The 56947-nt window shown below is 41.7% G+C and carries 57 protein-coding genes and 1 pseudogene (2 of these 58 running past the window's edge); 34 read left to right on the forward strand and 24 right to left on the reverse strand.

The annotated features are described in order from the left end of the window. Positions 1 to 818, reverse strand: the 5' portion of a protein-coding gene (locus DFP75_RS02010) for a mandelate racemase/muconate lactonizing enzyme family protein (protein ID WP_110571828.1). 316 nt of this gene lie to the left of the window's left edge; only the first 818 of its 1134 coding nucleotides appear in the window; its start codon is at positions 816 to 818; its stop codon lies off the left edge, out of view. Between the two features lie 250 nt (positions 819 to 1068). Between DFP75_RS02010 and DFP75_RS02015 the strand changes: the two genes are divergently transcribed. Then, positions 1069 to 1785 (forward strand): FadR/GntR family transcriptional regulator, encoded by a 717-nt coding sequence (locus DFP75_RS02015; protein WP_245926929.1) that lies wholly within the window; start codon positions 1069 to 1071, stop codon positions 1783 to 1785. 53 nt (positions 1786 to 1838) lie between these two features. On the opposite strand, the gene hpxO is transcribed toward DFP75_RS02015, so the two are convergent. Further along, positions 1839 to 3017: an FAD-dependent urate hydroxylase HpxO gene (gene hpxO / locus DFP75_RS02020; RefSeq protein WP_110571829.1), complete on the reverse strand. Its 1179-nt coding sequence runs from the start codon at positions 3015 to 3017 to the stop codon at positions 1839 to 1841. Between the two features lie 255 nt (positions 3018 to 3272). After that, positions 3273 to 3638: a hydroxyisourate hydrolase gene (gene uraH, locus DFP75_RS02025; RefSeq protein WP_110571830.1), complete on the reverse strand. Its 366-nt coding sequence runs from the start codon at positions 3636 to 3638 to the stop codon at positions 3273 to 3275. A gap of 189 nt (positions 3639 to 3827) precedes the next feature. Here uraH and uraD point away from each other — a divergent pair, with 189 nt between their 5' ends. Then, positions 3828 to 4349 carry a 2-oxo-4-hydroxy-4-carboxy-5-ureidoimidazoline decarboxylase gene (gene uraD, locus DFP75_RS02030; RefSeq protein ID WP_110571831.1) on the forward strand — a complete coding sequence of 174 codons (522 nt, stop codon included), beginning with the start codon at positions 3828 to 3830 and terminating at the stop codon, positions 4347 to 4349. Between the two features lie 90 nt (positions 4350 to 4439). Here uraD and DFP75_RS02035 read toward each other — a convergent pair whose 3' ends face one another. The 8 genes from DFP75_RS02035 to DFP75_RS02070 form a co-directional block, all read right to left on the reverse strand. Continuing rightward, positions 4440 to 5426 (reverse strand): isopenicillin N synthase family dioxygenase, encoded by a 987-nt coding sequence (locus tag DFP75_RS02035; RefSeq protein WP_110571832.1) that lies wholly within the window; start codon positions 5424 to 5426, stop codon positions 4440 to 4442. A gap of 152 nt (positions 5427 to 5578) precedes the next feature. Then, the gene (locus tag DFP75_RS02040) at positions 5579 to 6055 is read right to left on the reverse strand and encodes a nucleoside deaminase (protein WP_110571833.1); all 477 of its coding nucleotides are present in this window, start codon (positions 6053 to 6055) and stop codon (positions 5579 to 5581) included. 3 nt (positions 6056 to 6058) lie between these two features. Beyond that, complete coding sequence (locus DFP75_RS02045; RefSeq protein WP_110571834.1) at positions 6059 to 6850, reverse strand: ABC transporter permease; 792 nt, start codon at positions 6848 to 6850, stop codon at positions 6059 to 6061. After that, positions 6828 to 7631, reverse strand: a complete 804-nt coding sequence (locus DFP75_RS02050; RefSeq protein WP_245926931.1) for an ABC transporter ATP-binding protein — start codon at positions 7629 to 7631, stop codon at positions 6828 to 6830. The genes DFP75_RS02045 and DFP75_RS02050 overlap by 23 nt, the downstream gene beginning before the upstream one ends. 4 nt (positions 7632 to 7635) lie before the next feature. Further along, the gene (locus tag DFP75_RS02055; protein ID WP_110571835.1) at positions 7636 to 8631 is read right to left on the reverse strand and encodes an ABC transporter substrate-binding protein; all 996 of its coding nucleotides are present in this window, start codon (positions 8629 to 8631) and stop codon (positions 7636 to 7638) included. A 204-nt stretch (positions 8632 to 8835) separates the two neighbouring features. Continuing rightward, positions 8836 to 9123, reverse strand: a complete 288-nt coding sequence (locus tag DFP75_RS02060; RefSeq protein ID WP_110571836.1) for a type II toxin-antitoxin system RelE family toxin — start codon at positions 9121 to 9123, stop codon at positions 8836 to 8838. Continuing rightward, complete coding sequence (locus DFP75_RS02065) at positions 9113 to 9364, reverse strand: type II toxin-antitoxin system Phd/YefM family antitoxin (protein ID WP_110571837.1); 252 nt, start codon at positions 9362 to 9364, stop codon at positions 9113 to 9115. The genes DFP75_RS02060 and DFP75_RS02065 overlap by 11 nt, the downstream gene beginning before the upstream one ends. Before the next feature lie 97 nt (positions 9365 to 9461). Further along, on the reverse strand, positions 9462 to 9764 hold the full coding sequence (locus DFP75_RS02070) for a cupin domain-containing protein (protein ID WP_110571838.1): 303 nt from the start codon (positions 9762 to 9764) through the stop codon (positions 9462 to 9464). Between the two features lie 199 nt (positions 9765 to 9963). Here DFP75_RS02070 and xdhA point away from each other — a divergent pair, with 199 nt between their 5' ends. From xdhA to DFP75_RS02120, 10 genes are all read left to right on the forward strand, one after another. Next, the gene (gene xdhA, locus DFP75_RS02075; protein ID WP_110571839.1) at positions 9964 to 11463 is read left to right on the forward strand and encodes a xanthine dehydrogenase small subunit; all 1500 of its coding nucleotides are present in this window, start codon (positions 9964 to 9966) and stop codon (positions 11461 to 11463) included. Beyond that, complete coding sequence (gene xdhB / locus DFP75_RS02080; protein ID WP_110571840.1) at positions 11456 to 13804, forward strand: xanthine dehydrogenase molybdopterin binding subunit; 2349 nt, start codon at positions 11456 to 11458, stop codon at positions 13802 to 13804. Before xdhA ends, xdhB begins: the two co-directional genes overlap by 8 nt. After that, on the forward strand, positions 13801 to 14667 hold the full coding sequence (gene xdhC / locus DFP75_RS02085) for a xanthine dehydrogenase accessory protein XdhC (protein WP_110571841.1): 867 nt from the start codon (positions 13801 to 13803) through the stop codon (positions 14665 to 14667). Before xdhB ends, xdhC begins: the two co-directional genes overlap by 4 nt. 482 nt (positions 14668 to 15149) lie before the next feature. Beyond that, positions 15150 to 15419, forward strand: coding sequence for a type II toxin-antitoxin system Phd/YefM family antitoxin (locus tag DFP75_RS02090; protein ID WP_110571842.1), 270 nt, complete (start codon positions 15150 to 15152; stop codon positions 15417 to 15419). Then, the gene (locus tag DFP75_RS02095) at positions 15420 to 15719 is read left to right on the forward strand and encodes a type II toxin-antitoxin system RelE/ParE family toxin (RefSeq protein ID WP_110571843.1); all 300 of its coding nucleotides are present in this window, start codon (positions 15420 to 15422) and stop codon (positions 15717 to 15719) included. 177 nt (positions 15720 to 15896) lie between these two features. After that, positions 15897 to 16130: a ribbon-helix-helix domain-containing protein gene (locus tag DFP75_RS02100; protein WP_110571844.1), complete on the forward strand. Its 234-nt coding sequence runs from the start codon at positions 15897 to 15899 to the stop codon at positions 16128 to 16130. After that, a complete protein-coding gene (locus DFP75_RS02105) occupies positions 16117 to 16380 on the forward strand; it encodes a type II toxin-antitoxin system RelE family toxin (RefSeq protein ID WP_110571845.1) in 264 nt (87 codons plus the stop codon). The genes DFP75_RS02100 and DFP75_RS02105 overlap by 14 nt, the downstream gene beginning before the upstream one ends. Positions 16381 to 16707: 327 nt before the next feature. Beyond that, on the forward strand, positions 16708 to 17025 hold the full coding sequence (locus tag DFP75_RS02110) for an antibiotic biosynthesis monooxygenase family protein (RefSeq protein WP_110571846.1): 318 nt from the start codon (positions 16708 to 16710) through the stop codon (positions 17023 to 17025). A 211-nt stretch (positions 17026 to 17236) separates the two neighbouring features. Beyond that, positions 17237 to 17683, forward strand: a complete 447-nt coding sequence (locus DFP75_RS02115) for a GNAT family N-acetyltransferase (protein ID WP_110571847.1) — start codon at positions 17237 to 17239, stop codon at positions 17681 to 17683. Positions 17684 to 17944: 261 nt separating this feature from the next. Further along, on the forward strand, positions 17945 to 19042 hold the full coding sequence (locus DFP75_RS02120; RefSeq protein WP_110571848.1) for a hypothetical protein: 1098 nt from the start codon (positions 17945 to 17947) through the stop codon (positions 19040 to 19042). Between the two features lie 123 nt (positions 19043 to 19165). On the opposite strand, the gene DFP75_RS02125 is transcribed toward DFP75_RS02120, so the two are convergent. From DFP75_RS02125 to DFP75_RS02135, 3 genes are all read right to left on the reverse strand, one after another. Continuing rightward, positions 19166 to 21010 (reverse strand): hypothetical protein, encoded by a 1845-nt coding sequence (locus DFP75_RS02125; RefSeq protein WP_110571849.1) that lies wholly within the window; start codon positions 21008 to 21010, stop codon positions 19166 to 19168. Between the two features lie 237 nt (positions 21011 to 21247). Next, complete coding sequence (locus tag DFP75_RS02130; protein WP_220032609.1) at positions 21248 to 21514, reverse strand: YrhK family protein; 267 nt, start codon at positions 21512 to 21514, stop codon at positions 21248 to 21250. Between the two features lie 191 nt (positions 21515 to 21705). Continuing rightward, positions 21706 to 22611, reverse strand: coding sequence for a LysR family transcriptional regulator (locus DFP75_RS02135; protein ID WP_110571851.1), 906 nt, complete (start codon positions 22609 to 22611; stop codon positions 21706 to 21708). 188 nt (positions 22612 to 22799) lie between these two features. Between DFP75_RS02135 and DFP75_RS02140 the strand changes: the two genes are divergently transcribed. Beyond that, entirely contained in the window at positions 22800 to 23420 is a 621-nt protein-coding gene (locus DFP75_RS02140) for a LysE family translocator (protein ID WP_110571852.1), read from the forward strand. A gap of 407 nt (positions 23421 to 23827) precedes the next feature. Beyond that, the gene (gene pssA, locus DFP75_RS02145) at positions 23828 to 25165 is read left to right on the forward strand and encodes a CDP-diacylglycerol--serine O-phosphatidyltransferase (RefSeq protein ID WP_110571853.1); all 1338 of its coding nucleotides are present in this window, start codon (positions 23828 to 23830) and stop codon (positions 25163 to 25165) included. 116 nt (positions 25166 to 25281) lie between these two features. Here the strand turns inward: pssA and DFP75_RS02150 are convergent, their stop codons facing one another. Then, positions 25282 to 26556 carry an aromatic ring-hydroxylating oxygenase subunit alpha gene (locus tag DFP75_RS02150; RefSeq protein ID WP_110571854.1) on the reverse strand — a complete coding sequence of 425 codons (1275 nt, stop codon included), beginning with the start codon at positions 26554 to 26556 and terminating at the stop codon, positions 25282 to 25284. A gap of 278 nt (positions 26557 to 26834) precedes the next feature. Here DFP75_RS02150 and DFP75_RS02155 point away from each other — a divergent pair, with 278 nt between their 5' ends. After that, complete coding sequence (locus DFP75_RS02155) at positions 26835 to 27962, forward strand: FAD-binding oxidoreductase (protein ID WP_281270034.1); 1128 nt, start codon at positions 26835 to 26837, stop codon at positions 27960 to 27962. A 244-nt stretch (positions 27963 to 28206) separates the two neighbouring features. Next, positions 28207 to 29319, forward strand: coding sequence for a choline metabolism transcriptional regulator GbdR (gbdR, locus tag DFP75_RS02160; protein ID WP_425451211.1), 1113 nt, complete (start codon positions 28207 to 28209; stop codon positions 29317 to 29319). A gap of 72 nt (positions 29320 to 29391) precedes the next feature. Here the strand turns inward: gbdR and DFP75_RS02165 are convergent, their stop codons facing one another. Together DFP75_RS02165 and DFP75_RS02170 are read right to left on the reverse strand one after the other, a co-directional pair. Further along, positions 29392 to 30819: an ArnT family glycosyltransferase gene (locus DFP75_RS02165; RefSeq protein ID WP_110571855.1), complete on the reverse strand. Its 1428-nt coding sequence runs from the start codon at positions 30817 to 30819 to the stop codon at positions 29392 to 29394. Continuing rightward, positions 30819 to 31829 (reverse strand): glycosyltransferase family 2 protein, encoded by a 1011-nt coding sequence (locus DFP75_RS02170; protein WP_110571856.1) that lies wholly within the window; start codon positions 31827 to 31829, stop codon positions 30819 to 30821. The genes DFP75_RS02165 and DFP75_RS02170 overlap by 1 nt, the downstream gene beginning before the upstream one ends. Before the next feature lie 150 nt (positions 31830 to 31979). Between DFP75_RS02170 and DFP75_RS02175 the strand changes: the two genes are divergently transcribed. From DFP75_RS02175 to DFP75_RS02185, 3 genes are all read left to right on the forward strand, one after another. Next, positions 31980 to 32660, forward strand: a complete 681-nt coding sequence (locus DFP75_RS02175; protein ID WP_110571857.1) for a response regulator transcription factor — start codon at positions 31980 to 31982, stop codon at positions 32658 to 32660. Further along, the gene (locus DFP75_RS02180) at positions 32657 to 33919 is read left to right on the forward strand and encodes a sensor histidine kinase (protein ID WP_110571858.1); all 1263 of its coding nucleotides are present in this window, start codon (positions 32657 to 32659) and stop codon (positions 33917 to 33919) included. The genes DFP75_RS02175 and DFP75_RS02180 overlap by 4 nt, the downstream gene beginning before the upstream one ends. A 109-nt stretch (positions 33920 to 34028) precedes the next feature. Next, positions 34029 to 35033: a pirin family protein gene (locus DFP75_RS02185; protein WP_110571859.1), complete on the forward strand. Its 1005-nt coding sequence runs from the start codon at positions 34029 to 34031 to the stop codon at positions 35031 to 35033. Between the two features lie 27 nt (positions 35034 to 35060). On the opposite strand, the gene DFP75_RS02190 is transcribed toward DFP75_RS02185, so the two are convergent. Further along, positions 35061 to 35495 (reverse strand): GtrA family protein, encoded by a 435-nt coding sequence (locus DFP75_RS02190; RefSeq protein ID WP_110571860.1) that lies wholly within the window; start codon positions 35493 to 35495, stop codon positions 35061 to 35063. A gap of 87 nt (positions 35496 to 35582) precedes the next feature. Here DFP75_RS02190 and DFP75_RS02195 point away from each other — a divergent pair, with 87 nt between their 5' ends. The 4 genes from DFP75_RS02195 (at position 35583) to DFP75_RS02210 (ending at position 38549) form a co-directional block, all read left to right on the forward strand. After that, entirely contained in the window at positions 35583 to 36098 is a 516-nt protein-coding gene (locus tag DFP75_RS02195; RefSeq protein ID WP_110571861.1) for an NADPH-dependent FMN reductase, read from the forward strand. Between the two features lie 41 nt (positions 36099 to 36139). Further along, positions 36140 to 37186, forward strand: coding sequence for an NAD(P)H-dependent flavin oxidoreductase (locus tag DFP75_RS02200; RefSeq protein WP_110571862.1), 1047 nt, complete (start codon positions 36140 to 36142; stop codon positions 37184 to 37186). Between the two features lie 112 nt (positions 37187 to 37298). Further along, entirely contained in the window at positions 37299 to 38186 is an 888-nt protein-coding gene (locus tag DFP75_RS02205) for a DMT family transporter (protein ID WP_110571863.1), read from the forward strand. A gap of 6 nt (positions 38187 to 38192) precedes the next feature. Next, positions 38193 to 38549 (forward strand): VOC family protein, encoded by a 357-nt coding sequence (locus DFP75_RS02210; protein WP_110571864.1) that lies wholly within the window; start codon positions 38193 to 38195, stop codon positions 38547 to 38549. 46 nt (positions 38550 to 38595) lie between these two features. On the opposite strand, the gene DFP75_RS02215 is transcribed toward DFP75_RS02210, so the two are convergent. The 3 genes and pseudogenes from DFP75_RS02215 to DFP75_RS02225 all read right to left on the reverse strand — a co-directional run bounded on the left by DFP75_RS02215 (position 38596) and on the right by DFP75_RS02225 (position 42518). Continuing rightward, positions 38596 to 39636 (reverse strand): asparaginase, encoded by a 1041-nt coding sequence (locus DFP75_RS02215; protein ID WP_110571865.1) that lies wholly within the window; start codon positions 39634 to 39636, stop codon positions 38596 to 38598. Next, complete coding sequence (locus tag DFP75_RS02220) at positions 39633 to 41036, reverse strand: aspartate ammonia-lyase (protein ID WP_110571866.1); 1404 nt, start codon at positions 41034 to 41036, stop codon at positions 39633 to 39635. The genes DFP75_RS02215 and DFP75_RS02220 overlap by 4 nt, the downstream gene beginning before the upstream one ends. 56 nt (positions 41037 to 41092) lie before the next feature. Then, positions 41093 to 42518: pseudogene (locus DFP75_RS02225) on the reverse strand (alanine/glycine:cation symporter family protein). Positions 42519 to 42744: 226 nt separating this feature from the next. Between DFP75_RS02225 and DFP75_RS02230 the strand changes: the two are divergent. Then, positions 42745 to 43560, forward strand: coding sequence for a helix-turn-helix domain-containing protein (locus tag DFP75_RS02230; protein ID WP_110571867.1), 816 nt, complete (start codon positions 42745 to 42747; stop codon positions 43558 to 43560). Here DFP75_RS02230 and DFP75_RS02235 read toward each other — a convergent pair. Further along, positions 43557 to 43754: a DUF2986 domain-containing protein gene (locus DFP75_RS02235; RefSeq protein ID WP_110571868.1), complete on the reverse strand. Its 198-nt coding sequence runs from the start codon at positions 43752 to 43754 to the stop codon at positions 43557 to 43559. The two genes, DFP75_RS02230 and DFP75_RS02235, sit on opposite strands and share 4 nt — an antisense overlap. 258 nt (positions 43755 to 44012) lie before the next feature. On the opposite strand from DFP75_RS02235, the gene DFP75_RS02240 reads away from it, so the two are divergent. From DFP75_RS02240 to DFP75_RS02255, 4 genes are all read left to right on the forward strand, one after another. Further along, positions 44013 to 45356 carry a site-specific integrase gene (locus DFP75_RS02240; RefSeq protein ID WP_110571869.1) on the forward strand — a complete coding sequence of 448 codons (1344 nt, stop codon included), beginning with the start codon at positions 44013 to 44015 and terminating at the stop codon, positions 45354 to 45356. A gap of 20 nt (positions 45357 to 45376) precedes the next feature. Next, on the forward strand, positions 45377 to 45862 hold the full coding sequence (locus tag DFP75_RS02245) for a GIY-YIG nuclease family protein (protein ID WP_110571870.1): 486 nt from the start codon (positions 45377 to 45379) through the stop codon (positions 45860 to 45862). A gap of 310 nt (positions 45863 to 46172) precedes the next feature. Next, positions 46173 to 46541, forward strand: a complete 369-nt coding sequence (gene mobC / locus DFP75_RS02250; RefSeq protein ID WP_110571871.1) for a plasmid mobilization relaxosome protein MobC — start codon at positions 46173 to 46175, stop codon at positions 46539 to 46541. Beyond that, a complete protein-coding gene (locus tag DFP75_RS02255; protein ID WP_110571872.1) occupies positions 46541 to 48535 on the forward strand; it encodes a hypothetical protein in 1995 nt (664 codons plus the stop codon). The genes mobC and DFP75_RS02255 overlap by 1 nt, the downstream gene beginning before the upstream one ends. On the opposite strand, the gene DFP75_RS02260 is transcribed toward DFP75_RS02255, so the two are convergent. Next, on the reverse strand, positions 48532 to 49164 hold the full coding sequence (locus DFP75_RS02260) for a hypothetical protein (protein ID WP_110571873.1): 633 nt from the start codon (positions 49162 to 49164) through the stop codon (positions 48532 to 48534). The genes DFP75_RS02255 and DFP75_RS02260 overlap by 4 nt on opposite strands. Before the next feature lie 663 nt (positions 49165 to 49827). Continuing rightward, positions 49828 to 50127 carry a hypothetical protein gene (locus tag DFP75_RS02265; RefSeq protein ID WP_110571874.1) on the reverse strand — a complete coding sequence of 100 codons (300 nt, stop codon included), beginning with the start codon at positions 50125 to 50127 and terminating at the stop codon, positions 49828 to 49830. Between the two features lie 994 nt (positions 50128 to 51121). Here DFP75_RS02265 and queA point away from each other — a divergent pair. The 6 genes from queA to DFP75_RS02295 all read left to right on the forward strand — a co-directional run. After that, on the forward strand, positions 51122 to 52183 hold the full coding sequence (gene queA, locus DFP75_RS02270) for a tRNA preQ1(34) S-adenosylmethionine ribosyltransferase-isomerase QueA (RefSeq protein WP_110571875.1): 1062 nt from the start codon (positions 51122 to 51124) through the stop codon (positions 52181 to 52183). 32 nt (positions 52184 to 52215) lie between these two features. Beyond that, the gene (gene tgt, locus DFP75_RS02275; protein ID WP_217495023.1) at positions 52216 to 53334 is read left to right on the forward strand and encodes a tRNA guanosine(34) transglycosylase Tgt; all 1119 of its coding nucleotides are present in this window, start codon (positions 52216 to 52218) and stop codon (positions 53332 to 53334) included. A gap of 71 nt (positions 53335 to 53405) precedes the next feature. Further along, on the forward strand, positions 53406 to 53732 hold the full coding sequence (yajC, locus tag DFP75_RS02280) for a preprotein translocase subunit YajC (protein WP_110571877.1): 327 nt from the start codon (positions 53406 to 53408) through the stop codon (positions 53730 to 53732). Between the two features lie 78 nt (positions 53733 to 53810). Beyond that, positions 53811 to 55661 (forward strand): protein translocase subunit SecD, encoded by a 1851-nt coding sequence (gene secD, locus DFP75_RS02285; RefSeq protein WP_110571878.1) that lies wholly within the window; start codon positions 53811 to 53813, stop codon positions 55659 to 55661. A 9-nt stretch (positions 55662 to 55670) separates the two neighbouring features. Next, positions 55671 to 56585, forward strand: a complete 915-nt coding sequence (gene secF / locus DFP75_RS02290) for a protein translocase subunit SecF (protein ID WP_110571879.1) — start codon at positions 55671 to 55673, stop codon at positions 56583 to 56585. Between the two features lie 142 nt (positions 56586 to 56727). Next, a protein-coding gene (locus tag DFP75_RS02295) for a serine hydrolase domain-containing protein (RefSeq protein ID WP_110571880.1) crosses the window boundary here: on the forward strand, positions 56728 to 56947 show its beginning. Its footprint extends 770 nt past the window's final position; 220 of the gene's 990 nt are visible here — the first part of the coding sequence; the start codon lies at positions 56728 to 56730; its stop codon lies off the right edge, out of view.

Here is a 56947-nt window from a genome sequence, read left to right on the forward strand (position 1 = left end):
TGAGCGATATCAATAGCGCCCGCTTTAAATAACTGTTCAAATCCATCTGGGCCAGAGGCGTTTTCACCGGCAGAGATAGGCACACCAACTTTTCTAATGCTGGCAAGTTGCGCGGTGTCTTCGGGAGGCCAAACGGGTTCTTCTACCCAGCCTAAGTTAAGCGGTTTTAACTCAGTCACTTTGGCGGTAGCTTCAGCGAGAGTCCAAGGGCAATTTACATCCACCATGAGTTCCACGTCATCAGGTAAGGCGTGGCGAGCAGCCGCAACGGCGTCATAAGTGGTTTCGTGTAATTTTATTTGTTTGAAGCCTGCTTTGGCCGTGCGTAGGACGTTTTCACGGACTTTTTCAGGTTCATTGCCATAACTTACTAGGCTGGCATAAAGGCTAATTTTACCGCTCTTGCCACCTAGAAATTGATACAAAGGTTGTTTGGCTTGCTGTGCTTTAAGGTCCCAAATGGCAATGTCGATAGCGGATAGGGCGTAAAGCATAGGGCCAGAGCTGCCGAAACTGTGTAATGCACGTTTGGCTGCGTAGAGGTGTTGTTCGTATTCTGCGATGTGTTTGCCAACAAACATAGGGGCAACAAGGTGTTCTAAAGCCGCGTAGGTAACGACATTTGAAGCATGTCCGAATGCTTCGCCCCAGCCAATTAGCCCAGTATCGGTCTCCACTTCAACAAGAAGTGACTCCATCTTATCTATGTTAGGAGAGGCACCGTTGAACTTGTCTTCCTCTTTTACGGGAGCGATGTGTCGTACGCCAGCTGTAAACGGAATCGCGATGCGCCTAATTGTTATTTTTGTAATTTTCATGGCTAAGAAAATCTCTTTAGATCGAGTGTTATACGTTTGATGTAGTACATCATACAACTAACTTTATATTGGTCAAGAGGTACGATGACTATTTTTTTTGGAGTGTTAATATGTCTTTTTGAGGCATTATCACGCTTTAATCCTGAGTTTTTGTGGAAATTGGGGCGTTAGCGCCTTGTACTTTTTTAACTTTCCGTATTTTTGTTATATGTTGTATGATGACTTTTCTAGTTGTTAGGAATGACCGAACGTGAAAAATGATCCTTTATTGTCCGCTATTTCGTCTAATGAACCTCATCGAGAAAACAAGCCACAACGGAATTTGGCGCAGAAATTGGTTCAAGAAATACTGCATAAAATTGAAAATAAGGTGTTAGTTCCGGGGGATAAATTGCCTAAAGAAGCTGACATCATGCAAGAGCATGGCGTCAGCCGAACCGTTGTACGAGAAGCCTTGCAACGACTTCAGGCATCAGGAAATGTAGAAACCAGACACGGCATAGGCACCTTTGTTTTAAATAACAAAGGCCAAGGGCCGATGGATTTGTCATTTGATTATGTCAATGATGCAGTGGAAATCTTGGAACTGCGCATTGGTTTGGAAGTGGAAATCGCTGGTTTAGCCGCCTTACGACGTACAGAAGAGCAGCTGGTGGAAATCCGCAAAGCCTTGGATGCATTGCGAGCTATCGACAGAAATGGCCATGTATCAGACGCAGGATCAGCAGATTTTAATTTCCATTTATTAATCGCAAAGTCGGCAGGCAATCATTACTTTGTCGATATCATGCAACACATGGAAAACAGTTTAGTACCACGAAAACGTATTGATGTGTCTCATGTGAACCATGAACACGAAGAAGTGTATGCAGCGATAGAGCGAGGAGATTCTTACGCTGCGCGGGCAGCAATGCGCTTGCACCTGACCAACAGCAGAGAGCGCTTTTTGAAACTGGCAAGAAAGTGATTACCCAGTGTAGGTAATCACTTTACTTGTACGCTATCAGTCATTTACTAGCATTACGCCAATGGCCCACCAATAATAGTGTTACGCAACCCAGCGATAATATTCTCGCCTGTTTCGTGTCTTAGTTCATCATACCAAGCTTGGGTTTCTTGCATGTCTTTGCCATGGGTAACATCACAGCGTTTGCGAGCTTTTAGCACAAGATCTTTAACGCGAAAACGGCGTTCTTCTTCGTACTGCTGCAAAGCGGCAAGAACACCCGCAACCGTTTTTCCTTTCATTCCAAATTGATCTGCAAAACACTGTCCTAGAACAACAGCGTCTTCTAGTGCGGAGCAACCGCCTTGGCCAATGTCTGGTGTGGTGCTGTGAGCAGCGTCACCAAGTAGAGCAATATTGCCTTTCACCAAAGTATCGAATGGCTCGATATCATGGATTTCGATACGGTTAGTGGTTTCTGGATTAATCGCTGCAATCAATTTTTGCACGGGTTCCGCCCAACCAGCAAAGTAGCGAGTGAGATCCGCCACCACAGTGCTTCTGTCTTCTGCTAGGCCTTTTGGTAATGGCACATCAAAAAAGAAGTAAAAGCGATCATTCGCGATGGGCATGATGGAAACACGTTTGCCTTCGCCAACAAAAGTGGTCCATTGGTCGGCAGGAGCAATGTTCTCATCTATTTCTACTAAGCCATTCCAGTTTACATAATCGGCGTAACGGCGCTCGGTTTGATAGCCAATCACGTCAGCGCGCACCACGGAATGCGTACCGTCGGCGGCAATCATGAAGTCGCCTGTTGCGCTGGTGCCATCGGTAAAATACGCAGTGACGGCCGTGTCGCTTTGTTCGACTTTTTCAATGCGCTTGCCAAATTGAACTTTATCGCGCCCCCACCAGTCGATCATTTGGCTTTGTAAGTCCGCTCGCGAAACAGGACAAGGGCGTTCGCCAACCGCATCAACCAGGGGCGCAAGGCTGAATTGTGTCATCACGCTTCCAGTTAAACCGTCGTGATACGCCATGTTGTGCATCGGGCCACCGAGTTCGTCCATAATGCTACCCATGCCTAAATGGTTCATGCATTTCACGCCGTTAGACCAAATAGAAAGTGCAGCCCCCACGGGTTTGATTTCTTTCACCGCTTCAAAAATATCGCATTCGATGCCTTGTTGCTTTAGCGCTGCTGCTGCTGACATTCCGCCGATACCTGCGCCTATCACGAGTGCTTTCATAGGATTTTCCTCAAATTCTTAATAGCGAATAAGGAAGAGCATTCGCAATAAATATGCCATGAAACAAATGAACCTATATTTTTATATGTGAAACCTTTGTTTTAGAGGGATTGCTAATCTTTGGGTGTGGGTCAAAGAAGAAATAGGCGAGTTTTCTTCTTTGACCGATAGGGCAGGAAGTGGACTATCTTGGTGCGGATTTAGTGTTTTTTGCTCTATTCTGGCTCGCTTAGTTTGGGCTCTAAATGCGAAAAACTAGCTACCACGATATGTGCTGTAAGAATAAGGCGAGACAAGCAGTGGAATATGATAATGGGCGTTTTCATCGCTGATACCGAACCGAATTACCACGGTATTTAAAAAGCTTGGACCGTCTTGTTTACTGTCTTGGTTGGCGCCATCGGCAAAGTATTCATCAATAGCGTACTCCAGTTCATACACGCCCACAGAGAAGCTGTCAGCTTGCAACAAAGGCTGATCACAGCGTCCATCACTATTGGACACAGTGCTATGAATCAGCTGTCGCTGATCTTCTGACATGCGTTGATAAAGACGAATTTTAACGCCTGCGGCGGCAATGCCTTTTGTTGTGTCTAGTATATGAGTCGTTAGATATCCCATTGTTTGTCCTTAGCTGCTATTTTTAAAAGTGTGGCTTACCTTGCCTGTTTCTTGCAAGTAGAGCCTTTAATAAGTGAAATGGAATTGAAAATATTGTTTCATAGTAGTCAATATTTGTGCCATATGTTCCTATGGTACGCATTTTTGTCATTCATAGAGATGTTCTTAGATAAAAATTGGAGTCCTATTATGCACGACCCGTTAGCTGCGATTAGTCAAATGGAAGAAGCGGATTTTATCGCGTTATTCAGCAATATTTATGAGCATTCGACTTGGGTAGCAGAAGAATTGTGGCGACAGAAAGTTGCGCATCCTGCCGAATATTTTGACAGTATCGACAAAGTGAAAGAGGCCATGGCTGACATCGTGGAGCAAAGCACAGACGAGCAGAAACTGCTGTTGTTGCGTGCTCATCCTGACTTGGCTGGCAAAGCGGCTATAGCGGGAGAATTAACGGATGCTTCTACATCAGAGCAAGCCGGAGCAGGGTTGGATCAATGTTCAGAAGAAGAACTTGCGTACTTTCTACAGCTGAACGATACCTATCGAGCGAAGTTTGGTTTTCCCTTCATCATGGCCGTTAAGGGCGCGACCAAAGATCAAATAATTGCAGGGTTTGAATCTAGAACCCCCAATGACTGGCAAACTGAGTTTGACCGCGCCATGAGCGAAGTGCATAAGATTGCAGGGTTTAGATTGGCGGATTTGTGAAATTGCGCCTACCGATTCATATAAAAACCGTCATCGATGGTTAAGCATCGGTGGCGGTTTTTTTGTTAGCGAGTAGTGAAAATCGAAGGCTTATTTATCGACGAAATTAGCCTGAATGCGCTGCGTCAAAAAGTCTGCCGCGCTGATAGGTTGATAACGTTTAGCCGGACCTTGGATGATCTGCGTTTTATTGGCTTGGCAAAAGAAGGCAATGGAATGACGGCTGCCGCAGTATTCATCGATTCGTGGCTGACGCACCCTGTGCAGGTTGGATTTAAGTTGGTCGTCACTCCAGCGCATGAGCATATCGCCGATGTTGCAAGTGATCACGCCGCCAAGGGGCGGAATGCTTGTCCAGCGTTGGGTTTCTGCTTCCGCACCTGGGCAAACCTGTAAACCGCCGTGTCCTTCGTGTTGGAACAATAAAGTCAAACAATCGAAATCCGTATGGGCACCCGCACGCCAGATATTACCTTGCTCAGTGACGCCTTCAGTGGCGTAATAATGCAACAAGCGCAAGGTGCTTTGATAGTCTGGCTGACGTGGGTCGTGTGCTTTGCTAAAGAAGTCTCGATCAAAGCCGAGCTTGTCCGCAAAGCAAGACAACACCTTCATGCCGACTTCCCAGCATTGTTTTTCAAAACGTAGCGTATTGGCTTGAAAGTTTGGCAACTCTTCTTCAGTGGGCCATAAATTATCCATATGGTATTGGGTAATCTGATAAGACTCTTTTTGATCCTTAGTGCCTGTGGAAGGGCGGATCTGGCTGCGACTTTCCCAGCCAGCGTTGACACTTTTTGGTCGAGGGTATTTGTTTTTAATGCTTTCAGGTAGGTTAAAGAAACGCTCGGACTCTTTGAAGGCGGCTTTTATTTCTTCAGGATCGATACCGTGGTTGCTTAATTGGAAGAAACCGATTTCGGTTGCGGCAAGCCAAAGTTGCTCGGTGATTTCTTCTCGACGATTTTCAAAATCGCTCATGTCGATGATGCGAATTTCTCTATCGTTGGTGTCTTCTCCTGCGCCACCAAACGTGGTTTCGCGTTGTAGTTCTTCAAGTGAATATGCATTCGTCATGGTTTTCTCCCATTCTCCTAGATTTAAAATGACTAGGCGCTTCTGCCTAGTGGAAAATGGAGCAATGACCGAACGTACTCTACTCTTACTCTTTTTATAGAGTGACAGAGTAATAGAGCGCGTCTGACTGCTTCTACTCCGATTATTACGTGTTACCAAACACCCTCATGCAATTTTGCGGCCTCTTCTTCAAGACAAGGCCCAATGACTTCCACTTTTCGTTGTCCCGATTCAAATACGGTACGACAAGGTAAAGCCAAAGTCGGGTTTTCTGGGTGGTTGCCAGTGATTTGCTTTAAGCGGTCTTCGCTCAATCCATACACAAGGCGTCCTAATCCTGCCCAATAAGCGGAACCTGCGCACATGGCACAAGGCTCAGCGGAAACATACATGGTGCACTTTGCTATAAAGTCAGGACGATACGCCTTGCTGGCGCGCGTCATTAACTTGCGCTCAGCGTGGCCTGTCATATCGAAGTCGGGCAAGTAGCCGTTCACTTGGGTCATCAGTACATTGTCTTCGTCGTCGACTAAGATTGCCGCAAACGGGTGAATGCCTTGTTGTTTGGCCTCATCCGCTAGGGCAAAGCTTTGGCGTAAAAAGTCTGTGTCTTTGGTATTTAATGTCATAACTTACTTCTTCTTAGGAAGGCTCCACGGAAACAACCACGCCTGAATCCACTGAATCGATTTAAACAGTAACAAACTGATGACCGACAAGAAGATCAGCCCAGCAAAGGCTTGCGGGATTTTAAAGAAAGAAGTGGAGAACTGAATGAAATAGCCCAAACCTTCTTCAGCTGCGACGAATTCCGCCACTACGGCACCAATAATCGCCAAGGTGATCGACACTCGAAGGCCACTGAAAATGTGTGGAATCGCATAAGGAATTCGAATCTGCCAGGTTTCACGATAACGCGGTGCACGCAAAGATTGGCTGAGTTCGATCATTTCTGGTGGTGTTTCCAGCATGCCCGTCGTCGTTGATACCACAAGCGGGAAGAAGGTAATCAGGCAAGTGATCAACACGCGAGATGGATCGTCAGTGCCAAGCAACACGATGATCAAAGGCGCAACGGCGACCACAGGGGTAGACTGAATCACGATCAAAGCTGGATACAGTACTCGGTTCATCAATTCAGAGCGCATCATGCCAATGGATAAGGGAAGGGCAATGAGGATAGACAGAGCAAAGCCCATCAAAGCCACACGTAATGTTGCCCAAAGGTGTGTCAACCAGCGGGAAAATTCCACATCAAAGAAGGCAATAAAAATCGCTGATGGCGAAGGTAAAATGTAATTTGGCACATTGCCAAATCGACAGATTAGCTCCCATAACAGCACGAGGCCGATAAAGAATAGCCCCGGTGCGAAGCGATTGGCTTGCTGGCCGAGCCAAGTTTTAGGCTGGTACGTTGGGTTCATAAATATAGCCTCTGATTAAATCGGTTAGCTCAGCAAAGCGAGGGGAGTTAATGGTTTGTGAAGAGCGTGGGCGAGGTAAGTCCACCTCGATCAAATCCAACACAGTACCGGGGCGTTTGCTCATCACTAAAATACGATCTGATAACAACACAGCTTCACTAATGGAGTGCGTGATAAACAACACAGTCTTTGGATTTTTTTTCCAAATATCGAGCAGGTCGAAACCGATTTGCTCACGCGTTAACGCATCCAATGCCGAAAAAGGTTCATCCATCAATAGAATGTCTGGGTTCAGAAGTAGTGCTCGCACAATGCCAACACGTTGCTGCATGCCGCCAGATAATTCGTCTGGCATCTTGTCTGCAAACTGAGTCAGACCAGCCATTTCTAATAGTTCGTTGGCACGCTTTTCATCACTAGGGGAATAACTGCCGTATTTGTGTTTCAGTGGAAACAGCACATTTTTGCGTACCGTTAGCCAAGGCAACAAATTGGCTTTTTGAAACACAATGCCCACGTCGTCACGAGGTTCGGTAACGGGACGGTTAAAGACAGAGACTTCGCCATGAGACGGGATCAGCAAGCCTGCCACCATGCGCAAGAGAGTGGATTTACCACAACCAGATGGCCCAACGACCGCCACAAATTCGTGGCGGTGTATATCGAGATCTATGTCTTGCACAACCATGGGTGCTTCTGGGCGTGGGTCAAATTTATGACCCACTTTTTTCATGCTCACGTAGGCGGATTTATTGCTATCCGTCATCTTATTATCTTCCATACCGTTACTCCGGCTTAAAGCTGTTGTTTACGGCACTTTTTGGGTCGATTGCATCCACAGAGACGCCATTGGCTTGTGCTACGTATTCCCATGTTTTTTGAATGCGTTCGTCGGTGAAGTTACCAAAGCCGTCTTGTGTTGTGACGTCGTTGTAGACCAAGTTATAAATGCTCTTAATTTGTGCGGAAACAATCTTGGCGTCGACTTCTGGCACCATTTTGTGCAGATCCACGCCCGCTTGGTCTGGGTTGGCATAAGTAAACTCAATGGATTTTGCGAAGGCTTTGATGAAACGTTTGGCGACATCTGGACGCTCTTCTAAAAAGCGTTCAGAAGCTAGAAGAGAGGAACTATAAAGTGACAAACCAGAATTTGACCAAGGCATTTCGATCAGCTCTTTGCCTGCGCCTTTCGCTTGCGATTCATAAAGCGCGGTATTGGTAACCCAAGCAATAATGGCGTCTGTGCTGCCGGTGATCATCATTGGTGCTAGGGCACCCGGATCGGATTTTACTAATTTAATATCGCCTTCGCTCAGGCCATTTTGTTCTAACACCAATGGCAAGAAAGCATTGGATGAGGTGAAGGGTGACGTTGCGACTTTTTTGCCTTTCAAATCTTTGATCGATTTAATGCCGCTGCTTTTTAAGACGAAAAATGCGTGTGGTGCTTGTGTGAAGTAGGGATAAACCGCTACAACAGGCACATCGTCCTGCGCTTTTGCGGCCATCAAAGCGCCAATATCGGAACTGCCAATGTCAGATTGGCCTGTTGCCATCTTAGTCAACGCATCGGTGGAACCGCGACCACTGGCGATCTTGACCTCTAAATCTTCGTCAGCAAAGAAACCTTGTTGGATACCTACATAAACGGGCGCTTTATCGCCACCTGGTAACCAGTCTAATTGAAATGTAACCTGATCTGCCGCCATGGCAGATGTGGCTGAGATGAGACTGGCTAAAAGAGAGAATCGAATTGCTGTTTTCTTTGCCGCTTTCATAAACATGCTCCATACAATTAATAGGGACTAAAGACCCGCTTGTTTCACATGGATATAAGTTAGCAACATTTGTTCCATATTTGTGTGGAACTAGAAATGTTTCTTTAAGTATTTGAATTTAATAATAAAAAGTAAAGTGAAAGACTTTTGGTGATAAGACAGAAAAGTATTCGAATAGAGGTAATGAAACAAAATGGTGCGATATCAACCAGCCCGAGAGGCGAGTTTTTTATACACCGCATCTTTGTCTCGTTTGCCAATTGCCAGTACATAAATGACGATTTCATCATCAATGACTTCATAAGCTAGGCGATAGCCTGAGGTTCTTAGTTTTATTTTGTAGACGTAATCATAACCACGTAGTTTTGAGGCTGGAACATGCGGGTTGTCTAGTCGCTCTGCTAACTTCTTTTTAAATTGTGTTTGGATTTGTGGTGCTAATTTGCGCCATTCTTTTAGAGCTGCAGGAAGAAATTTTAATTTATAAGTCATCTAAACTCACTTCGATGGCTTTGGATAAATCAGTACGGCGAGCCTCAACTAGTTTTGCTAGTTCAATATCATCGACCATCTCCATCAAAAGCTCATAGGCCTCAGCAGGGACGAGGTAAGCTGCTGGCTTATTGTGGTTTAAAATGGCTATAGCAGAGCCACCAGATTCGTTAAGTAAAGCCGTTGGGTTTTTCTTTAATTCAGAAATACTGGCTGTGTAATTGGCTAAGATTTGTCTCATGGGAACCTCTATTAAGCACTAAATTTAGGTCTTATTTTAGACCTAAATTTTAGGTGGTGCTATATATTTATCTTTGATGCTTAATTCGGAGTGCGTACTAAGACGGTTCTATCATGATGAAGTGCGTGTCAGCTTGTGCGACAGGGCAGTGATCAACCCCTTTTGGCATGACATATATCTCGCCTTGCTCAAGGATAATGTCACTGGATGATTTGAGCCTTAATGTCAATTGGCCTTTGAAGACGATGATAATTTTTTCTTCGTCTTCATGTTTGTGCCAGCCTAATTCTCCTGTCCCTTTTAAAATTCGTACCGATTGCCCATTAGACTCGGCAATGATTTTTGGTGCCCATTCTTCGTTTAGAGATACAAATTCTTCATTGATGTTAATCTTGTCCATATTGGTAACCTTATGTCCTTTATCAAACCGCATTAATGATAATAAAACTCATTTGCGATTGTCGATAGGGTTAATACTTTTAATTGAAAATGGATTGTTTAAGGGACAGTATTAGTTTTAAATCAAAACTTTGTACGATTGGTCAGGTTTTTGCATTTAAGCTATTATTAATGACATTATTCTAAATAAGGAGAGCGCTTTGCAATTTATACTAAACGATGAGCTCATCGACGATAACACGCTCCCTAGCGACTTTACCGCTTTGCGTTACTTAAGAGAAAAACGTGGATTAACTGGTACGAAGGAAGGTTGTGCCTCTGGAGATTGTGGTGCATGCACGCTTCTTGTTGGTGCATTAGAAAACGGCGAATTGACCTATTCAACGCTCAACTCATGCATTACGCCAGTTCAATCCTTATCGGGTAAGCATGTGGTCTCGGTAGAGTATTTATCCAAGGTGGATGAATTGCATCCTGCTCAACAGGCCATGGTGGAATCTCATGGTTCTCAGTGTGGTTTTTGTACGCCGGGATTTGTATTGTCCTTGGCGGGGTTATACGAAAACAAACAGAACGCTGACCAGCCAATTGATCGTGAAGCCGTTTGCGATGCGATTTCTGGCAACTTATGTCGTTGTACTGGCTATCGCCCAATCATCGATGCTGGCTTGTCTATGATCAAGGTTCAAGAATCTAAAGAGACGCCTTTTATTGAGTTAATGAGTAAAAACGAAGGCATTAAGGCGTTACTTGAAAATCTACAAACGCAAACGAATGACGGCAGCAACTACGTACAACCAAACAATTTAGAGCAACTGGCTCAGGCATTAACTTCGTATCCAGACGCAACCTTGATCGCGGGTGGCACGGACTTGATGCTAGAAAACACTCAGCGTTACCGCGATTTTGATACTCTCATCGACGTATCTAACGTGGCGGAACTTAAGCAGTTGGATATTGGTGCCGTGACACTGACAATCGGTGCGTCGGTGACTTACAGTGAATTGGAAGATTTCAGCAAGATACTTTATCCGCAAATTTATGGCTTATTGAGCCGAATTGCCTCTCGACAAATTCGTAACCGTGGCACGATCGGCGGCAACGTGGCGAACGCATCGCCCATTGCTGATTTACCGCCATTGCTATTGGCGTTTGATGCCGATATTCAATTATTGAAAACAGACGGCTGTACTAGAACGGTAAACATCAATGACTTTTACCAAGGCTACAAACAAACTCAACTAGCTGACGATGAAATGATCGCATCCTTTGATGTGCCGCTGGACAAACTGTCGCAATTTCATCGCTTTTATAAAGTATCGAAACGCATGGAAGACGATATTTCCAGCGTTATGTTAGCGGTTCGATTTAGCGTTGATAATGGCAAAGTAAGCGATGTACGCTTTGCATTTGGTGGCATGGCCGCCACCCCAATTCGTGGTAAAAAAGCAGAAGCCGCATTAATCGGCAAAGCCATTAATGACGAGCAAGCCTTAAACCAAGCCATAGAAGCGTTACGCAGCGAATTAACGCCAATGAGCGATATGCGAGCCAGCGCAAAATACCGTTTGGATATTGCCTGTAATCTGATTCACAAAGCCTGGTTGGAATTAAACGGCACCGAGGTGGTGACCTTCTCAGGTCACGCTGTTAGCGATTCCATTTTATCGACTGGTTCGGAGGCAAGCACTCATGCGTAAACTGCCACAAGATTTTACTTTAGACAAAAAAGACATCGGCAAAAATGGTTTTTTGCCTGTCCATGAATCGGCGATTAAACACGTAACAGGCCAAGCCGTTTACATTGACGACATGCCAGAATGGCCAAATGAATTGCATGTGGCAACGGGGTTATCGACCGAAGCTCACGCGGATATTGTGTCGATCAACTTGGACAAAGTTCGTGCTTACCCAGGTGTGGTCGATGTGATCGTACAAGCGGATATTCCTGGTGAAGTGGATGTGTCGCCTGTATTGAGCGGTGATTTGCTATTGGCGGGTGATTTCGTTCACTTCATAGGGCAAGCCATTTTTGCGGTCGCAGCCACCAGTTTGCGTGCGGCAAAACAAGCCGTTGCCTTGGCGGAGATAGAGTACAAAACGCGAGAAGCAACCTTACATCCTCGCCAATCGTTAGAGCGTCAAGAGTTCGTTTTGCCGACTCACACCATTAGCTGTGGCGACGCTAAAGGGGCATTAGAAACTGCGCCAAATAAACTGAAGTCCGATTTGTACATCAAAGGCCAGGAACATTTTTATCTGGAAGGCCAGATCAGTGTGGCAACGCCAAATGAAGACGGCGGCGTACAAGTATTTGCTTCCTCTCAGCATCCAGCGGAAGTACAAAAGCTGGTGGCGCGTGTGCTTGGCTTGCCAGTGGCGCAGGTATTGGTTGAAGTACGTCGTATGGGCGGTGGCTTTGGTGGTAAAGAATCGCAAGCGGCGGTGCTGAGCTGTATGGCAGCGGTGCTTGCGGTACGAAATCGTTGCCCAGTTAAGTATCGCATGCCGCGCCAAGACGACATGGTGCAAACCGGTAAGCGTCACGACTTCTGGAACAGCTACGAAGTGGGCTTTTCTGACGCGGGTGAGATACTTGCAGCAGAGTACGACATGGTGGGCAAATGTGGCTGTACCGCCGATTTATCTGACGGCGTTGTTGACCGCGCCATGTTCCACGCAGACAACGCTTATTTCCTACCGAATGCTCGCATCAGTGGCTATCGTGGGAAAACCCACACAGTGTCCAATACCGCGTTTCGTGGCTTTGGTGGGCCTAAAGGCGTTCTGTTGGCAGAAAACGTGATCGAAGAAATCGCCTGCGCAGTAGGCAAAGATGCCCTAGATATTCGTAAGCTAAATTGTTATCAAACCGGTAAAGACACCACGCCATATGGGCAAAAAGTCGATGACGATGTGTTGCTTACACTGATAGAAGAACTCGAAACCAGCTCAGATTATCGCGCTCGTCGTGAAGCGATTAAGGCATTCAACAAGAAGAACTCTTTCTTGAAAAAAGGCCTCGCGCTCACGCCTGTGAAATTTGGTATTTCCTTTACCTCGAAACACTTAAACCAAGGTGGTGCTTTGCTGCATATCTACACCGACGGCAGTGTGCACGTGAGCCATGGCGGAACGGAAATGGGGCAGGGGCTTTACACCAAGGTGGCGCAAATTGTTGCCAAGGCTTTTGGTATTGACTATCAGCGCGTCAACGTGGGTTCTACTCGTACTGACAAAGTGCCAAACGCGTCACCCACCGCCGCTTCCGCAGGAACGGATTTGAACGGCATGGCTGCGCTAGACGCCGCTCTGACGATCAAAAGCCGCTTGCAAGAATTCGCCATGGAACACTTTGCTATTGCTGCCGATGAATTTGCTATTGAAGACGATCAAGTCATCCTAGGCAGCGAGACAATGAGTTTTCCCGAATTCATTAAACTGGCGTACATGAATCGCGTGTCTTTATCGTCTACCGGTTTTTATAAAACACCGAAGATAGGTTACGACCGCAAAGCCGCCAAAGGTCGTCCATTTTTATACTACGCCAATGGCGCTGCTGTGGCGGAAGTGATCGTCGATACCTTCACAGGTGAATACAAGGTGACTCAAGTGGATATCCTCCACGACGTTGGCGATTCGATAAACGCAGATTTGGATATAGGGCAAATCGAAGGCGCGTTTGTACAAGGCATGGGCTGGCTCACGTCAGAAGAGCTAAGCTGGGATGAAAAAGGTCGCATCACCACCAACAGCCCGGCGAATTACAAAATTCCTACATCGGCGGACATTCCAGAGAAGTTCAACGTTAAACTGTTTGATCGACCCAATAGCGAAGAATCCGTCTATCGTTCTAAAGCCGTAGGCGAACCGCCGCTCATGCTGGGGATTTCCGTTTGGTGTGCACTAAAAGACGCCTGCGCTGCCGTGGCAGACCATAAAATCTCACCGCCATTGGCTGTGCCTGCCACGCCAGAAGCGGTGTTTTACGCCATGCAAGCAGCGCAAAATCATAAAGCGGATGAGGAAGTCAGTCTATGATGTCCTCTATGAGCTGGGTTCAGGCCTTGCAAGAGGTGGAAAAAGCAGGGCAAGCTTGGGTGATTGCTACCGTGATCGGCACCCAGGGTTCTGCGCCGCGGGAATCATCGAGCAAGATGATTATTACCGAAGAGCACAGCTTCGACACGATCGGCGGCGGACAGCTGGAATACGCTGTTTGCCAAAAAGCCCGCGCCATGTTGCAAGATACTGCATCGCCTTCGCATCTTTTGGAAAACTTTCCCCTCGCCGCCAAAACCAACCAATGTTGCGGCGGCACAGTGTCTGTTTTATTGGAATACTTTCCAGAGCCAGCGACGAAAATCACTATCTTTGGCATGGGGCACGTGGCAACGACTTTGGTTAATGTTCTGGGCAACATGCAGGCGAAAATCTCATGGGTCGACAGCCGTGCAAATCTTGCTCAAGACCATAACCTCAAAGGCTTGCCAAGCAACGTCACGCCGTTTTTGTATGAATCCATGCTGGAACACATCGACCACATGAGTCATAACGAAATCGCCTTAGTCATGACCCACGACCACGCCTTGGACTACCAACTTGTGGAAGCCTTGCTGGATCGCAAAGACTGCCGATTCATCGGCCTAATCGGCTCGAAAACCAAAGCGCTTCGCTTCAAAAAACGCCTCGTTAGCGCCTCCTTCAGCCAAGCGGAAATAGACTCAGTACATTGCCCAGTGGGGCTAAACGAAATCGCAGGCAAGAAACCCTTCGAAATCGCCATCTCCATCGCAGGGCAAATCATCCAAATCACCCAAACCAAAAACGAAGCAAAAAAGGGCAGTGGACTGACTTGGAAAGAAATTAACAACGCCCTAAGTGAAGAAAAGGCTCACATCTAGGTCGTTTGGTAGCAGGAGCAAGGCAAACACCACCGCTCGACACTGTCGTTTGACCTCGCTCTTGGCGTTTGCCTTGCTCCGCATCAACGTAATTATTCCCTCCCCTTATGTCTTCCAAGGGGAGGGCGAGGGAGGGGTAATTACTTTGGCTCTTCGGAGCTTTGACCCTGACTTCCACTGGAGACGCGAGCAAACCAAACACCACCGCTCGACACTGTCGTTTGACCTCGCTCTTGGCGTTCGCCTTACTCCGCATCAACCTTGTAAGTTGTTGATTTAACTTTTTTTGTAGGTCGCGGCTTTAGCCCGACAACGTAATTATTCCCTCCCCTTATGTCTTCCAAGGGGAGGGCTAGGGTGGGGTTATTACTTTGGCTCTTCAGGGCTTTGCCCCCGTCTTCCAAATGCGAGCCCTATGTTTCTTGACCACACCTGTTAACGGGTGCTATTAATGGCACTCGATTGCTTGCTAGGAAGTCACTATGCAGATTAAATTTTCTGAGGATGTTATTCCTCTATCAGACCTAAAGATCAATCCCGGAAAGGTAGTGGGTCGAACGCAGGAAACGCATCGCCCAATTCTACTTACTAGCCGTGGCCGCGGCGTAGCGGTTGTTCAGGGGCTCGAAGATTATGAGAAAACCGCAGAGGAATTGCGGTTTGTAAAAGCGGTGGCGCAGGGGCTAATGGATGCTCGCGAAGGCAACACCGTATCCTTGGAGGACGCCAAGATAACCTTGGGAATCAAGTAAATGGAATTACGCATCGTACAGTCTGCTCTTGAGGATTTACAAGCTATTCAGGAGTATTACCGAGAACAAGATGTGCCGCATATCGGTGATGACTTCGTCGCTGCTATCTTGAAACATTGCGAAATGCTTCAAATTTACCCAGATATAGGCCGAATTGTTCCTGAATTCAACATGGATCACATTCGTGAATTGATTCACGCGCCATTTCGGGTTGTCTACCTCAGACAAGCCAAAGAGATTGTGCTCATCCGCGTCTGGCGAAGTGAGAGACAGCTTGAATTAACAGAGAATGAGGCCTAAGCAAACGCCACAACTCAACTTGACTGCTTTATGGCCGTTTGACCTCGCTCTTGGTGTTCGTCTTGCTCCCATAATCTCTCCAGTATAAAACGAGATCACTCGAAATTTTTCGATTTTGATGTTTTAACGTTATAACGCTACATTGTTAAAACCCCTGAAGAATCGTCGAGGTGTAACATGAGTAATTTATCAAAACGTTCAACCGTTTACTTTGAGCCTGCTATCCATCAAGCGCTAAAAATGCGAGCGGCATCATCAGATGTTTCTATTTCAGAACTAATTGATGAAGCGGTACGCTTGCTTATGAGAGAGGATCAAGAAGACCTTGCTGCCATTTCAGAACGAGTGAATGAGCCAGAAGTGACTTATGAAGTTTTTCTAAACGAGCTGAAAGCGAATGGCAAAATATAAGATTACTTTCAAAAAGTCGGTCAGCAAAGATTTTAAGAATATCCCTAAAAAAGACGTCCCCAAAATATTTCAAAAAATTGAAAGTCTAGCTGATAACCCAAGAGCAGAAGGCTGCATCAAGCTATCGGGTTTAGATACTTGTCGCGTAAGGCAAGGTTTATATCGCATCATTTATCAGATAAGAGATGATGTATTGATCATAAACGTGATTAAAGGTGCACATAGATCTTCTGTATATAAAAATAATTAGTCTTACCCTTTACGTTAGCCTTGCCCCAAAATACCCACTATCTTCAATCGAAGAGCACGATTAGCGAAGTAGCTTTTTTAAGGAAATGCTATTGTTCTAATGAATAACTGATTCAAGCTACGGACAAGTTTCTTCCCTTTTCTTCAAGGGGAAGACGGAAGTTGGGGTTCTTTTGCGCTTCGGAGCTTTAACTCTGCCTTGTTTGATAAGTAATCAAAAACTACGTGCTTTTACTGGTGGCTGGTTAGCAAGTCTTTTAGTATCAATGGGTAAAGAGAATAACGCACATCTGTATTAACATAATGTTGGATACCTAAAGGAGCAAAGATGTCCCTCATCGCGAACACACCTAACCCGCCATATTACGCGGTAATTTTTACATCTCACCGTACTGAAGTTGATAGCGGTTATGGTCAAATGGCAGACCGAATGGTCGAACTAGCTTCAAAGCAACCAGGGTTTTTAGGCATAGAATCGGCACGAGAGGACGTTGGAATTACTGTTTCATATTGGTCTGATCTCGAGTCCATCAGGCAGTGGAAAGCACATGCAGAGCATCAACAAGCCCAAAAGCTTGGCCATGAAAAATGGTATTCATCATTTAAAACTCGCATATCAAAGGTAGAGCGCGACTACGGTATTTAGCAAACCAATTAAGTCCATTTCAATACGCTGTGCTTTTTCCGCATACAAAGGCGTTTTGGGTCACAGCGACGTTGTTAGAGAGTAGGGCAAGCAAAGCTAGTAACTTATTTGCAACGCCAGGCATTTTTAATATGCGTTGTGATTAAATATTCAGCGGTATCAGTATTGCGTTGTTCATTACTCAAGTGAGCATTATGTGATTGGAGGAAAAATGCAGTATATCGAAGTCAAAAGCAGTCAGATTCCGCTTGATTTACTGCTTGAAGCCGATCCTTCTGAAGCAAGTATTTCATCATATTTATTAGGCTCATGGTGCTTTGCTACAATAGTTAATGAGCGTGTTTTAGCGGCTTGTATAGTAAAACCTCACACTAGCAGTGTTGCTGAGATATTTAATATATCTGTTTATCCAGAGTTCCAAGGTCACGGTTTTGGCTCCGCATTGCTAAAGTCAGTTCTATTGCAGTTATCAAGTAAGGGGATCAATCGTGTTGAACTTGGTACTGGCACATTTGGCTATCAACTGACATATTATCAACGCCTTGGCTTCCGAGTCGATTCAGTCATCAAAGATCACTTTTTACTAAATTACCCTGAGCCAATATTCGAAAATGGTATACAACACAAAGACATGCTGAGATTATACATACAACTTTAGTGCGTACATAACAGGATAATGAGGGGGCGAGTAAAATTAAATGGAGTATGCTACCGCAAGATAAAATAGAAAAAAATAACTAGTAATAATAGAAAGGTATTTTAATTTTACTCTGGCCCTTTTTATTCTTTAATAGCTTTATAAAATTTTATTATTAAATTGTTTATAAGTTTTTTGACAATTTTAAATTTTATAAACGAGCATGCTCACTATTAAATGTTATGCATTTTCTTCAATTTGTCTCTCTGGGAGGTTTTTAGAGTGGCACAAGGTATAATTTCAGATAATTGGTCTCTTCAAGATATATCTAGCTTGTTTATGGATGGTATGGAAAACGCATCTGCGGATGAAATTGCCATAGCAAATGGTGAACATAGCTATAAAGCAGTTAGTTATCCATCAATTCAAACGGAAGCTTTGTTCGATTTTTTAACTGACCTAGTTTTGAGAGATGAGATCTTGGTTGAGGCTAAATTTGAAGATGCATGGCTGAGGACAAGCAGCCCGATATTAGCAGCCAAAAACTTAGGTGTAGTTCGGAGTTATCCTTTTTTAGAAGAGCCTCATAAATTAGTTGAACCACGAAATCGAATAATTGAACATATGAGCTCAACGGAGTCTTTGAAGTTAGCTCATAAAGAAAATGTATTGAGCTGGCAAGAAAGCAAAAGGCCTCAGCATCCACTTTTATCAGCAACAATGTGGGGTGGAGCTGGAATGTGTGCTCGAAGCTTTGTTTATGAAAAAAGTTATACTCCGCATCCTCTACGCAAGAGGTTCTTTGTTAATTCAGGTTTTATGTTACCTGCGGGTGACGCTTTACATCAACTCACCTCGTTTTTAAACGATGAACAGATGAAGGTATCAAAAAAGGTGTATGGAACAGATTCACTGTATTCATTATTTGTTAATATGCCGGCTATTCCTATTCGAATTATTCAGGAATCTTTCTCACCTAGTCAGCTTATTGAGGTTGCGCTCCAAATGAGACAAGATTTTGCAAAATTGAGAGAGTGGTTAAAGTTATTTCAAAATGCATTATCTGAAGAAAATCTGAAGTCAATTGCTAACTATCGAAAACAATTAGATTCTGTTTCGGAGTATGTTAATTCAAAAATAGGGCTAGGTTCTGCTATCAAACCTGTAACTATGGAAGCGGGTGTGGGAATTTTTAAAATGGTTACACAATCTAATCCAGTAAATACTCTTAAAAATCAATTCGGCGTCAGAGCCACATTGAATAGTTTGATTTTTGACTCTAACGGCAAGCAAGAAATCAAGAAGTTTATTAGTATGTTTGAACAAAGAGGAACTGCTGTTGGTTACGATATAGAACAGCACTTCACAAAAAATGCATAACAAACTGCTTAAGAGCGATTCGTAACGCGTGTGGTATTTTTACTATGCGCTGGATTTCGTCATTAAAGGGACATTAGGGTCAGATAAAAAATTTTATCTGACCCTAATGTCGTAATACCGGTCTTAAACATTCTTAGCTATTAGATCTGCTTTTAACAATCCTCCTTTGGTGAATAATTTAGCTGAAAAGTTCGGATTTCTTTTGGATTTAACTGCATCAAATATCTGCTTAAGGCCAGCAGCTTCTAGTAAAGATATATTGATCTCTGTATCCATTTCAGCAGATTCGACAAAGTCAGTAGAAAATGATGGAGCGATAATCAGAACTTGTGCGACGCGTTTGCCTGAAGATTCACATCTATTGACGTAGGCTTTTACTTGGCGTGATGTTGTTGAGTACTTTGCAAAATCACCGCTTTTGCAGGTTTTAGCTTCACCAATGATGATGTCGTCTTCGCTTAGCGACAATATAATGTCGGCTTTATCTTTTGCTGTATTGATAGATCTTCTTAAATCTTCGTCTACATCAAGGCCAAGTTGTTCGAAGATGGCTTTAGTTACCTCTTCGAACTTAATGCCAATATCGGCTTCTGCGATTTCTATTCCCTCATTTTTTAAACCCGCAAGATCTCTTTTTGCTAACAATGCATAGTTTTCAATTAGCTTGTCGGTAGCATCGGCAAAGCTCTCCAAAATGACTAGGCGTGGATTTCCCCGCTTGCTTACACCCATACTGTCGCGAACAGATTTAATATCTTCATTGGACAGCATGTAAAGAATGTCATGGGGAGTTATGCTCAATGCCCTAAGTTTATCGACATCTAGTTCCTCATTATCTTCTATCTCAAAATCTTGGTGTAGAACTGATGTGAGGGTTGGGAAGTGAGTTTTTAAGGTTGAAAATAGATCTTTAAAACCAGTAGCACTAAGCGCATTGAATTCGTCTTCTGCAGAGGAATTTAGAGATGAAATAATTAAATCTGTTCTTTCATCAAGTGTTGTACCTATTTTATCCAAACTTAAGTCAAGGTCAGAAATAAGTGCTTTTAAACGCTCTTTTCGATCGTTAATATTTGCGTCAGGATTGTTGATGTCTTGTTGTAATACTAGAGATATAGACAATCCCATTTTTATGATTTCACTGATTTTTTCTTTTCGTTCCTTGCCTCTGATACGCTTCCCATGAGCTTTGAGAATATTTGATAACTCAGAGTCGCTTAGAGTACGTAATATACGTAGTAAATGTTTATCAGCTAATTCTTTACCCTGCATTCGGTTGAGCATTGCGACTACTTCATCGGCAATGTAAACGGTTAGGTTTTTTCTGCTTACAAAAACAAGCCCGACTTCTCGTAAAGTGTTGAGACAGTCTTGGACTCCTGTTTGAGGAATAGCATTGACTAAATGTTCAACTGCGGATTTCTGATCGGCTGTAATGTCTAATTTGTTAGCTAAAACATTTAAAATGCTTCTTTCATCATCTGTGATTTTGGCTTCTCTATTGTTCTTCTCATCATTAGTGTATGCCTCTTTAAGGCATGAATAATAGATTTCTAGACGCTTAGCTTCATTGAATTCCTCAGTATCGAGCGACTCTTTTATTAAACTATCTATTTCCTTAGCCTTAGAGTCTATTGAGGTCCATTCTTTGGAATAAAGAGCTTCAATCCATGATAGACGTGCAATGCAGTTTCCATCTCGACTGACTATATTTGTAAGTAGAGAAGCTTGTGCTCCAAGCATAGCTAGCTGTTCTTTAACACTTTTTTCAAAATAGGGAAGAACTAGCTCAAAGAGTTGAATGATTTCGCCACTAGAGGCATTTTTTATTTGTCCATCAATATTATTGACTCGCTTGGCCAACTCTTTGTCGTGGGTAATGGCCTCACTACAAACACGATCTAAGAAATTGATGAATTTTGATTTTTCAACTTGATTAACTGTAGATAGTATATTTGATAGTTTCACCTTCTCATCCTTATTAGTGGTTTAACTTGAAATTACCACCAAAAGGATAATAAATCATTGAAAATGTATTAGTAATGAAGGTGAGTTTCTATTTTTACGAGTTATTAGATTGGTGTAAATCTAAATGATAATAACTCTGTTTAGAGTAAAATTAACTAAATTGAATATGCTAAAGTCTGGCAAAACAGCGACTAAAAATAGAAGGGGAGTTTAATTTTACTCCCTCTTCACACGCTGTTATTTTTGATTGTTCGTAGGTGCTATCCTGCCCACGTGAATTAAGCTGGTTAGTTTAATTAAGGGTTTGATGATCAGCTGGGCGCTACCAACAATAAACAACCATGTACCGCTTTCGACTAATGAGTCGTTGAGGAAAAAGAAGCTTCCGATCAAGAACCAAACTGCAATTAGTACGTCATTGAATGCGCCTAGAGCTTCGTATCGGCGTTGTACGACAAAATGCTCTTGTCCGATATCTAGATCCCATTCGCTGTCTTGCTTCACGCTTTTCTCCTTTGCTGAGGTTGTCATAGGGGAGATGACGATAAAGCAAAAGGAATTGGGATTAAACCCAAAATATTGTTCAGCTAGACTTTTTTCTTGGTGATTACTTTGCTTCCTGAAAACACCACCTTTACCCAGTAGCCAGATGTGAAAGGAACCGGCTCTTCCGGCGTGGTTTGTGTTTTGTTTTATTATTCCGTATCGAAATGGGTTGAACGGATGTTTTCAAACTCGCTTTTTGCCCACTGGTAAAATGCATTCTTTCTTGAGTCATGTGTTATAGGTGTTTCGGACAACAGGTGATAGGAAGAGCCATCTTTGATAAAAGAAAAGGGAGCCATAAGTTTTTTTGCTTTAAGCTCTTCAGGACACATATAAATGGAAGTAATGGCAAAGCCTAAGTTAGATGTTGCTGCTTGTAGGCAAAGGTAGAAATGCTCAAATATCATTTCATTTTCTATTAATAGTGTCTCTTGAGGAGTGTTTGATAGCCACTTTTGCCATGCATCGAAGCGAGATTTTGTGTGCAGTATTGTCATTGGGCTTTTGCCCTTTTCATGTATTTTCCAATGATTTTCAGAGCATACGGGCCCAATCAGTTCATCACATACTTTTTCAGAAAAATAGTTTCTATTCCAAGTGAAATCATTACGACGTAGGGCTATGTCAACTCTCTCTGTGCTTAAGTCTATATCACCACCGGCAGCAAAAATTCGGATAGGTATGTCTGGATGTAATTCATGAAATTTAGGGAGGTTAGGGATAAGCCAATTCATGGTTAAGGTTGGTTCGCAGGATACGACTAAAGGTTCTTTTGAGTCAGAATAAGAAAGGTTTTTTAATGTGTTATCGAGTTCAGTGAAAATTTTAGTGCAGCACCTTTGCAGTATTTCCCCTTCTTCTGTTAGATAAATTCTTCGGCTTCTTCGTGTAAAAAGTGAAAAGTTTAAATTTTCTTCAATATTTTTGATCTGACGACTAACAGCGCTTTCTGTTAGGTTCAAGTCTAATGCCGCTTTAGAGATGCTTTCATGCTTCGCTACAACACTGAATACTTTTAATGAGTTCAGTGGAGGTGTTCTGAAGCCATTTGTCATTGCTATTTCCTCAAGTATGTATGAAATAAAAATCAATTTATTTTTATTTCATACTAATAATAATTGACGTGTATTTCAATGTCTCCATGGTGTTTTACTCGATTATAAATAAACTGCGGGTGAAATAGGATGTCAAGAAATGCTTTTTATAACTTTTAAAAATAAAAAAATGGAAATGGTATTAAAATATGAATGAAATTGTTGCTGTTATTGTAATCTCTGTTTTAGCCGTTATAAGTCCTGGAGCTGATTTTGCTATGGTAACGAGAAACAGCTTTCTTTACGGTAGAAAATCAGGCGTAATGAGTGCCTTGGGAATCTCTTTAGGGGTTCAAGTTCATGTTATCTATACGATATTTGGTATTGGACTCTTGATCTCTCAAAGCCCTTCTTTATTTATGGTTGTAAAATTTATAGGTGCGGCCTATTTGATTTATATTGGCTTTAAAACAATAAAAAGTGTAGTAGTTGGTGCTGGAAGTCAAAAAGAAATTCAGAGTTTTAATAGTTATAAATCTTTCAAAACAGGTTTTTTTACTAACGCCTTGAACCCTAAAACCATGTTTTTTGTACTTAGTGTTTTTACCCAATTTTTAAATAAGGATACTGGTTTTTTTGTTTTATGTCTTTATGGTGTTTTTATGTCGTTAGCTCATCTTATATGGTTTTGTATCGTTGCAATATTTTTCTCAACGCCAAAACTAAGAGAGGGAATGCTGAAAAAACAAAGAATCGTAAATAATTTTATCGGAGGTGTGCTGATGTTTCTAGGTGTGACTTTATTTTTCTCTCCAATGATAGGGAGTTAATCATAGTAATATAATGGGTGCTTAATACTCTAAAAAAGGTGGTAAGTAGTTATTATTAAAAAATCACTTCCAAACCGGCTTTCTCATTTCACTAACCTTGTCTGCAGCGGTGAGGCTGATGTCTTTCCGTTGCGCTTCGTTTTTGGTGGAGGCATTGTTGCCTTGACAAGGTATCGCCATGATGCGTTATGGCTTGAAGATGAGGTGAAGGTGATTGATTTGTCTTGGAAGGCGTATTTAAAGAACAACCCAGATATGGAGGAGGTTAGGCTTTAGTAGGTATTGAATACGACATTTGCTCTGTTTTTTAGGGTTCTTTTCGAGCTGAGTCGATTATTTTTAAGAAAAAAATTGATGAATTTGTTACAGTTTGGCGTTCGTTAAAAATAAGGTAGCACTTTTGTATTATGCCCATTAGAAATTTATTCGGTTCACTGCCTACATTTGCCGTTGAGCCTGACCAATTCCATGTCCTGCAATCTGCCTTTAGTTTTCGAGAATATTTATTAGAAGCGATCCAGAACGCTCAGTCTAGGATCTATCTTGTCGCGCTTTATCTGGAAGATGATGAAGCAGGCAGAGAGATTTTGACGGCGGCTTATGAAGCAAAACAACGTAACCCAAGCTTGGATATTGCTATTTGTGTTGATTGGCATCGCGCTCAGCGTGGTTTGATTGGTGCCGACAAGTCGAAAGGCAATGCGGGTATGTATCAGGCGTTTGCAGAAAAGTATGAGCATGCTGTGCCTGTTTATGGTGTGCCTGTTCGTAACCGTGAAGTGTTTGGTGTGTTGCATCTGAAAGGTTCTGTCATTGACGATACGGTGATTTATAGCGGCGCGAGTATTAATAATGTGTATCTTCACCGCCAAGATCGCTACCGTTTTGATCGTTATCATGTCATTCAGCAACAAGCTCTGGCTGATAGTATGGTGGGATTTGTCCATAATGCGATTATTTTGCAGCCTGCGGTGCATGATTTAAATCAGACAGATTTACCGACGACGAAAGACATTAAATCTGATATTCGACAGTTTCGGATTTCGTTAGGTAAGTCGTCTTACCGTGGCGAGAAACAAGCGATTAACGATCAGCATGTGGCGGTGACGCCTATGGTTGGTGTCGGGAAGCGACATAATGTGTTGAATCAAAAGATTGTGTCTCTGCTGTCTGATGCGAAACAAGAGATTGTTCTTTGTACGCCATATTTTAACCTTCCTAAAGTGGTTCTACGGGAGGTTAAGCGTGCTATTAAACGTGGTGTGAAGGTTCATGTTATTGTCGGTGACAAAACCGCCAATGATTTCTATATTCCGCCAGATCAACCGTTTAAGGCGATTGGTGGTCTGCCGTATTTGTATGAGATGAATTTGCGTCGTTTTGCTCAAGCCAATGAATCTTATATTGCGTCGGGTGGTTTATCGATTCATTTATGGAAGCACGATAGCAATAGTTATCACCTAAAAGGCCTTTGGGTGGATCGTTGTCGTATGTTGCTGACTGGCAATAATGTGAACCCACGCGCGTGGGCGTTGGATCTGGAAAATGGTTTGTTGATTGACGATCCAAAGCAACATTTGTTGGCTAAGTTTGAGGCTGAGTTTGATGGTATTCATCAGCATACCCAGCGTATTTCATCTTACGAGCAACTCGATTCTATTCATGATTATCCCGCCAAGACACAAAAACTGCTGAGAAGAATTATTCGCACCCGCGCGGATCGATTGCTTAAGCGAATTTTGTAGAAAAACTCATACCTTCATACTTATGTTAAAGCATAAAAAAAGCGAATCCGAGGATTCGCTTTTTGTGTTTTTTGGTATTGCGTTTTTTGGTGTTGCTGAGCAACTTAAAGCTATTTTTATTTCGCTTTAAGGTTTTTCTTAACAGTATTTGAATACCATTCTAAGAAGTTTATAACGCCGAATTCAAATGTTTCAGAGTAAGGGCCAGGTTGGTAACCGATAGAGTTAATACCTAGCTGGTTGCGTTCGCCAAGTACTTTGTCTTGTTCGTTAGTGGCATCCCATACTCTACGTAGTTTTTCGGTATCGTAGTCAACACCTTCTACTGCGTCTTTGTGGACGAACCATTTGGTTGTGACGATGGATTCCTGTGCTGAAACAGGTAGCACGCGGAATACGATAAAGTGGTCGGATTGCATGTGGTTCCAAGAGTTCGGCAAATGCAAGATACGCATTGAGCCTAGTTCGCGGTTTTGGATGCGTCCTAATGTTTTTTGACAGGCGGCAGAGCCATCTATCGTCATAACTTGCGTGCCTTTTTTAAGTGGCATACGCACGATACGATTGCGCTGCACTTCACCAAAGCTTTTGCTCTTATGTGGAATGCCTTCTTTGTCCCACTGCGCCGCTTGTGCGTTGTAGTGGTCGTGGAAGTCTTGTGGCGCGCGTGGGTCTTCGGTGTCGTCCCATTCTAGAAGTGTGTTCAACAGTTCTGGGTGGCTGCCTGAGCAGTGGTAGCACTCGCGGTTGTTTTCAAGCACTAGCTTCCAGTTGGCACGTTCGTACATGGTGGATTCAACAGCCAGCTTGGTGTTTTCAACATCATACGGTTCCATGTAGGCTTCGAGTGTGGCTAGGTAATCGTCAAAACCATCATCAGGCTGTGTTTTTCCTAGGCAAACATAGATGAATCCGCCACCGGTTTTGCAAAATACCGGTTTAAGGCCATGCTGCTTCAGGTCGAAATCTTTGTTCATTTCTGTGCCGGCAAACAATAGGTTGCCTTTTAGGTCGTAAGTCCATTGGTGATAAGGACAAACTAGGTTGGCGACTTTGCCTCTGTGTTCTGTGCAAAGTACTGAGCCACGGTGTCTACAAGTGTTGTGGAAAGCATTCACGTTGCCTTCAGCGTCACGCAAAATAAGCAGTGAGTTTTGCCCAACCTCGACGGTGATGTAGTCGCCTTTCTTTGGAATTTCACTGGTCATTCCAACAAATAGCCACTCTTTTTGAAAGATCTCTTCCATGTCGATTCTGAACATGTGTGGATCATTATATAGCTGAGCATCTAGTGAGTAATTGCGTGCGCGATTCTCTAGTAACTCATACATTGTCGTTTTTGCTTCGTCTAAAGAAGCATGGCGTACGTTCAGTAAATCGTGTTGATTCATCTTTCTGGACCTTCATGACAAAAAGATTGATGGGCAAATATGCGTCGTTCATTAACTACGAGGCTATAGTCGCTGAATTATCGGCCAAAAAAATGACTATTCACGACACGCGGTGATACATAAATCGACTCGCTATTGTATGTGTCATCTAGGTTTGACCTCCATGAGCAACTTATTGTCGCTTAGAGTAAACTCGCATATACAAACTGCGCCCAAAATGGCTCGAAAAGGCGTCATTCAATTTATATGTACTCGACTTTAATAAAAGAGATTTCAATATGACCAACTCTTCTTCTGCTATTGTGAATGCTGATTATTTAGCTCCGGTAAATACTCAGACTTGGGTTAATGGCCGCCATAACGTGCGTTGTGTAAAAGTGATTCATGAAACGTGGGATGTGAAAACATTCTGTTTCATGGCGCAGCAGCCTGTGATGTTTTTCTTCAAGCCAGGGCAATTTGTCACATTAGAGCTGGAAATTGAGAGTAAGCAGGTGATGCGCTCTTACACCATTTCGAGTTCGCCTTCTGTGCCATACAGCTTCTCCATTACAGTGAAGCGAGTGCCAGGTGGGGAAGTGTCTAATTGGTTGCATGACAACATGGTGATAGGCACAGAGTTGGCGGTGCATGGACCGGTTGGTCAGTTTAACTGTATTGATTACCCAGCTGATAAAGTGTTGTTGTTATCAGGTGGTGTTGGTATTACGCCTGTGATGTCGATGGCGCGTTGGTGGTTCGACACGAATGCTGATGTTGATATGACGTTTATACACAGCGCTCGTTCTCCAAGAGACGTTATTTATAGCCGAGAGCTTGACCATTTGGCGGCGCGATTAGACAACTTTGGTTTGTACTTGATCGTTGAGCGTATGGAAAACGGTTTGCCTTGGCAGGGTTACCGCGGTTATTTGGATGCGGCAAAACTGGATATGATTTCGCCTGATTTCATGGAGCGAGAGATTTTCTGTTGTGGGCCTGCGCCTTACATGAAAGCCGTGAAAGAACTTCTTATCTCCAGAGGCTTTGATATGAGCCGCTACCATGAGGAGTCTTTTGGTGCGACGCCAGCAAGTGTTGTGGAAGACGCCATCGAGCAAGCGGAAGTGGCACAGGCTGAAGCGGAAGCCGTAAATCAAGAGGATCTGGTCCGTGTTGAGTTTACTGGAAGCGGTAAGAGTATTCAGATTGGCGCAGGTGAAACCTTGCACAACGCCGCGGCGAAACTGGATCTGATGATACCTAAAGCCTGCGGTATGGGGATTTGTGGTACTTGTAAAGTATTGGTTAAAGAGGGTGAAACTCAGATGGATCACAACGGTGGTATTACCGATGAAGATATCGAAGCGGGTTATGTATTGTCTTGCTGTACCGTGCCGAAATCTGACGTTGTGCTTGAGTATTAAAATTTATTGAAAAAAAGCGTTCAATTAAAGAGCGGTCTTGTTCTATATTAGTGCATGGTGTTAGATTTTGGGTGTGAGCTAGAGTGCGTTCTGCTCTAGTTCAACTATTATTATGTGACAATAAGAATAGGACGCCTTTGATTTCGTGCCTCCTTAAAAATAATAAAAGTACTTCTTAGTGAAATTGGTTATGTTGGTCTAGTTCTTGCCTAGCATGAAGAAGCACAAAAATGAGGACTCTAATATGGTAATGGCAAATGACTCAGGTCTTGCGTTTGATGCAAGAAGCACTACAAAAGTGGGTTTTTTATTGCTCGATCATTTTACAATGATTGCGCTTGCCTCTTCGATTGAACCGCTGCGTATGGCGAATCAATTGTCGGCCGAAGAACTGTATAGTTGGAATTTAATTTCCGCGGATGGGAAGCCTGTAACTGCAAGCGATGGTTTGATCTTAACGCCAGATCTATCCATTGAAGATAACGTAGAGTTTGATCTAATTATCGTGGCGGGTGGCGTTGATATCACTAGGGCTTTTACTGCGAAGCAAGTTTCATGGCTGACGAAACAATCGCGTAAAGGTGTTAAATTAGGTGGTATTTGTACTGGGGCGTATGTGCTTGCATATGCTGGGCTTTTGAATGGTTATCAATGCAGTGTGCATTGGGAATGTTTGACTGCCTTGCAAGAAACGTTTCCTAAGGTGAATTGCAATAATAAGCTTTTCTCTATTGATAAGGATCGATTAACGTCATCAGGCGGTAGTGCGCCTATGGACATGTTTCTAAACATGATGACGAAGCAGCATGGTCCAAAATTATCTAACGCTATTTCAGATATGTTTATTTGTGATCGTATTCGTAATGAGTCTGATCAACAACGTATGCCGATGCGTCAGTTTAGTAATGTGGGTGTTTGCACTCCTAAGCTGGTGGATGTTATTGAACTGATGGAAAACAACTTAGAAGAGCCTATTGAGCTTGATGAGTTGGCTAATTTTGTCGATGTGTCTCGTCGTCAGATTGAGCGAATGTTTCACCGTCATTTGGATTGTTCGCCTTCTCGCTATTATTTGCGTTTGCGCCTTGAAAGAGCGCGTAAATTGCTTAAACAATCCAATATGTCGATTGTAGAGATTTCGATGGCATGTGGCTTTATATCCACGCCTCATTTTAGTCGCTGTTATCGTAAGCATATTGGTGTTTCACCAAGAGACGAGCGAAAAATTGCTTGGAAGGGTGAAGTGCCTGACGCGCTTCAAGTTGATAAGAACGAAGCAATTGTCTATATTCCACATGCTCATGATGCGTTAAACACTTCGCATTCTGAGCCAAGCTATGGATCTATTTCAATGTAAGTTGTGACAGATTCTATGAAGGCCCAAGTCTTAATAATATTAAGGCTTGGGCTTTTTTGTGGGCGGGAAAAGTTATTTTTTGTGGCAGTACAGCAGTATTTCCTTGTCGGTTTGGCCTTTTTGAACGCATTGCCAGTTTGGGTAGGTGGTTGCGTCTTTTTTAGCTTGAACTATGAAGAATGGGGCTTTCTGTGTTGTTAGCCAGCTGTTAGTGTCTGCTGCACGCTGTTTCGCTTTGCCTGATGAATAATACTGAGCTGAGAAAGGTCTTTTATGCAGATAAAATAAATCGCTCTGTGTGGCCTCTGGCTGCTGTTTCCAGACGGCGAGTATTTTGTCTTCTGAACGTTTCGGTACTAAGTCGAAGTGCAACGCACTAAACAGAACAATAAGCAAAATAGGGGTGATGAAGCCAATTTTATAGAACCAGCTTGGTAGCGGTTTTTTGCCTTGTAAGTAGGCGATCAGGAGCGCGGAGGCAGGCAGTGCTGGCATCACGTAACTGGCTAGAATATTACCTGAAAAGCTGAAAAGTAACATGGGCGACAGCATCCACAACATTAAAAAGCTACCAAAGCCGTCTGTACTTTGCTCTACGTCTTTGTTGTCTTTTATCGTGCGAATCCATTGCAGTATAAGTAGTGGACTCCATGGCAGCATGGCAAGAAACGCATAGAGCCAAATCGTGCCACGCGTTCTTTCATGGGCGGTGCCATAAAGATCGCCTTGCCAGCCACTAACAATGAAACGCTTAATGTGTTCGCCGACGATGAAGTAATCTAAAAAGCCCGGTGTTTTGTATTCGGCAATGGCGTACCAAGGCACAGAAATAACAAGAAAAATGAGTGTGCCGTATTCCCAAGGTAAAGCGCTCCAGAGTTTTTTCCAGCGCCCATTAGGCAGTAACCAAATGGTTAAACTGATACCAATTAATACAATGGCAAGTGGGCCTTTAGAAAGCATGCCCAGTGCCAATCCTACGAAGAACAAATACCCCCAAATTTTGCCTCTATTGTTCCAAGCTTGCCAGAAGCTGATCATGCTTAAGCAGATGGAAAAAGTGAGGGCTGTGTCGGTCATCACAGCACCACTTAAGATGATAAAAGAAATCGTAGAAGCGAGAATACTGGCCGCAAACACACCTAAGACAGAGGATTGGAAATGATCTTTTGCCAGACTGTAGACTAACCAAATAATGCCTAGGCCAACGATAAGGTGCGGCACACGTGCTGCAAATTCATTGACGCCAAAGAGTTCAAATCCAAGACCGCTTAGCCAAGTGAAAATAGGGGGCTTTCCCCAAAATGGCACATTGTAGTCAAACATCGGTGTTATCCAGTTGCCTGTCTCAAACATGATGCGTGCCATTTCGCCATAGCGGGCTTCTGTTGTGTCCATCAATGGGTAAAGTGAGAGAGAAATAAGACGCAGTATTAAGCAGCTGAAGAGCAGAATAAATAGCGTTTTATGGGATGGTAGTTGGGTTGTTATTTTTGGCATTATTCTGCGTCCACTGGGTGAAAAGTTGGTTGTTTTGTGGTGTCTTCCATGAGGACATAGAGCGGACGTTGTTTGGATTCAATGAACAGTCGTCCGACGTATTCCCCTAATACGCCAATTGAGAGAAGCTGAAAGCCGCCTAAAAATAAAATGATCAACATGGTTGAGGGGTAACCTGCTACCGGATCGCCCCAGACGATGGTTTTGGTGAAAACCACCAATGCCATTATGAAGGCAATCGCAGAGGTGGTGATTCCTGCCATGGTGGCCCAACGAAGAGGTTTGGTGCTAAAGGAAGTGATGCCTTCTAGCGCCAAATGAATAAGTTTTGCGTAGTTCCATTTGGTATTGCCGGCCAGGCGAGGGTCACGGTCAAAGGTAAGTATTTTACGGTGGAAGCCAGGCCAAGCTAATAAACCTTTCATAAAACGCGTTCGTTCAGGCAAGGTGTTAATGACCTTCACGACTTTTTGATCCATTAGACGGAAGTCGCCAACGTTTTCAGTGATTTGGTGGTCACTTACTTTCGACATAAAGCGATAAAAGCAATGAGCCGTGGTGCGTTTGAGCCAGCTTTCGCCATGGCGCTCGCGACGTTGCATCTCGACGATCTGCGCGCCATTTTTCCATGCTTCTACCATTTCTGGAATGTATTCAGGTGGGTCTTGTAGGTCTGCATCTAGTAAGATAATGCAACGCCCCGTAGAGGCTTTCATGCCAGCGCTCATGGCGGCTTCTTTGCCGAAGTTCCGGCTTAGGCGTAAGCAGCGTATTTGGTGTAATGGGTGGGTGAACGTATTGACTAATGCCCAGCTGTCGTCTTGACTGCCATCATCAATATAGAGAATCTCACAGTGTTGATGGAGTTGGGATAGGGCGTCACAAACTCGTTGTTGGCAAACGCTGAGAACATCTGCTTCATTTAAAAATGGAATAATCACCGTCACCAAAGGTTGAGCTTTTGTGGCGGGCTCTGTTTGCGCGTATTGTCTATAAGGAATGGCTTTCATTGAATTCTCCAATAAGGGGAAGTGCGATGAAGGCATAATAAAGATAGCTGGGTCGCAAAAAGGTGATTCACTTTTTTTTCATGTCACTGTGTGACAATACGTGTCATAAAATGGTGTTACCTATCTTCTTTACTGACTGCTGAGACGACGATGAAACTACTCTTAATAGAAGACCATAAAGACATTGCAGGGGTGATCTTTGATTATTTCGAAATCAAAGGTTATGTCTTGGACTATGCAAACAATGGCTTGCAAGGGTACGAGTTAGCAAAAACGGAACATTATGATGTGATTATTTTAGACATCATGCTGCCCAAAATGGATGGATTAACCGTCTGTAAATCTTTGCGTGAGGCGGGTATTGATACACCAATTTTAATGCTTACCGCGCGTGACACGAAAGACGATATCTTGACGGGCTTTGACCATCTGGCGGACGACTATTTAGTCAAACCGTTTGATTTGGAAATTTTGGATTCTCGGTTGCAGGCTTTAGTTAGACGACGCAAAGGCAGTGTAGCGAACAAAACCCTGACCTTTGGGCGTTTATCTTTGGATATGAATACCCGAGTTTTGCAAAGAGAGGGTGGGCGCTATTCATTAAACCCATCTCAGTACACTATTTTAAAATGTCTTATGCAAAAAGCCCCAGAAGTGGTGTCCAAAGACGAAATTTGCGATGCCTTGTGGGGTGATGAAGAGCCAGACAGCAAAGTGTTACGCAGTCACATTTATCAGTTACGTAGCTTGGTCGATCGGCCTTTTGAACATGCCTATCTAAGAACCGTTTCTAAAGTCGGATATCGACTTGTTGCTGAAGGTGATGAATGAAGCAATTTAAAACCGCAAAACAGTTAACCTTCACCTATTTTTCTATTGTGGCCTTTGCGATTATTGCCTTCCATTTTTCTATGTTTACTTCAATGATAGAAAACATAGAAATGATCTATGCCGAAAATCGTATGTTGAAAGATAAAAACACCGCAGTGTCTATGTTAAATGGTAAGGAATTAACCCATGTGTCGGTTCCGCCTTTTTCTGAGGTGTATGTTGGCAAGGAAAATTTGCCACCGGGAATTGTGTTGGTGAAAGGCATGGTGAATGACAAACCCTTTGAGCTGGATGAAGCCTCAGATACGAGCTTAGAGATGTTTGCTATGCGTTCGCAGGTGATGCTTAACGGTGAAATGAAAGAAATTTATGTTATTCACTATGATGAAATTTATGAAACTTCTGAAGCGCAAATGTTCGAAACGCAAAGCACTCAATTGATCTTGTCGTTGTTATTGTTAGCTGTCAGTTTGTGGGTGGTGATGCGGATTTCTGGTCGTTTGACTAAACCACTAGCGCAGCTGACGCAAAGTCTTGGTGCGCGCAGTCCTGCGAATTTGTCGGCCATCGAATTGCCAGAAGGGGCTGCAACAAGGGAAATACGCCAGTTGGTTGATCGTTTAAACAGTTATCAGAATCAAATACGTGATTTGATCGAAAGAGAGCGAGCCTTTAACCGCTATGCCAGTCATGAATTACGCACACCACTTATGGTGATAAAAGGCGTAACGACGCTTCTGGGGAAATCGGATTCAAAAGCGTTTTTAGAAAGGCAGCGAGTGCGAATGGTTCAGGCTTGCCAAGAGATGGAAGATTACATCACGACCTTGTTGTCTCTGACCCGAGAGGAAGATGTAGAGGGGATTACTTCACGCGTTGTGCAGCCGAGTGAGTATGACGACATTCGACAAATGCATTTAGGCTATTTGGCAGATAGGCCGGTAACGGTTGATATTATCAGCAAAGGTCAAATTACGACGAAGTTGCCTGTTCCGACTTTTCATATTTTGGTGGGCAACTTACTAAAAAATGCCATGGCCTGTACCGAAGAAGGCTTCGTTAATATTGTTATATCAGAAAATGAGTTGTCGATTATTGATAGTGGCTGCGGATTGAGTGGCAAACCTGGTGGCGAGGGTTATGGTTTAGGCTTGATGATAGTGCGAGATATTTGTGCGAAATACGATTGTTCGTTTTCATTGGTCGATAATGATAATGGCGGTTGTCGAGCGACGGTGGTGTTTCCTCGTTCTGAGTAATAGATTTAAATTGTTAATGGGTTAGATTCAATATCAGCATAAAACAATCGACTTTTTTGATGTTATTATCTCTCGTATATTGATACTGATGTTTGATGGAGAACATTCTATGAGCTCAACTATTTTAAAGCGAATTCCGTTGCAAATGTTCTGGCCGACCTTTGATCCTTTTTTGTTTTGTGCTTTTCACAATGATACTTACCCTAAAGCCAATGGTTCTATGGGCCCAGATGCGCCGTTAAACAATCGCCCGCTGGGGCAAGACTTTGGTGGTATTGATGGTTGGCGTATGTACCATGGGAGAAGTATTCCTGGATTCCCTGCTCACCCGCATCGTGGTTTCGAAACCGTCACTATTGTAAACAAAGGCTTTGTTGATCATGCCGACTCGATTGGTGCGGCTGGACGTTATGGCGAAGGCGATACCCAGTGGATGACCGCAGGAGAAGGTGTTCAGCATTCAGAAATGTTTCCTTTGCTGAACGAAGAAGGCCTTAATCCATTGGAGCTTTTTCAAATCTGGTTGAATCTACCAAGCAAAAACAAGATGGTGCCGCCTCATTTCGCAATGCTTTGGAATGAAGATACGCCTGTAGTGAGTGTCGCGGATGCCAATGGTTTGAATACTCAGGTTAAAGTGGTGGCAGGTTCGTTTCAGAATGTCGATCCTTCGCCTTGTCCTCCAGATTCATGGGCAGCGGATAGCAATAACGATGTGGCGATTTGGCTGATCGATTTACCAGAAAACGGTGAATGGACGCTGCCAGCAGCGTCTGCGAAGCTGAGCCGCACGCTTTACTTCTTTGAGGGCGAAAAGGTGACACTGGATGACACGACTGCTTCTATCAACGAAGCGTTTGTTTTGAAAAGCGATGCGCCTTTAGTGCTTAAAAACAAAGGTAAGAAAGCGCGTTTCTTGTTGTTGCAAGGTCGTCCAATTGGTGAGCCAGTGGAACAGCATGGTCCATTTGTGATGAATACAAGAGCCGAGTTGCAGCAAGCTTTTAGTGACTATCAGCGTACGCAATTTGGCGGCTGGCCTTGGCCACGTCATGACCAAGTGCATGATAAAGCGAAAGGACGATTTGCTGATCACGGTAATAGCAAAGTCTAAGCGACTAGTACTCATGGCCTTTGCGGTTTAATGCTTTGCAGGGGAAAAGACCCAAAAGCGAGAGAAAGCGTAATTGAGGAATAAACCCACTAGTATGCCAGGTATCATTGCCAGATAAGGCCACAAGAGACTAAACGTTGGATTGTGCAGTGCTGGTGGTTGTGACATGAGTATTAGGTAGCAGCCCCAATTAGGTACAAAGGCTACAACAGAGCCGCCGAGAAATTGCGTTAACTGCAATACGGCGGCTTTTTTGTTTGTGTTGTCTGTGTTTACATCGCTGAAAGTTATGCTGCGATTCCACCACCAGTTTGAGCTTGCGGCGATCCAAAAGGCAATGCCTCGTGCGACTGCCGGAGGTAGCCAGATAGCCAGCAGTAGCATGCTGCTAAGGTCGACTAAGAAGCCAATGCCGCCCACAATGGCGAAGCGTACAAATGTATGTTTAAAAATGTGTCTCATGGTGGCATTCTAAATACAGTTACATCAAAAAAAGATGAAACGCTTGTTATCGTCGCTTTTAACATTCCTGAAATAGAAGGATCGAACATGAAAATACTTGCATTTGGTGCTAGCTCAAGTCGCCAGTCAATTAATAAGGCTTTGGCCAGTTATACTGCAAATCTCGTTGAGGGGGCGGAAGTAACTCTGCTTGATCTGAACGATTTTGAAATGCCGCTTTTTAGTGAAGACTTCGAAAAAGAATTTGGTGTTCCGGCTAAAGCGCAGATCTTTGTCGATGCCATTGCTCAAGCGGATGCGATCGTTGCCTCTTTTGCCGAACATAATGGTACTTATTCCGCGGCCTATAAGAATATCTTTGATTGGGCGTCTCGTATTGAAAAAGCGGTTTTTCAAAATAAGCCGATTGCGGTGCTTTCCACATCACCTGGCCCTGGTGGTGCGAGCAGTGTGCTTGCTCAAACGGTGAACAGCATGCCATTTTTCAAGGGTAATGTTGTTGGTAGTTTAAGTGTGCCTAACTTTTATGATGTGATGAAAGACGGTGAAATTGTTGACGAGTCTGTTAAACAGGCGCTGTCGGGTATTGCTGCAAAGTTTTAAGCTGTTGCTCTGAAATTTTTAGTTAAATATAAGGAAACCAGATGAAGGAATCTCGTATCTGTGAATGGTTGGGAATAGATTCTCCCATTATTCAGGCGCCTATGGCGGGCGTTCAAGACAGCGCTTTAGCTATTGCTGTATCGAAAGCGGGTGGCTTGGGCTCTTTGCCTTGCGCTATGTTGAGCGTGGACGATATTGCTCATCAGGTTTCTTTAATTAAAGCGGCTACGGCTAAACCTTATAACCTGAATTTTTTCTGTCATAAAACAGCAGAATACGACGAACAAAAACATCAGCAATGGCGGGCTTTATTGAAACACTACTTTGACGAGTTTTCTGGTCAATATGATGAGTCAGTAAAGGCGGCTTCGCGTATGCCTTTTAGTCATGATATTGCTGATGCGATAGAGGCGTTTGCTCCACCTGTTATTAGTTTTCACTTTGGCTTGCCTGATCCGGACTTGCTGGCTCGAATTAAGCGCTGGGGGACGAAGGTGTTGTCTTCGGCAACGACGTTGGAAGAGGCTATTTGGCTGGAAGAGAATGGCGCCGATGGTGTTATTGCACAGGGTGTTGAAGCGGGTGGACATCGTGGCATGTTTCTTTCGAACGATGTTTCTACGCAGGTTGGGCTGTTTTCGTTATTGCCTCAGATTGTGAATCGAGTCGCTATCCCTGTTGTTGCGGCTGGTGGTGTTTGTGATGCTCGCAGCATTAATGGTGCATTGGCACTTGGTGCTGGGGCGGTGCAAATAGGAACGTCCTATTTGTTGTGTGATGAAGCTAAAACATCGGCGTTGCATCGCGCAGCATTAAAAAGCCAAAAAGCTCACCATACCGCATTAACCAATGTATTTACGGGACGACCAGCAAGAGGAATCGCTAACCGAGTTATGAAAGACCTTGGTTATATGAATGATAATGTTCCTGAGTTTCCACATGCCTCAATGGAAATGGCGCAGTTAAAAGCTCTGGCAGAGAAGCATGGTTCGGATGGCTTTTCTTCTTTGTGGAGTGGTCAGAATGTGTCAGGTTGCAAAGAAATATCGGCTTTTGAATTAACTAAGCAATTTGCCGATGTTTGTTGAGTTACCTTATAAAGCATTCCTTTATGGAATCTAAAATATAAGATTTATTCCTTTTACAAATACTTCTCTTAACCTCATGCTAGCGCCTTTGAATCGAATTTAAGGCGTTGATATGTGGATCTTCATTACTCTGTTTGCGGCTGGTTGTCAGTCTATTCGAACGGCGTATCAAAATACTCTGGCTCGTGAAGCGGGCTTTTTGCATGCCACCATGTCGCGTTCTTTGTATGGCTTGCCTTTAGTTTCCCTGTATCTTGCTGTGTGTTGGTATCTGTTTGGTGGGGTGTCAGTTGATAATAATCCGCGCTTCTTTGTTGCGGCGAGTGTGTGTGCTATTGCGCAAATGATGGCGACGTATTTTATGTTGCGAGCTTTTCAGTCTGGCAGCTTTGCGCTGGGGACTTTGTTGGCGAAAACGGAAGCGGTGTTGGCCGCTTTGATTGGTTTGCCCTTGCTGCATTACACGTTAACGATTGGTTCCTGGGTTGGCATTTTTTTAGGGGTGCTGGGTGCGGTTGTAATGAGTGTAAAGTGGCAGAATATTAAGCGAGCTCATAAAGACATATCTTTGTTGTTGGGCTTGGCGAGTGGTTTCTGTTTCGCCGTTACGTCTGTTGCGGCATCGATGGCCAGCCATTCGTTCTCTGGCTCTTTGATAACCAGTGCGGGTGTGACGCTTTGGTATGTTTTGGCCATGCAGTCTCTTATTTTATGTGGTCTTCAAATTTATAGGAGTCGAGATCTGTTAGCACCATTTAAAAATGAATTGGCGTTAAGCTGTAAAGTGGGTGTGCTAAGCTCATTAGGTTCTATTGGTTGGTTTACCGGCTTTGCTTTGGTGAATCCGGCCTTGGTAAAAACGTTAGGGCAAATTGAAATCATTGGAACCTTGTATTATTCGAAGGTGCGCTTCGCTGAAAAACTCACGAAACAACAGTGGATTGGCGGTGCTCTTATTGTAATGAGTGTTATCTTGGTTGTGACATCGACCGTTAAGTGAGTGTGTATGGAATCGAATAAAATCAATTACGTTGAATTGCCAGCGCGTGACTTGGCGTTAAATAAGGCTTTTTTTACTCAGGTGTTTGGCTGGGGGTTTAAAGACTATGGGCCAGAATATTCAGCATTTGAAAATGCAGGATTGGATGGCGGTTTTTTTCAGGCAAACTTTTGTTCAAGGCCTCAAAATGGCGCGGCGCTGATTATCTTATACAGTCATGAACTCGAAGTGGTATTTGAAAAAGTACAAGCGGCGGGTGGAACGATTGAACAAGTAATTTTTGACTTCCCAGGTGGTCGTCGTTTTCACTTTCTGGATCCGTGTGGTAACGAATGGGCGGTATGGAGTGAGCCTAACAACTAGACATTAAAGGCCTTTGCATCGCTTAACGTAAAGGCCTTTAATGCATTTATAGGGAGCTAAATTCACCGCAATAATTTGTATTCCACTTTTCTAGAATGCCGTAATAGTTTTCCCCTTTGGCAATCAGCCAATGGAGCTTGCAGAAGGCTGCCTCCAAGGTCATGTCTCTACCACTTAATACATTCATTGACGATAAGATGGATCCCGCTGCATAAGCGCCCTGAGACACACCACCATGTAGGCATTGGGTCAAATTCACGACGCTCTTTTTGCGTAACATCGCTTCCGTTAAGAAGGATAAAAACGCAGGGTTCTGATCAGGTACATTGCCTGCACCGTAGGTTAATAGAACAATGGCTTTGCAATCTTCGTCGTCTAATAAGCTTTGATAGATGGCTGTTGGTTGGCTTGGGTGCAGGGTGATGATACCAACAGCACCTGTTTTAAAGCTGACAATATTGTTTTCAATTGAGGTGGCTGGGTTTTTCGTATCGTCTTCTTTGCTCTTTATCATGCGATCAGGATACAACCGCATCTCGATATCAAGCTTGCCTAATAAATCGTCATTGGGCGTGTGGAAGGCTTCAATGCAATGACTGCTGACTTTTTGAATACGGCTGCCACGCATGAGCTTGCCTGCAAAAACTAAACTCACATCCGGTATTTTATGGGAGACTGCCAGTGACAATGCGGCTTCTAAGTTGGAGCTGGCATCACTGCGGTTCATGCCCAAGGGGATTTGAGAGCCTGTTAAGATTATGTTTTTCGTACAAGCACCCAGCATAAAAGACAAAGCCGAGGCCGTGTACGCCATGGTGTCCGTGCCATGAAGAATGATAAAGCCATCGTAATCTTGCCAATGGGTTGCAAGAATGGACACTAACTTTGTCCAGTGCTTAGGCGTAATGTTGGCGCTGTCAATTAAAGGCGAAATTTCCAATACTTCAAAAGAGGGAAGCGTGTTGATGCTCGCCCCTAATGCCATTTCAATGCGCTCTTGCAAGCCAGAAGCAGGGGCCAAGCCCTGCTCTGTTTGTACCATGCCTATCGTGCCGCCTGTATATAAAATGAGGACTTGTGCGCTCATAAGACAACCTTGCTAGGCGATAACATGGATTGTGGGCTTAGCAGAATATTTACTTGGTCTTCCGTAAGCAGGTTTTCTTCAATCACTAAGGTTTTAACGGTATTGCCTGTATGCAGTGCAGTATTGGCTATACGTGATGCGTTGGCGTAACCAATGTGTGGAACCAAGGCTGTGATAATGCCTATGCTGTTTTCAACATGACCTGCGCAAACGGCTTCGTTTGCTGTGATGCCACGTATGCAACGATTCTCTAACATCTGACAAGCTTCTTTGAGCATTTTCAACGAATTGAGTACGTTATAAATGATCATAGGTTCCATGGCGTTTAGCTGTAATTGACCGGCTTCAGCGGCCAATGTTACGGCAAGATCAGAGGCGATAACTTGATAAGCGGTTTGGTTCATCGCTTCAGGGATCACGGGGTTTACCTTGCCCGGCATGATGGAAGAACCAGGCTGCATAGCAGGGAGGTTGATTTCGCCTAAGCCAGTTCTAGGGCCACTGGACAGTAGGCGTAAGTCGTTGCTCATCTTGCTGAGTTTGATGGCTAGACGTTTCAGAATGCCGGAGAAAAACACAAAGGCGCCCATGTCGGAGGTTGCTTCGACTAGGTTGCTTGCTGGCACAAGTGGTTTTGTCGAGATGGTTGCTAGCTTCTCTACCACCCGTTTAGCATAGCCTTCTGGCGTGTTGATGCCAGTGCCGATTGCCGTGCCGCCAAGGTTTACTTCGCACAGTAGGGTGCATGCTTCACGAATTCGGTCAATGTCTTCGCCAAGAGTGACGGCAAAGGCGTCGAATTCTTGGCCTAATGTCATTGGGACTGCGTCTTGCAGTTGCGTGCGACCCATTTTTACAATGTGAGCAAACTCACGAGCTTTGGCCTCTAGTGTTTCTTTTAGGGAAGCAAGGCTTGGAACAAAGTTATCTGCCGCAAATTGAATGCCTAAACAAGCCGCCGTTGGGTAGGCGTCGTTAGTGGATTGTGAGCGGTTAACGTCGTCATTGGGATGCAGGTATTTGTATTCACCTTTTTCATGGCCCAATTTCGTTAATGCAATGTTGGCAATCACTTCGTTGGCATTCATGTTGGTTGATGTGCCAGCGCCGCCTTGGATCACATCAACAATAAATTGATCGTGATACTGGCCTTGAATTAAGTCTTGGCAGGCAAATACGATGGCGTCTGCTTTTTCAGTAGAAAGCAGCTTCATTTCTTGGTTGGTTCGAGCGGCAGCGGCTTTTACCATGGCTAACGCTTTGATTAGCTCTGGGAAATGCGAGATTGGAACGCCTGTGATCGAAAAGTTTTGCGCAGCACGTAATGTTTGTATGCCATAAAAAGCATCTGCTGGAACGTCCATGTTGCCAAGTAAATCGTATTCAGAGCGAGTATTCATCTTGTGTTTCCTGACACCTCACCGAGTGACGGTGAGGTGAAACCTAGGTTGAGTGATTAACGGTGAGAGTCGTTAGTTGGCCAAGATTCTTGGTCCAGCTCTAAGTCTTGAAAGCGAACGGCTTCAAAGGTCGGTGTTTTGTTGCCTTCTTTGCGTTGATCGTCAAAGTCTTTCATCACGCGCTTAGCCACTTTGAATAGCAGAGCAAGAGCAAACAAGTTAACCAATGCCAATAGACCCATACTTAAATCCGCGAAAGCAAATACAGTGCCTAGGTCAAGGATTGCCCCAGTGCAGCATAGGCAAATGATGATGACGCGAAAAGCGTTCATGTAGAAACCATGATTGCCAGATTTCGTTAGATAGCTAACGCTGTTTTCACCTAGGTAGTAGTTGTACAAAATGGTACTAAAACCAAATAGTAGCAAGGCAATACTGACAAACATACGGCCATAATCACCCATGTGAGTGGCGAGAGAGGCTTGAGTCAGAGCGACGCCTTGAACGGTGTCTGTGCTGCTTGGGTCATACGCGCTGCCAAGAAGAATGATCAGAGCGGTACAAGTACACAATACGATGGTGTCGATAAATACAGAGAATGCTTGCACGATACCTTGGTTGGCAGGGTGTGGAATATGCGCAACGGCTGCTACGTTTGGCGCGCTACCCAGACCGGCTTCGTTAGAGAATAGACCGCGTTTTACACCCATTAGGATGGCTGCCCCTATGCCTCCACCAAATGCTGGTTCTAGGCCAAAGGCACTTTTAACTATCATAACTAATGTATCTGGAATTGCGCTGAGGTTCATCGCAAGTACGATCAGAGCGATAAGTAAATAACCGCCAGCCATGATAGGTACTAAGATTTCAGCCACTTGAGCGATGCGTTTTACACCGCCGAAAATGATTAGACCAACAATGAGCGCCATGCCAATGCCGCTGTAGTAAGGCTGGATACCAAAGGCATCTTCTAATGAAGTTGCAACCGAGTAGGATTGAAGTGTCGTGAAGGCAATGCCGAATGTGGCTAATAACAATACAGAGTAAAGTACCGCAAGCCATTTCCAGTTTTTACCTAGACCACGCTCTATATAAAATGCTGGGCCACCACGGTAAGAACCGTCACTATCTGCCCGATTTATAAGTTTGTGCCAATAGACATTCTACAAAGCTGGTTGCCATGCCCATTAGGCCAACAATCCACATCCAGAAAATAGCACCTGGGCCACCGATTGTGATCGCCACAGCTACGCCGGCAATATTACCGCCACCGACACGACCTGCTACAGATAAGATTAAGGCTTGAAACGAACTTAAGTGTTTGCCGTCTGCTTCATGGTGTTTGGCTGTTAGTATGCTAAACATGTTGCCAAAGTAGCGGAACTGCACGAATCGGGTTGCAACGGTAAACCAGATGCCAAGGCCGATTAACACCGCAATAAGGACTTTGCTCCAAAGCAAGTCAGTGAGAAGGGATAGCATGAATCATAACTCCTAGTGTTTTTAGATTTATTAAGGGGGTATTGAGGTGCCCATTGGAACGAAAAATAAGTACTAAGGGGAGTTCGTAAATAGGTGCGATCTGATGCTAGTTGGTGCTATGGTAGCATCAACTAGCACTATTTTGTGCGTGTTAAATAGTTTGTGATTTATTACACTAGCGGCGAATTTATGTTGGTATGCAAAATAAGATTAAATAGGACTCATCATGGTTCAACATTTTGCGGATAATTTGCAGTTGTTGTGTAGCTACTACAAATCGGTTGCGGATGTATGTCGTCGACTGCATATTAATCGTGCGCAATTTAATCGATATCTCAATGGCACAACTATGCCGAGCAACAGTACGCAGCGCCGTATCTGTGAGTTTTTTGGTGTAGAGCCTCATGAAATGATGCTTGCCCATGAGCAGTTCGTTAAGTTGGTGCAGGCGCGTCCGATTCGTCAGACTGAAGAGGTCAAAGCTCTAACGCCTGAACAGCTGCAATTTGATCGACTTAACCAGTCTGGTCAGTTGGGTTTGGCAAAATATAATGGTTACTATTTTGAGTATTATTACTCTATGGCGTGCCCAGGGAAAATATTACGTACCTTGGTTCATATAGAGTCGCAAGACGGTAAGACCTATTATAAACGTATAGAGCGACTGAACCCGCGCAATATTAAAAAGTCGTTCCATGGTGTTTATAATGGTTTTGTGCAATTGCTTTCGGACCGATTGTTTTTGCTAGACTTTGAAAGTCAGACGCACGTGGAAATGACCCAGACTATACTTTACCCTTCTTTTCGAAATCGCGTTGAGCGCTTAACAGGCTTGCGTCTAGGAGTGTCAGGTAGTGGCGAAAGAGCGCCTTGTTGCGTGCGAGTTGTGTACGAATATTTGGGGAAAAATATAAACAAAAAGTACGCAGTGGCCCATTGTGGTTTATATGATCCGGAGAGCGAAGAGATAGACGAGGATATTTGCCAGTCAATCAAAAATGATATGACGGAAGGTGACTGGCATTTTAGAGCGCGATTTTAAGCGTCTTCTGTCTCGTTTGTATCAGGTGTTTCAGTAGCGGCTTCAATGTTTGGGTTAGTTGCCGCTTCGGCTTCCATTTTTGCGCGTTCAGCCTTAGATATGTACTTAGGTTTCGCCTTTTTAGGGTTGGCCTTTAGGTTGGCTTGCTTAATGCGCTTGTCGTATATGCTTTTGATCTTTTTACGGCGATTCATGTGTTGTTCCTAAAATGATGCATTTATGTAATTTCAAAATCCAAGAATGACATTCAAGGAACGAAAAAAAAGCCCTGATCAATGATCAGGGCTTTTTTATGTTGGTACCAGTAGGCGGACTCGAACCGCCACACCCGAAGGCAACGGATTTTGAACTTATACTGGCTTTACAAAAACCCTTGAAAATCATAATCTTATAGCTGATTATAAAGTTGCTATGCAACTTTCTATGCAACTATTGAGATAAGAGATTGCCATATGTTACCAAAATACGAGCGTTTAGCGAAGAATTTAGCGATTTATCGACTTAAAAATTCTAAAAATTTCTATGCCCGTATTCGTGTTAACGGGGTAGAGATAAAGCGAAGTTTGAAAGTTGCTGATGAAGATGAAGCAAAATTTCGAGCTTGGGAGCTTCGATCAGAGCTTGAAAATCGAAACAAGCAGGGTTTAGCTATTTTAGCAAATAAGAAAATATATGTTGAAGATATTATAAATAATGTAATTATTCAGTTAGATACTAAAAAAACACAACTACAAATCTATAAAGACTATAAAACAGTCTTTTCAAATTTCATTATTCCTTTTTTTAAAAACGTCGAAATTATTGATTTTACAACTAAAAAAATTAGAGATTATTTTGATAGTCAAGAATTATCTGTTACGAGAAAAAACATTAATAAAACTTGTTTTAAAATGATACTTGAATATTTAGAAGAAGAAAAAATAATTAAGAAAAATGATATTCCTATAATTCCTAAGGTAAAATCTTTTAAAGTTGAGGCAAGAGACGCTTTTAATGATGAAGATTTAAAGATTATTTTAGAGTATCTACCAAACTTTCACGAAATAGAAAAAAATGGACGAAAAGCTAATTTTAAGACCGTTGAATATAGAAAAATATTAAATGAATACTTTATTATTTTGTTAGAAACGGGACTAAGGACGGGCGAAGAATTTATAAATTTGCGATTTAACGATATAAAAAAGAAAAAACATTCATATTATAAAGATGATTTATTAATTGAAAATGATAATTATCTTGTAAAAATAACGAAAGGCAAGACTAAAAAATATTCAAACGGTCGTGTTATTGCTTTAAGCTCAAAAGCAATAAATGCAATAGTTAATATTGCGAAAATCACCCAACAAGATAAAAACATCACAACTGAAAATTTTATATATAGTAATAAGTTAATTCTAGAAACTTCTTTTAATAAAATCGCAGAATTTAGCGATATTTTTAAACAATTCACAGATTATTTAAAAGAAAGTAATTTAATAAATACTCATTATACTTTATATAGTTGTCGTCATACATTCATTACTAAAAGATTAACGCAAGGCGTAGATATTTATCTAATTGCGAAATATGTTGGTAGTTCCGTTGAAATGATTGAAAAGTATTATGATAGTTATAAATTATCACAGCAAGTGCATATAGATAGTTTAACAAATTTTAATCGTGATGAATTAGAGCTAAAAGCGATTCTTAATAATATCTCGTATACTGATTATGATGATATTCCGCCCGATCCTACAGAAGCTGATCTTAAAAAGTTCCATAGAGATGCGGAAGAGTTTTTTAAAAATAATCAATGAATTAAAACTCAATTTTTATTATGAAAAAATATGAAATAATCAAAGAACTAAGTGAAATAAAAAAACGAAAGAGTGGTTGGACTTATATTTTAATTTCCAAGGATAAAAAATATATGAAAATAGGGAAAACTAATTCTGACTTATGTAGAAGAATAAAAAATATAAATTCTGATATAAATTATAAAGAATATAATTTTTCTTTTTTTATGGCGGTTAATTCGTCTAAACTAGAATTGTTATTTTTGACTTATTTTTCTCAATACAGAGCTTGTTATCGTTGGAGTGATGGGAAAAACTCATTCACAGGTTTAAATCAAAAAGATTTAAGAGAAAAGGCAAGAAAAAAAGCAAATGAAATTTATAGCTCACCAACTTATCAAGAGATAAATAAAATATTATATGAGCATTCACAAATAACAAGATTAGAACTTTTTAAAATTCCACCGAGAAAAATAGCTTATAAATTAGATGCTATTATTAATGATTTGATTAATAATTTAAAATAAATACATTTCAACCAGAAAAGGCCGCTTGCGGTCATTCTCTTTCTTCTATCATATATTATATGTATATCCTTATTTGTGATTAATATAGATATTTATAATCTATATTTTCAACTTCTCAAACAATTTGACAGATCAATCTAATATGCTAAATGTATTATATTGCAAGTAGAAAGTTGGGTTCCCCAACTTAACTTGATTTTCTCCGAAAATATGAAATTTAATAAATTAAATTTGAGAGATAGATATAAAATAAACAGCATAATTTTCCGCGTTGCACTTGGATAAATTATAAACAAAAAAGGAATTGTAAATGGAAAACAAAAGTAAAAACAATAGAAGAAAAAGCATTCACATAAGATTAGATGATTCAACTTTCGAATTGTTAAACGAGCAAAAAAGAAACTCAGGTTTTAAAAACTGGGAAGCTTTGATAATTCATTATATGAATAATGGAAAAGGCTTTAAAAGTGTTTATGTTGATAAAGATGGACATTCTTTAAAAGTATTAAATCACCTTATTAAGTATGGAAACAATCTTAATCAATTAGCTAAAATAGCAAATGAAAAAAAATCACTGAATGATGATGATATAAAGAAAATAAAAGATTTTCTTCATCAAGGTATTAAAGCTAAAAATTATTTCACAAAACACGTAAAGCAAGCGGGAAGGGGGAAATAATGGCTATTTTCTCACTAAAACACGAAGCTACAACGATTAAGCAATTAAAAAAAGTTGTCAAATATAACAGCAATAACAAGCTAGGATTAAACAATTCTAATAATCCTAGATTGATTTCTGTTAGTTCTAATTGCGGTTATTGCTCAAATATAAATGATCAAAACGACTATAACCAGCTCGTAGATAACTTTATATTGTCAGTTGATGCTAATTCACAACTATCTAAAAATTCTCGCCAAAAATATCTATACGAGCATTCTATAATATCTTTTTCTAATGAAGATGATGAAAAGTTAGGTATGACCAACGCTTTAAAATTAGCTATAAAAACAGCTAAAAAATACGATCCTAATTTTGAAAAAACGCCATATATGATCTGGCCGCAGGTCGATAGTGGAAAGCTTCACTTTCACCTTGTGCGAGGTTATCACGACGAAATGGGCAACTACCATAGACAGAGTAATTCAGGGCTTAAAAGACAGGCAGCAGTTCAAAAAATCGAAAAAGATTATAAATTAACTTTAACGGGAAAAAATAATCCAGAAAATTACATATGGAAAATAGACGCTAACAATAAAAAAAAGAAAATATATGTTGCAAATTTAAGTGATGATCATAAAAAAATAGCTAAAAATAAATCAATTGATTATGATTTGAAAATTGACGAATTGGGCAATATTAAATATTCTTTGAAAACAAAAGAAAATAAATTAATTTCAGATATAAATAAGAATAAAGATATTCATAGAGAAAATAAAAAAATAGTTAATAATAAAATAAATGTAATCTATGGAAAAATTACAGAATTAGAAAAGCCTATTAAATACAGTGTTTTTCAAATTTTTAAAAACTGGTTTACTGATCAAGTAAAAATTGACAAAGAATATAAGCAAAGCTTAATGAATGAGAATAAAAATGAAGTTTCAAAGCTTCAGGGTAAAATAGAAAACGACAGGGATAAAAGAAAAGATATTCATTACAATTTAATTGATAAAAAATTAATCAATGAGAAAGAAATTAATATCGTTAATAATAAAAAAAGACATATTTTAAATAAAAAAGATGATCTTTTAAATGATGATGATATTTTCTCAAATCTTAAAAACACTGTTAATAATGCTTATAGGAATTCTAAAAGTACAAAAGAATTTATTGATATACTAAATGATAATAAGATAGAAATTTATGTAAATAAAAGAGATAACGGAACAGGAGGAATAACATTCACATCATTAGATTATGATATTTCTCTTGCTGGCGGAAAAATTAACTCATATTTGACTTATGGCAAGATTAAAAAAAATGATGCTGACTTGTTCGAATACTTAAACAATAGAAGTTTTAAAAATGGTGAAAAATTAAGTATTGGTAATGATTTTAATGTCAAAGATTTAAACTATAATTATAAGCAAGTTAGAAACACTGATGGTTCTTTATCGATTTTTTACAACAAAAAAGATGAATTAAAAAGACCAAATAATTTTAATTTAAAGATAAGTGAAGATAAAAAAACTATCTCATTAAGCCCAAATTCTAATACTTTTGATTTAGAATTGACTTATAAAATAGCAAAAGAAAACGGCTGGAAGGGTGCAAGTTCACAAAATAAAGAACTTACTTTAAATTCTATGAGAATATCATTTAAAAATAACAAAGATGATTTATTCTTTTTTCAATTAGAAAATTCTTTAATCTCTCTGGATGATGTCAAAAGTGTTGTTTTAAACGAAAAAATGAGTAATTCAAACTTGATCAATCTGTATGATAATAAATTAACAAACAATAGTATTGATGAGCAAAGACAATTTGTATTATCAAATTTAGATAAAAGATATAATGTTAATTATGTTAAGCAAGAATTAAATAAAGATAGATCATTAAAAAGTATATTAAATGACAAAGACGACTTAATAAGACTTAAAATAGATCATAAGAATGATTTAAATAATAATGTGAGAATTGAAAATTCAAATAAAAAACGTTATAAGTTTTAATAGTAAAACTTATAGTGTTCTTCTAAAACTGGGGAATTTTTATTTTTGGGATATTTATATTCGACATCTACATTTAAGCTTTTAAAAGCTTGTTTAATTTTGAATATTCTTCTGTCTCTTCGCTCAATTTTATACAGGTCTAAAACTTTAAATAAATAATTTACGTCTAAATAGCCACTTGGTTTCATCGCTAAAATCATCGCTAATTTAGTTGTTCTTATATCCTTTATACTTTTCAATGTTTTTAGTTCTAATTTATTAAAACCGCTTTTTTCCATAGTTTTTATATATAAATCAGTAAAAGTAAAACTTATGGTTTTATTTTCTAAATCATAATCAATAAAATCGAAAAATTTTGACATTGTTATTTCATTAGTTCTTAAAAACTTTTCGATATAAATAAAACTTAAAGTAGCTCTACATAAATAACTATCACTTGCAAAAAAGTTTTTTAATGAAAAAGTCAAATAGTTTTCATTTGTTTTGTTATTCTTATAAATCATCGTTGCGTTTGATAAGATCGCAACAAATAGTTTAATGTCGTGATTTTGTTTAAAATCAAATAATTCATAATGTAGTTTGTTTTCTCTGTTCATTAATTCTCTCGCTATTGTAAAGTATTGGATCATTTTTTATATTCCTTAATGTATAATTTTTAAAATTAAACTGTGAAGAAATACATTTTTAAAAATTTAATCATTGACTTTATAACAATTAAATGTATATTAATTTATATCTTCTTGGCGGAAGTTTAATTTTTTAAAAGTCGCATTTATTAATTTGAATGCGACTTTTTTTGTTAATAATTTCAATTAATCATATTTTTTTAAATTGTCAAATTATGTATTGAAGTGTTGGGTCAAAAAGCTTAATTGTGGTGTGTGTGATTGAAAGTGAAAGCTTAATTGTGGTGTGTGCAAAGTAAAATAGTGGTGGATGAAGAAGTAAAATAATGGTGGATGAAGATGTAAAATAATGGTGTCCTAATAATATAGATTACTAACTAATGTAAATTAGTAACTAATTTAGAATCTTTAATATAGATAAAAAGTACTTAGATTTTCTTTCTTTTATTTTTCGCAAAAAGACGCAAAAAACAAAAGCAAGACTTATTAAGTGCATAAAGAGATATGCCGCGCGCGGCTTTTCTGGAAGTGCCAAAGATTGAAAGTGATGATTATATAAAGAGTTTAAACGATGTTTTAAGCGTGTTTTGCAATTCTTTGATGTGAATGGTTAAGATATTAAAGAGATATGCCACAAAAGCCCCATAAAGGGGCTTGAAGAGTGTTTTATATACTAGAATTCATTGCTAACGATAATTTCAAGTCAATTCCAGCTCCTATTTGAATAGTGCAGTAAGTATATACTCTTGTCATTGCTTTAAGTTGTTCATCTGATGACATGAGATCAAATTCTAATTCTTTTTGAGAAAAAATTAAGCTCTGATGGAATACATTCATAAAATTTTGATTGAAAGATCGATCTGATAAGACTTTTCTATATTCATCTGTATACTCACTGCATCTATCAAGTGCGAAAGAATTTAAGCTAAATACTGAAATTAGAGTTGTTAATAATATTTTTTTCATTTTTTGATAATCTCCTATATATATCAATATATATAAAAGCATTATCTTACATTAAGTCAATATATAAGCTTTCAATATTGACAACTTGAAAAAAATATAAATAAAATAGGCGTATAAAAACTAACTGAGTGATATGAATCTTGAATTACCAATATGTTAGTAGTATTTGGTATAAAGGGATTCTAAATCGTTATATTTTATTGTTCATTTCGATTTTATTATAATTCTGTGTTGAATTTTCTGCTTTATATATAATTTACTTTTGGCTTCTAAGGTAAGTTATATTATAAAAATTGATATATTTGATAAAAAAAAGCCCCTATAAAGGGGCATTTTTTTAATGGTAGCGGTAGCCAGACTCGAACTGGCACGCCCGAAAGCACAGGATTTTGACTTTTAAAGGACTATATCATCACCCTAAAGTAGGGGCTGGACGCTGTTTCACAAAGCTATTAACACCTTGCTAATTCCTGTTATTAAGCCTATTCGCATAAGCTCAGGTAGTCTCTGAACCTTCCCAGCTCTGTGGGCTTGGCTGCTGATCGTCGGTCAGGAGTTCCAGCAATTCATCCAGTTTTTACAATGTAATTACTTACAAAGTGGACCCATTATTTTTTTCTTTCTGCTTTAAATAAGCAGTTTTTAGACACATTAATCCAGCGTGTCTACCAATTCCACCATACCGCCACAATCTTCAAAAGCTATACAACATTTATACAACTTTTTTTAACTTTTTCAAAACTGTATGTTGATGATTTTAAAGAATATTTTCTTAAAAATATGATAAACCGTTTCGATTTTGAATCCGTCGTGTCTACCAATTCCACCACACTGGCCTTGAAAAAGGTGAGGCGTATTTTAGGGTATTTCCAATATATGTCAACGCTAATAAGGAAAATTTTTTATCTTTTTCACTTCTGGTGGCTTGGAAGTACCTTTTTAGACGGATTTTCGCTAGAATGCTGGGTCGTTTTTTCTAGGTAGCTTTCTTTCCATGCTCGTTTCCGATTATCACTTTGATTTACCTGATTCATTGATCGCCAATTACCCTACGCCGGATAGAACGGCGAGTCGCCTGTTGCATCTTGATGGTCCGACTGGGGATGTGGTTCATCGTCAATTTCCAGATGTGTTGGATTTAGTTCAACCTGGTGATTTGATGGTGTTTAATAATACCCGAGTTATTCCTGCTCGTGTTTTTGGGCAAAAGGAATCTGGCGGTAAAGTTGAAATATTGGTTGAGCGGGTTATCAATGGTAACGAAGCTCTAGCTCATGTGCGTGCTAGTAAATCGCCAAAAGAAAACAGTAAGTTGATTTTAGGGCAAGACAAAGGAGAGCAGATTGAAGCGACTATGGTAGGTCGTTCAGGTGCTTTGTTTCATCTTGTATTCAATGAATCTGTGTTGGATGTTTTGTCACGAGCAGGTCATATGCCACTGCCGCCTTATATCGAACGTCCAGATGAAGACAGTGACCAAGAACGTTATCAAACGGTTTATAATCAAAAGCCAGGTGCGGTCGCTGCCCCAACGGCAGGGTTGCATTTTGATGATGCGCTGTTGGAAAAGCTTAAAGCCAAAGGCGTAGAAACGGCGTTTGTTACCTTGCACGTTGGTGCAGGAACTTTTCAACCGATGAAGGTTGAAAATGTAAAAGACCATGTCATGCATGCTGAGTATGTTGAAGTTGAGCCCAGTGTGGTTGAGCAAGTAAAAGCGACTAAGGCGCGTGGTGGTCGAGTGATTGCTGTGGGTACAACGAGTGTTCGCAGCCTTGAATCAGCAAGCCAAAGTGGTGAAATTGCGCCGATGCAAGGCGATACCAGTATCTTTATCTATCCTGGTTATGAATTTAAAACAGTGGACGCCTTGGTGACGAATTTCCATTTGCCAGAGTCCACGCTGATTATGCTGATCAGTGCTTTTGCGGGATACGATCATGTTATGGCCGCGTATAAAACAGCTGTAGAGCAGAAATATCGATTTTTTAGTTATGGTGATGCCATGTTTATTACACGAAATGCGCAGGCTAAAGGCCCGCAAGGTGAGGAATAAGACGTATGTCTGATAAGCGTCCAGAATGTTTTATGGATTTTGAACTTCACACTACGTCAGGAAAAGCGCGCCGTGCTACCTTGACGTTTCCACGTGGGAAGGTTGAAACGCCAGCTTTTATGCCAGTCGGTACTTACGGTACTGTGAAGGGTATGTTGACCAAAGATATTGAAGAGATTGGTGCGGATATTATCCTTGGTAATACGTTTCACCTTTGGTTGCGCCCAGGTACAGATGTTGTGAAAGCGCATGGTGATTTGCATGACTTTACGCAATGGAAGAAGCCAATTTTAACGGACTCTGGTGGTTTTCAGGTATTTTCTCTTGGAGAAATGCGTAAAATCACCGAGGAAGGGGTTAGCTTCCGCTCGCCGATTAATGGTTCAAAAGTCTTTTTGAGTCCTGAAATATCCATGCAAGTTCAGCGTGATCTTGGCTCAGATATCGTCATGATTTTCGATGAGTGTACGCCTTATCCAGCGACGCCAGAAGTGGCTGCCAAGTCCATGCGTATGAGTTTGCGTTGGGCTAAGCGTTCGAAGGACGAGCACGGTGATAGTCCTTCTGCATTGTTTGGTATTATCCAAGGCAGTATGTACGAAAACCTTCGAGACGAGTCGCTAGAAGGTTTGGTGGATATTGGTTTTGATGGCTACGCAATCGGTGGCTTGTCAGTGGGTGAGCCAAAAGAAGAAATGATGAAGGTATTGGATCACACGACACCAAAAATGCCTGCTGATAAGCCTCGTTATTTGATGGGTGTTGGTAAGCCAGAAGATTTGGTGGAAGGCGTGCGTCGCGGTGTTGACATGTTTGACTGTGTGATGCCGACACGTAATGCCCGTAATGGTCACTTGTTTACATCAGATGGTGTGGTTCGCATTCGTAACGCTCAATATCGTCACGATGTTGGCCCGTTAGACAAAGAATGTGATTGTTACACTTGTAAAAACTTTTCTAGGTCTTATTTACATCACTTGGATAAGTGTCAAGAAATGGTAGGGGCACAATTAAATACGATTCATAACCTACGATACTATCAAACACTCATGGCGGGATTGCGTCTAGCGCTCGATGAAGGTAGATTTGACGCCTTTGTTGATGAGTTTTATGCAAAGCGAGGCCTAGAAACGCCAGCTTTGAGTGAATAATAAACAAAATCATGCAAATTTCTTGAAAAAGAGTTTGCAACAGTTTCATAAACCATTGGAGAGTTAACACCATGATCGCATTGATCTCACCAGCTTACGCTGAAGGCGGCGCACCAGCAGATGCAGGTATTTTTAACCTAGTGCTTCTTGCTGGCTTCGTTGTTATTTTTTACTTCCTTATGTGGCGCCCACAAGCAAAGCGTGCAAAAGAGCATAAAAACTTGATTGCATCTTTGGCGAAAGGTACAGAGGTAGTAACTGGCGGTGGTGTATTGGGTAAAGTATCTAAAGTAGATGATAACTACGTAGTGCTTGAAGTGGCGGAAGGCATTGAGATGAAATTCCAAAAGTCTTCTGTTGCAGCTGTTTTACCTAAAGGAACGTTAAAGTCTATTTAACCTTTCTTAGAAAAGCGCCTTTACGGCGCTTTTCTTCTTTATCGATCTATTCATTTTTTTAGGTTTAAAGGATTTTTCATGCTTAACAAGTACCCCTTGTGGAAGTATTTGCTAATTCTTCTAGTTTTGGCTTTGGGGCTACTCTATGCCTTCCCAAACCTTTATCCGGATGATCCAGCGCTACAATTATCTACTCAAAAAAGTACTGCTATTGTTGATGAGCAGTCGTTGCAAAAAGCAAAAAATGCGCTTGCTGAAGCGAATATAGAATTAAAACAAGCAGAGCTTACTTCTGCTGGTGGTACCTTGCGCTTTAATAGTGGTGAGGACCAACTTGCTGCCAAGCCTGTTGTAGCGGCAGCTTTGGGTGAAGACTTCGTAACGGCGCTTAACTTGGTGCCAACAACACCTGATTGGTTGTCTTCTTTGGGAGCTGGGCCTGCTAAGTTGGGTCTTGATTTACGTGGTGGTGTGCATTTCTTGCTGGAGGTGGATACACCTGCAGCACTGAAGCAAAGACTTGAAGTCAGCGCCAGCGAAATGAAAGCCGCGTTACGTAATGAGCGAATTCGCTATCGCAGTGTTGATGTTGAAGATGGTATTTTGTCTATTCGCTTCTTGAAAGAGTCCGATCTGGATTTGGCGGAAACGCTTCTGAAACGTGACTTCTCGGAATATCGCTATGCGACGCAGCAGGACGGCAGTGATTTCTACTTGAATGTGAGCTTTACAGAAGCCGCTAAGAAAGAAATTGAATCCTACGCTTTGCAGCAAAACTTAACCACATTGCGAAATCGTGTAAACGAGTTGGGTGTGGCTGAGCCTTTAGTGCAGCGTCAGGGCAGTAACCGTATTGTGGTTGAATTGCCAGGTGTGCAAGATACAGCGGCAGCGAAACGTATTATCGGCGCAACCGCTAACCTTGAATTCCATTTGGAAGCAGGCTTAGACGATAAAGGTGCCGATATTGAAACATTGGCGTTCCGTGATGGCAGTGGTCGTACTGCACGACTAGAGCGTGACCTTATCATTACTGGTGACAGTGTTTCTGATGCGAGTTCTTCTTTCGACGAAAATGGTCGCCCACAGGTAAATATTAACCTGGACTCCAAGGGTGGCAAGCAGATGAGTAAAGTGACTCGCTCTGCTGTTGGTCGAAATATGGCAGTTGTATTTATTGAACACAAATCTCGCAGTCGTTTTGTTGAAAAAGATGGCAAAATGGAAGAAGTGCGTAGAAGCTATAGCGAAAAAGGGATTATTTCTTTAGCGACAATCCAAACGACGCTAGGTAATTCATTCCGTATTACGGGGCTTGATAGTCCTCGTGAATCTTCCGAACTTGCCTTGTTGTTACGTGCTGGTGCCTTGGCTGCGCCAATTTACTTTGTTGAAGAACGTACTATTGGACCAAGCTTGGGTGCTGAAAATATCAAGCTGGGTGTGACTTCTGCTCAAATTGGTTTGCTGGTTGTGATGTTGTTCATGCTGGTTTACTACAAGGTGTTTGGTATTTTTGCCAACATTTCTTTGGCGCTGAATATCATCCTTCTGATGGCGTGTATGTCGTTGCTTTCTGCTACGTTAACCTTGCCCGGTATTGCCGGTATTGTGTTGACGATGGGGATGGCGGTGGATGCCAATGTGTTGATTTTCTCGCGAATAAAAGAAGAGCTGGCGAACGGAACGCCGAGTCAGCAAGCGATACATTCTGGTTTCAACCGCGCATTCACTACGATTTTTGATGCCAATATAACAACATTATTGGTTGCTGTTATCTTGTTTGCAGTAGGAACTGGGCCGGTTAAAGGGTTCGCCGTAACCTTGTCACTGGGTATTATTACTTCGATGTTTACAGCGATTGTTGTAACGCGTGCACAGGTGAATCTTGTGTATGGCGGTCGTAAAAACAAAAAACTGTATATTTAGGAGGGTGCCATGAAAGTGACAAATATTCCGTTTATGGCAATGCGTAAAATCGTCGCAGCCTTTTCTCTTGTTTTGATTCTTATCTCTCTGGGTTCTTTGGCAACAAAAGGGCTGCAGTTTGGTTTGGACTTTACTGGTGGTACTTTGATCGAGGTGGCTTATGAAGAGGCACCTAAACTTGATGACGTTCGAGCTTTGCTGGCTGAAAACGGCTATACCGATGTAGTGGTGCAAAACTTTGGGTCACCAACGGATGTAGTGGTTCGTATGGCTAACTCTTATACGCCAACATTGGGTGATGAGGTGTTATCAACTTTGCAGAATCATGGTGAGACTAACGTTTCGCTTCAGCGTTCTGAGTTTGTTGGTGCGCAAGTTGGTGAGGAGTTGCGTGAGCAAGGTGGTCTGGGCATGTTACTTGCCTTGGCAATCGTGATGATTTACGTTGCTGTGCGTTTCCAGTTTAAGTTCTCTGTTGCCTCTGTAGCGGCTTTGATACACGACGTTATTATCACGTTGGGCTTCTTTTCTCTTTTTGAGGTGGAGTTTGACCTGACTGTGTTAGCGGCGTTGCTTGCTGTCGTTGGTTACTCCCTAAACGATACCATTGTCGTGTGTGACCGTATTCGAGAGAATTTCCGTATCATGCGTGACACAACGCCTTTCGACTTGGTAAATGAGTCGATTAACCAAACGCTTGGTCGTACTTTGATTACGTCTTTAACGACCTTGTTTGTGTTGGTGGTTTTGTTTGTTGCGGGTGGCGAAGCTATTCACAACTTCTCTATGGCGTTATTGGTAGGGATTGTGATCGGTACTTATTCTTCTATTTTCGTAGCGGCAAATTTATTGCTGGGTATGAATGTGACACGTGAAGATTTGGTGCCAACACCAAAAGAAGAGTTAGAAGACGATATGCCTTAGTGGTTAAGCTTCTTCTGATGCATAAAAAAGCCTGCTTCGTGCAGGCTTTTTTATGTGCTTTAATCGGTGGGTGTCACCTTCTTTTGGGTGAGTGATTGTTATTTTGTTTGAGTGTTGGCTTTAATAGGGTGAATTGTTTTATATGCATTATTTTTTACTTAGCGCTGTGATATTGCTTTTTAGTGTTCAAGCTAAGGGGTTAGATTTTAGTGATATGGATAAAACAGCCCAAGGTTTTCCTAATATTAAAACGGTACAGATTGCCTACAAAGGAGAGGTGGTTTGGGCAAAGGCTTACAACAAGGCTGATCTTGATGCGGTTGCCAATATTAAGTCGGCGTCAAAGTCACTGATGTCGGCAA

Origin of the sequence: Marinomonas alcarazii, from assembly GCF_003208215.1 — a bacterium.
In the GTDB taxonomy this organism is placed as follows: Bacteria; Pseudomonadota; Gammaproteobacteria; order Pseudomonadales; family Marinomonadaceae; genus Marinomonas; species Marinomonas alcarazii.

Excerpts from the sequence above, each read along its gene's own strand:
- hpxO (WP_110571829.1), bottom strand. The coding sequence starts at position 3,017 with ATGAAAGCACTCGTGATAGGCGCAGGTATCGGCGGAATGTCAGCAGCA.
- uraH (WP_110571830.1), bottom strand. The coding sequence starts at position 3,638 with ATGGGATATCTAACGACTCATATACTAGACACAACAAAAGGCATTGCC.
- uraD (WP_110571831.1), top strand. The coding sequence starts at position 3,828 with ATGCACGACCCGTTAGCTGCGATTAGTCAAATGGAAGAAGCGGATTTT.
- DFP75_RS02035 (WP_110571832.1), bottom strand. The coding sequence starts at position 5,426 with ATGACGAATGCATATTCACTTGAAGAACTACAACGCGAAACCACGTTT.
- DFP75_RS02040 (WP_110571833.1), bottom strand. The coding sequence starts at position 6,055 with ATGACATTAAATACCAAAGACACAGACTTTTTACGCCAAAGCTTTGCC.
- DFP75_RS02045 (WP_110571834.1), bottom strand. The coding sequence starts at position 6,850 with ATGAACCCAACGTACCAGCCTAAAACTTGGCTCGGCCAGCAAGCCAAT.
- DFP75_RS02050 (WP_245926931.1), bottom strand. The coding sequence starts at position 7,631 with ATGGAAGATAATAAGATGACGGATAGCAATAAATCCGCCTACGTGAGC.
- DFP75_RS02055 (WP_110571835.1), bottom strand. The coding sequence starts at position 8,631 with ATGAAAGCGGCAAAGAAAACAGCAATTCGATTCTCTCTTTTAGCCAGT.
- DFP75_RS02060 (WP_110571836.1), bottom strand. The coding sequence starts at position 9,123 with ATGACTTATAAATTAAAATTTCTTCCTGCAGCTCTAAAAGAATGGCGC.
- DFP75_RS02065 (WP_110571837.1), bottom strand. The coding sequence starts at position 9,364 with ATGAGACAAATCTTAGCCAATTACACAGCCAGTATTTCTGAATTAAAG.
- DFP75_RS02070 (WP_110571838.1), bottom strand. The coding sequence starts at position 9,764 with ATGGACAAGATTAACATCAATGAAGAATTTGTATCTCTAAACGAAGAA.
- xdhB (WP_110571840.1), top strand. The coding sequence starts at position 11,456 with ATGCGTAAACTGCCACAAGATTTTACTTTAGACAAAAAAGACATCGGC.
- xdhC (WP_110571841.1), top strand. The coding sequence starts at position 13,801 with ATGATGTCCTCTATGAGCTGGGTTCAGGCCTTGCAAGAGGTGGAAAAA.
- DFP75_RS02090 (WP_110571842.1), top strand. The coding sequence starts at position 15,150 with ATGCAGATTAAATTTTCTGAGGATGTTATTCCTCTATCAGACCTAAAG.
- DFP75_RS02095 (WP_110571843.1), top strand. The coding sequence starts at position 15,420 with ATGGAATTACGCATCGTACAGTCTGCTCTTGAGGATTTACAAGCTATT.
- DFP75_RS02100 (WP_110571844.1), top strand. The coding sequence starts at position 15,897 with ATGAGTAATTTATCAAAACGTTCAACCGTTTACTTTGAGCCTGCTATC.
- DFP75_RS02105 (WP_110571845.1), top strand. The coding sequence starts at position 16,117 with ATGGCAAAATATAAGATTACTTTCAAAAAGTCGGTCAGCAAAGATTTT.
- DFP75_RS02110 (WP_110571846.1), top strand. The coding sequence starts at position 16,708 with ATGTCCCTCATCGCGAACACACCTAACCCGCCATATTACGCGGTAATT.
- DFP75_RS02115 (WP_110571847.1), top strand. The coding sequence starts at position 17,237 with ATGCAGTATATCGAAGTCAAAAGCAGTCAGATTCCGCTTGATTTACTG.
- DFP75_RS02135 (WP_110571851.1), bottom strand. The coding sequence starts at position 22,611 with ATGACAAATGGCTTCAGAACACCTCCACTGAACTCATTAAAAGTATTC.
- DFP75_RS02140 (WP_110571852.1), top strand. The coding sequence starts at position 22,800 with ATGAATGAAATTGTTGCTGTTATTGTAATCTCTGTTTTAGCCGTTATA.
- pssA (WP_110571853.1), top strand. The coding sequence starts at position 23,828 with ATGCCCATTAGAAATTTATTCGGTTCACTGCCTACATTTGCCGTTGAG.
- DFP75_RS02150 (WP_110571854.1), bottom strand. The coding sequence starts at position 26,556 with ATGAATCAACACGATTTACTGAACGTACGCCATGCTTCTTTAGACGAA.
- DFP75_RS02155 (WP_281270034.1), top strand. The coding sequence starts at position 26,835 with ATGACCAACTCTTCTTCTGCTATTGTGAATGCTGATTATTTAGCTCCG.
- gbdR (WP_425451211.1), top strand. The coding sequence starts at position 28,207 with ATGGTAATGGCAAATGACTCAGGTCTTGCGTTTGATGCAAGAAGCACT.
- DFP75_RS02165 (WP_110571855.1), bottom strand. The coding sequence starts at position 30,819 with ATGCCAAAAATAACAACCCAACTACCATCCCATAAAACGCTATTTATT.
- DFP75_RS02170 (WP_110571856.1), bottom strand. The coding sequence starts at position 31,829 with ATGAAAGCCATTCCTTATAGACAATACGCGCAAACAGAGCCCGCCACA.
- DFP75_RS02175 (WP_110571857.1), top strand. The coding sequence starts at position 31,980 with ATGAAACTACTCTTAATAGAAGACCATAAAGACATTGCAGGGGTGATC.
- DFP75_RS02180 (WP_110571858.1), top strand. The coding sequence starts at position 32,657 with ATGAAGCAATTTAAAACCGCAAAACAGTTAACCTTCACCTATTTTTCT.
- DFP75_RS02185 (WP_110571859.1), top strand. The coding sequence starts at position 34,029 with ATGAGCTCAACTATTTTAAAGCGAATTCCGTTGCAAATGTTCTGGCCG.
- DFP75_RS02190 (WP_110571860.1), bottom strand. The coding sequence starts at position 35,495 with ATGAGACACATTTTTAAACATACATTTGTACGCTTCGCCATTGTGGGC.
- DFP75_RS02195 (WP_110571861.1), top strand. The coding sequence starts at position 35,583 with ATGAAAATACTTGCATTTGGTGCTAGCTCAAGTCGCCAGTCAATTAAT.
- DFP75_RS02200 (WP_110571862.1), top strand. The coding sequence starts at position 36,140 with ATGAAGGAATCTCGTATCTGTGAATGGTTGGGAATAGATTCTCCCATT.
- DFP75_RS02205 (WP_110571863.1), top strand. The coding sequence starts at position 37,299 with ATGTGGATCTTCATTACTCTGTTTGCGGCTGGTTGTCAGTCTATTCGA.
- DFP75_RS02210 (WP_110571864.1), top strand. The coding sequence starts at position 38,193 with ATGGAATCGAATAAAATCAATTACGTTGAATTGCCAGCGCGTGACTTG.
- DFP75_RS02215 (WP_110571865.1), bottom strand. The coding sequence starts at position 39,636 with ATGAGCGCACAAGTCCTCATTTTATATACAGGCGGCACGATAGGCATG.
- DFP75_RS02220 (WP_110571866.1), bottom strand. The coding sequence starts at position 41,036 with ATGAATACTCGCTCTGAATACGATTTACTTGGCAACATGGACGTTCCA.
- DFP75_RS02230 (WP_110571867.1), top strand. The coding sequence starts at position 42,745 with ATGGTTCAACATTTTGCGGATAATTTGCAGTTGTTGTGTAGCTACTAC.
- DFP75_RS02235 (WP_110571868.1), bottom strand. The coding sequence starts at position 43,754 with ATGAATCGCCGTAAAAAGATCAAAAGCATATACGACAAGCGCATTAAG.
- DFP75_RS02240 (WP_110571869.1), top strand. The coding sequence starts at position 44,013 with ATGTTACCAAAATACGAGCGTTTAGCGAAGAATTTAGCGATTTATCGA.
- DFP75_RS02245 (WP_110571870.1), top strand. The coding sequence starts at position 45,377 with ATGAAAAAATATGAAATAATCAAAGAACTAAGTGAAATAAAAAAACGA.
- mobC (WP_110571871.1), top strand. The coding sequence starts at position 46,173 with ATGGAAAACAAAAGTAAAAACAATAGAAGAAAAAGCATTCACATAAGA.
- DFP75_RS02255 (WP_110571872.1), top strand. The coding sequence starts at position 46,541 with ATGGCTATTTTCTCACTAAAACACGAAGCTACAACGATTAAGCAATTA.
- DFP75_RS02260 (WP_110571873.1), bottom strand. The coding sequence starts at position 49,164 with ATGATCCAATACTTTACAATAGCGAGAGAATTAATGAACAGAGAAAAC.
- DFP75_RS02265 (WP_110571874.1), bottom strand. The coding sequence starts at position 50,127 with ATGAAAAAAATATTATTAACAACTCTAATTTCAGTATTTAGCTTAAAT.
- queA (WP_110571875.1), top strand. The coding sequence starts at position 51,122 with ATGCTCGTTTCCGATTATCACTTTGATTTACCTGATTCATTGATCGCC.
- tgt (WP_217495023.1), top strand. The coding sequence starts at position 52,216 with ATGGATTTTGAACTTCACACTACGTCAGGAAAAGCGCGCCGTGCTACC.
- yajC (WP_110571877.1), top strand. The coding sequence starts at position 53,406 with ATGATCGCATTGATCTCACCAGCTTACGCTGAAGGCGGCGCACCAGCA.
- secD (WP_110571878.1), top strand. The coding sequence starts at position 53,811 with ATGCTTAACAAGTACCCCTTGTGGAAGTATTTGCTAATTCTTCTAGTT.
- secF (WP_110571879.1), top strand. The coding sequence starts at position 55,671 with ATGAAAGTGACAAATATTCCGTTTATGGCAATGCGTAAAATCGTCGCA.